Here is a 57,010-nt window from a genome sequence, read left to right as displayed (position 1 = left end):
TGTTAGATGCTGGTATTAAACCTGTAGGAGTAGCTGATGATGATAAAGCAGAACAGCTTATTGATAAAGATGTACTAAAAGAAATCAAAGGATACAAATCAGTTGGCACGCGAGCACAGCCTAGCTTGGAGTCGATTAAACTGTTGAAGCCAGATTTGATTATCGCTGATTCAGAACGTCATAAAAATGTATATAAAGAATTATCGAAAATTGCGCCAACAATTGAATTAAAAAATTTAAATGCTAATTACGATGATTTACTAAATACGGAGTTAAAAGTAGGAGAAGCGGTTGGCAAGAAGGCAAAAGTTGAAAAAGTTGTAGAAGAGCATAAGCAAAAAATGAAAGATTTAAAAGCAAAAGCGCCAAAAAATCCGGGCAATGTACTTGTTATCGCTGATGCAAATGGTAATATTAATGCTAGAACTTCAAATTTCTTTACAACGGGTGTTCTTGAGCAATTAGGCTTCAAAAATGCATTAACAGATCCTACAAAAGAGTACAGTGTAAAAATGACAATGGAACAGCTCGTAAAAGCAGATCCAGACAAACTCATTGTTATGCGAAATGAAAAAGGTCATACGCCTTTAGCAAAACAGCCATTATGGAAAGAGCTAAAAGCGGTTAAAAATAATCAAGTGTATGAAGTTGATGTATTTAAATGGTCTCTTCGCCGAAGTGTACAAGGTGCAAATGGTATTGCAGACGAAGCAGAAAAGTTATTATTTGAAGGCAAATAATAACGAAGAAAAGAACAATCCAGCGGGGTTGTTTTTTTCTTTTTATTGAACTTTCAAATGGAAGGAGGCGCAGTCTACTATGAAAGCTGTTCACGGTTTATCCAAAAGAAACAAATCTCCACTTCGCATAATAGCTATTTTTCTTGCTGTTATCATTCTTTTACTGATTTCTATGTTTTTATCTATTTCCATCGGTTCTATACATATTTCTTTTGGGACGATTAAGCAAGCTTTACTAGATTTTGACGGATCAAAAGAACAATCAATTATTCAAACTGTCCGCATGCCTCGCTTATTGGTCACGGCATTTGTTGGTGCTAATTTGGCTGTCGCCGGAGCGTTGATGCAAGCATTAACTAGAAACCCATTAGCTTCTCCTGGTATTTTTGGTATTAATGCCGGGGCATCAGCGGCAATGGTATTTTTAACGGTTTTAGTGCCAGGTGTAAGCATGATTGGCGGGGTGTTTGGAGCATTTTTAGGAGGCGCCTTTGCTGCTGTTATTGTCTACGTCATGAGTTCGTTGATTAAAGGAGGAGACAGCGATGTAAAGCTTGCTTTAACGGGTGTCGCTATACAAGGTATGCTTATGTCTCTTACACAAACGCTGCTAATTTTTAATGAAAGCAAAACAGAAGGCGTTATGTTCTGGCTCACCGGCTCAGTTATTGGGCGGGACTGGGGACATGTTCACGTGTTGCTTCCTTTTAGCATTGTAGGTCTGCTTGTTGCGTTTGGTCTGGGAAGAGCGTCTTCTTTGTTATCTTTAGGAGATGATGTAGCTAGAGGACTCGGGCAGCGAGTCTTTGCCATTAGAGCGTTCACTGCAGTTGTTGTGATTGTATTAGCAGGTGTTTCAGTGGCGATTGCGGGTCCCATTGGCTTTGTAGGGCTTGTTGTTCCCCATATGGTGCGTTATTTAATAGGTGTAGATTACCGAGTTGTTTTGCCAATGAGCGCGCTGCTTGGTGCATCTTTATTACTATTAGCAGACGTATTGTCGCGATTTATTACATACCCGTATGAGACCCCTGTAGGTGCAGTAACAGCATTGCTTGGAACACCGTACTTTATTTACTTAGCGAGACGCAAAAAAACAGAAAGGAAGGCATGAGTATATATGCAGACTGTCAATAAAACAAAAAAGCAGCCATCTCGATTCAAGTCTGTCGGCCTGTTTATCATTCTTTCTGTCTTAATTATAGCGCTGAGCGTGATAAGCCTTAGCTTAGGAGACATTAACATACCTCCTTTAGATATTATTACGTCTTTTATTGGCATTGGCGATCCTGACTTGACGTCTATTTTGGTAGAATTTCGCCTGCCTCGTATTTTGCTGGCTATTTTAACCGGGATCGGCCTAGCTGTGTCCGGAGTCGTCGTACAGTCTATTATGAGAAATCCGCTCGCTAGTCCCGATACATTAGGTCTTTCAAGCGGATCAGGGTTAGCTGCTGTCGCAGTCACTATTTTACTGCCTTTAGCAAGTCCGTCTGTTTTATCAGTCGCTGCGTTTGCAGGAGGCTCCTTTGTCTTCGTAATCGTCTATTTGCTTGCTTATAAAAAAGGAGTAGAACCTATTCGATTTGCGTTAATAGGTGTAGCGGTCAGCGCTTTTTGTTCATCCGGTATTCACTTGTTAATTTCAAAAGCAAATCCAAACGTAAACGCAGCACTCATTTGGCTGAGCGGCAGCTTATGGGGAAGAACATGGGATCAATTGATTGGTTTACTTCCGTGGGTCGTTATACTAGTACCGCTGATTTGGCTGTTAGCTGCTCGGTTAGATTTAATTCATTTAGGCGATGAAGTGGCTAGGGGGCTAGGGGCTAGAGTAGAGTTAATTCGTCTAGTATTACTAGCAAGCGCAGTGGCAATGACGGCTGCTGTTGTATCGGTTGTTGGCACCATTGGCTTTGTAGGGCTTATTATTCCTCATGTGGCCAAACGGTTAGTGGGACCGAGACATAAACAACTGATTCCTACAGCCGCTTTACTTGGAGCTTTGTTTGTACTAGCAGCAGATTTGATTGGGAGAGGAATTGCTCCTCCGATTGAAATTCCGGCCGGATTAATCATTGGCATTATCGGCGCTCCGTATTTTCTTTATTTACTGTGGAGAGAATCTAAAAAATAAGCTCGCGCTTTAGCGCGAGCTTATTTTTATTCCAAGTGAATTTTGGGAAATGGAATATGCGGAGGCTCTTCTAGCCATCCTTGTTCAATACTTATTCTTGATACTTCTTTGGCATACTCCAAAATTTCAGTCGTGAAGTTTGTATAGTTTAAAGCGAAATGTAAACGGGGGCTTGTTGACATCGCAAGCCCGTAGCCACGTACATTTTCAGTAATCATCGCAGCTAGGTGAAACATCATGAGTTTTTCTGAAAATGGAGGAACAGAAGACTTTTCTACTCCGTAATCCCACTTCATTGTGACCGGTATGTTTTCTACCATTAGCGGTTGTGACAGGGATTCAATATGCTGCTGCACAAGCTCTCTACCCTTTAATAAAAAAGCCTGAATGTCCTGAGAAGGAGCTGTTTGAGCAAACCCTAAAATTAAATCCTTTGCAATTAAGTTCGTCTGTATGCTTGACACGATATGAGAAATTTCAATGACGGTTAACGGCCGCTTTTCATCAAAATAGCTTCCTAAGAAGAGTTCTTTATCGTTCATATCAGACGCATCTGCAATAGGAATGGGAGGCAGTTCTATAAAAATTTGTTTTTCTAACAACAAATCTGTAATCGTTTGGTTAAGCTTTTCTGCTTTTAACAGCAAGCTGCGAAAAAAAGATCGTACATCATTTCTTGCGGCAACATCGACGCCCGTAGTTGCTGACAGCAGAAGGACATTTGAAATATGCTTTAAATAAAGCAAATAAAAAGAATCCGAAAATAATTTTGGAGCTTCAGCGTCAAGGTCTTCTTCTCCGAAACCAAGCGGGATTGGCATATTTTCTTTTAAAAAGATAGCAGTGAGCGCATCACTGTTTTTTGTTGTGATATGCAGTGTACCTTGAATCGCTTTTTGAATCTCTAAATCGTCTACATGACAAAGAAATTGTTTGAGCATACAAGAAATCGCTTTATCGTTCATATATTGCTTCCAAATAACAGCCATCTCAGCGGCTGATAGTGGAGAAAATGATTGATTATTCATAATAAACTCCTCATGCTAAGTAATTAACAAGTTTCTAAAAGGTTACCAACTAGTATAAGTCAAAGGAAGTAAGATAAACACTATAGAAAGTAAAAAAGTTATCAACATTTTACTATAAGAGTAAACGTCATGCATAATTTAAAGGTTCTTTTAGCAAAAGAAGGGCGCAGCCGCTTCTTTCTTGCAAAGCAGAAATAAAACCGAAATAATAAATGAAGAAAGTTAGGCAAGAAAGGAGTTTCATTATATGCCAGAAGGTCCAGAAATTAGACGAGCAGCCGACGAAGTGGAAAAAGCGATTATCGGTCTTCCTGTTCGCGAGATATGGTTTGCTTTTCCATCTTTGCAACATTATGAAGAAGTATTAACAGGAGCTCGTATTGAGAGAGTAGATACAAAAGGAAAAGCTATGCTTATTCGTTTTGACAACGGCTATACCATTTACTCACATAATCAGCTTTATGGAAAATGGTATGTTCGTTCATCTTACAATTATCCATCTACAAACAGACAGCTGCGCCTTGCAATTCATAATGAAAAAAAATCAGCGCTGCTTTATAGCGCTTCTGATATTGAAGTATTGCGTGATGAAGAAGTTCCAGCTCATCCTTTTGTATCAAGGGTTGGTCCTGATATCTTAAGTGAAGAAGTAACGGCAGGTGAGCTTTTAGACCGTTTTTATTCTAAACCATTTTATCGTAGAAAGTGGGCATCGCTGCTGCTAGACCAAAGCTTTATAGCTGGGATTGGCAATTACTTGCGCAGTGAAATCCTATTTGTAGCGGGAATTAACCCTGCAGCTCGTCCCATAGACTGCACGGAAGAACAGCTTAAAAAGGCAGCTGAAGCAACCATTTCTCTTGTAAAACAGTCCTATAAAACAGGTGGCATTACAAATGATGTAAAGCTTGCTGAATCGTTAAAAAAGAAAGGGCAAAAGCGCTCTGCATACCGCCACTGGGTTTTTAACCGTGAAGGAGAAGCTTGTCGAATTGACGGCACGCCTATTCTAAAAGTCCAAGCTGCTTCTAGAAGGCTTTATTACTGTCCTACTTGTCAGAAATAGCAGGATATATTTATTCTGCTATTTTTTTGATGTGAAAATGAATGAACGTTCATTTTTGTGATATAGTTAAAAAGTAAAGTCATAATCTTAAGGGGAGGGATAAGATGGAATGTAAAGCAGGAGATACATTTACGTGGCAAAGAACGTTTCAAGAGGAAGAAATCATGCAGTTTGCGGAGATGACTGGAGACCGGGGCAAACATCATATAGAACGTGACGAAAAAGGGCGGCTAATGGTACATGGGCTTATGACTGCTAGTATTGGGACAAAGATAGGGGGAGACTTAAACTACATTGCAAGAGAAATGGTGAGTGAATTTCTTCGTCCAGTTTTTGCAGGAGATACAGTTACCTGTGAATGTATATTAACTGAAGTAGAAAAAGCAGATGGTTTTCAAAAAGTGAAAATCAAATCAGTGTATCGAAATCAACAAGGTAAAGAAGTACTGATAGGGACAAGTAATGGAATTATAAGAGATTGAAATAAAAGCGCTAACAAAAAATAAGTTATGAAGGTTGTTAAAAAAGTCACAGATTCGTGGCTTTTTTATTGTTCAATTTCCTTCTTTTGTTGGTTACCATTTAAATGTAAATATGGTAATTTAGTAAAGTTGAGTTTCATAAATGGTAAAAATGTGTATTTACTAAGTACATAGATTCTTATTTTTGGAAAAATATTTAAAAAGGAGTTTCTTAGATGAAAAAAATAATGAATACCGGCTTAGCACTATCATTCGCTCTATTGCTTTCGGCATGTGGGATGCCGTCTTCAGAGGAATTAACGGGTGACGTGAAAGAAGCACAAGAAAAGGTGAAAAATGTTCAAGTGAAAGTCAACGGGAAAGAAGAAGGGTCGTCTAATTACAAAGTCAACGGAGTACAAGAGTTTGATTTTAAAAGTAAAGCAGGTTACATTAACACAAAAATGAACGGCGAAGAATTGAAGATGTATCATGACGGTGATGAAACGTTAGCTGTGGCTGGAGAAGAAAGCACAAAAGTACAGGGAGAAGAAAAAAAGTACGTTAAGGCTTTAATTAATAACGCTAGGGAGCTTCAACAAAATCCAATACGCTACTACCAAAAATATGATAAAAATCTTCCAAATGAATTTGACGTCACCGAAAAAGACAAAGAGTATGTATTAACATTTAACGGAGACAAAGACAAAAAGCAAAAAATTGTAGCAGGTGATGCTAAAGCTTATTATAAAATAACAAATCAAGGCAGCGATACTGCTGTAGACCTTGACCAAATTAAAGGAAAAGATTTTTCGCTTATTGTGACAATTGATAAAGAAACGAAGCAAATAAAGAAAGTAGTAAAAAATCAGTCGTATTCAGTTAAAGTAGACGGAAAAACAGAAAACTCAAAGTCTAAGCAAACGTATACGTATACATATAACCAATTAGACAATGTAACAAAACCAAAAGTGGAAGCAAAAGCCGCTGCTGCTTCTAATGGTAGCAGCACCGAAACGCCAAGTAAAGAAAAGCAGGCTGCCTATGCCAAGGAAGCGGGACAATACGTGGATGCTTTAATTCAAGCCACTGTTTATCAAAATACAGATCAATTTGTTGCTAAACATCCGAATCAGCAAGATAAGAAACAGGTAAAAGAAAAAGGGGAGTTCCAAAAGAGTTCGTTTGTAGAGTTTTTTGAAACGAATTTTAAAGGGGCTTTATCATCATTGAGCTCAAATATAACCGATGAGCAGTTAAACGAAGTAAGCAGCGCTTTTCTAAAAGCTCTTTCATCTACAAAATATACCATTAAAGATGCAGCGTATAGTGCTGAAGATGGTGCGTACGTCGTACAAGTCGAAATTCAAGGATTTAACGATGCAAGTGTATTAGCGGAAGTCATGACACCACTTGCAGAAAAATATCAGGCGGGTGAGCTGAGTAACGAGCAGTTAGTAAACGAACTTATTGACGGAGTAGCAAAACGCTATCGTGAGCCAGTTGAATTACTTCCGGCAAAAACAGTCCCTGTACACGTCGTAAGAAATGGTGAAAAAGATTACGAAGTTTTAATGCAAGATGAGTATCTGTTAACATTTTCTCAACAATCATAAATAGACATAAAAAAGGATTTCAGCTATATGCCTGAAATCTTTTTTTATGTTGTTTTAAAATATAATTTTAAAAAATAAAATAAATAATTGAAATTATATTTTAAACGAATTATAATAACCATAACTTCACTACATGATGAAAAAGGAGCCGAAAAGATGAATGAACAGCTTACGTTATTAACAACAGAGTCTCAAAACGAGCAGACCATGAAGATAGATACGGCTAGTACAAAAGAAATTTTAAACGTAATGAATAAAGAAGATCAAAAAGTGGCGCTGGCTGTGCAAGAGGTACTTCCAGACGTAGAGGTAGCAGTTGAGTTTGTAAGCGAATCGTTTCAAAAGGAAGGGCGGCTTATTTATGTCGGAGCAGGAACAAGCGGACGGCTGGGAGTATTGGATGCTGTTGAATGCCCGCCTACTTTCAGTACCAATCCCAATCAGGTACAGGGACTGATGGCTGGAGGAGAAAAAGCATTTGTGAAAGCAGTTGAAGGTGCAGAAGATAAAGAAGAATTGGGAGCAGCAGATTTACAAAAAATACATTTAAATGAACGAGACACAGTCATTGGAATTGCTGCAAGCGGACGTACGCCTTATGTGATTGGTGCATTGAAATATGCAAAATCTGTAAAAGCTAAAACAGTGGCGCTGTCTTGCAATGGTAATTCACTTATTGGAAAAGAAGCAGATCATAGCATCGAGGTAGTAGTAGGTCCAGAAGTGCTAACAGGTTCCACAAGGTTAAAAGCAGCAAGCGCTCATAAAATGATTCTCAACATGATTTCTACCGCGGCTATGATCAAAGTAGGAAAAGCGTATGAAAACTTAATGATAGATGTTCATGTGAGTAATGAAAAGCTTAAGGAACGAGCGATAGGTATTATTTGTAAAATTACAGGTGTTTCTTATGAGCAAGCAAGTCAAACGCTTGAAGAAGCAAATAATGAGGTAAAAACAGCAGTGGTTATGATCAAAACAAATGAAAATTACGATACCGCAAAGACGTTACTGAATAATGCGGGGGGTTATGTGAGAAAAGCGATTGAACATTACGTATAAAGGAGAGAAACGATGTCAACAGGCGGATTAACAATGATTAAAAACACGGTGGCTAAGCTTCCGGATTCGGAGAGGAAAATTGCTGAATATATTTTAAACAACCCGCATACTGTGGTAAACAGTACGGCTGGGGAACTAGGAAGACTAGCGAATGCGAGCAGTGCCGCTGTTATTCGTTTGTGTAAATCTATCGGGGTTAGCGGCTTTCAAGAATTAAAGGTAAGAGTAGCAGGTGATTTAGCTAAAGATACAGAACAAGGATACCGCGATATTGAAACAAACGAAACGATTCAATCTATTGTCAAAAAAACAGCAAGCAACAGCATTCAAAGTCTAAGTGATACGGCTGAGCTTGTGAATTATAAAGAAGTAGAGCGAGCTGTTTTGGCGCTGATTGGAGCAAAAAACATTCATTTTTTCGGAATTGGTGCCTCACATATTATTGCTATAGATGCGCAGCAAAAATTTCTTCGAATTAATAAAAATGCGACGGCTTTTGCGGATAGCCATTTAGCAGCTACACTCATCGCAAATGCAAGTAAAGACGATGTAGTTGTGGGTATTTCTTTTTCAGGAGAGACTCCTGAAGTAAGCAACGTCTTATCTTTAGCTAAAAATCGCGGAGTAAAGACGATTAGCTTAACTAAGTACGGACAGTCTACCGTTTCGTCTTTAGCAGATATTTGTTTGTATACGTCTTATTCTCAAGAAGCGCCGTTTCGAAGCGCAGCAACATCGTCTCGTTTAGCCCAGCTTTATGTGATTGATGTTTTATTTTTAAGTATTGCAGCGCAGCAGTACGACCAGACGATTGAGTATATTGACAAAACAAGAGATGCCATTCAGTTTTTGAAAGATAAGAAATAAAAAAAGAAAACGATTACAAAAAGGGGATTTTGTGGTCTGTTTCCTCAGTGGCGTATCCATCTAAGAGGAAAATACAAAGGGGGATTAACATGTCTTTAGATAATCATCAATTAGCAAAGGCTGTTTTGGAGATGCTTGGGGGAGCATCCAATATTGAAGCGTATACGCATTGTATGACGCGGCTGCGTGTGACTATAAAAGATGATTCAATTGTTAAAAAGGCAGATATACGAAAACTTGAAGGCGTGCTCGGATTAGTGGAAGAAGAAACGCTGCAAATCATTATTGGGCCGGGCAAAGTGAACAAAGTAACAGAAGAATTTGGAAAGTTAATTGATGAATCCGGCGGTATTAACTTAGAAGATCGTGCAGCACAGCGGAAATCGGAGCTGAAAGAAAAAAATGCAACTCCGTTTAAGCTGTTGCTTCGCCGAATTGCAAGTATTTTTATTCCGTTGATACCTGCTCTTGTAGCATCTGGACTTATTACCGGAGTGACAAAAGCAGCTGTGCAGGCGAAGTGGCTTCCGGCAGATTCACAGATTGCTATTCTTTTAACCGTTATCGGAAGCGGTTTATTTGCCTATCTGGGTATTTTAGTAGGTATTAATGCAGCAAAAGAATTTGGTGGTTCGCCAGCTCTAGGAGGCTTAGCAGGCATTTTAGTCATTAATCCTGCCGTAGCTGATATTAAACTTTTTGGTGAAGCACTTTTGCCGGGGCGTGGGGGCTTAATAGGAGTGCTGCTTGCAGCAATCTTTATGGCCGTGTTAGAAAAACGAGTACGTAAATTTGTCCCACAGTCACTGGATATTATTATTACACCAACCGTTACGGTGTTAATTACAGGAATTATTACGTATGTGGTATTCATGCCAATCGGCGGCTTCATTTCAGATGGAATCACAAAAGGTCTTTTAGGAGTTTTAGAGGTTGGAGGAGTTGTAGCAGGCTTTGTTTTAGGGGCAACGTTTTTGCCGCTCGTTATTACAGGACTGCATCAAGGTCTTACTCCGGTCCATTTAGAGCTTATTAATTCGATTGGAGATGATCCGCTTCTTCCTATACTAGCAATGGGCGGAGCCGGTCAGGTTGGTGCAGCTTTTGCTATTTATATCAAAACAAAGAAAAAACGCTTAAAGCGAGCAATTGGAGGCGCACTTCCTTCAGGGCTGCTGGGAATCGGAGAGCCGCTTATTTTTGGAGTCACACTTCCTTTAGGGCGTCCATTTTTAACCGCTTGTCTTGGAGCTGGAATCGGCGGAGCGTTTCAGGCGCACTTCCATATTGCAACTGTAGCAGTGGGAGTATCGGGTTTGCCGCTTACGTTTTTAGTTCATGCGCATCAAATTCTTCTTTATTTACTTGGATTAGTTATTGCTTACGCAGCAGGCTTTATTTGTACCTATTTCTTTGGATTTAACGATGAAATGGCGAGGGAGTTTGAATGATTGGCATTTCGTTTTATTTGAACGATAGAGATGCCAAACAAAGATTAGTAGAAGCGAGTGAATGCGGCGTTACACGCGCATTCACTTCACTTCACATTCCAGAGGAAAAAGGAGATTTGGCTGAACGGGCAAAAGAATTGCTTCATGTGGCTAGAGATTGTGGAATAAGCGTGTATGCAGATGTATCTAAGCATACACCGGTTCATTTAGGTATCGAAAGCCTTATGACTCTATCTTCACTTGGCGTATCTGGTATTAGACTAGACGATGGCTTTAGCGTAGAAGAAACGATTTTACTTGCGGATGAATTTTATATTGCCCTTAATGCAAGTACAGTGTCAAAACTAGAAATAGAAGCGCTGTTATCTGCAGGCCTTCATCATCATCAGCTGCTTGCTTGGCATAATTTTTATCCGCGGCCTGAAACAGGGCTTGAAGAAACGTTTTTTCAACAGCAGACAGATTTATTCAATGAACTTCGTGTTCCAGTGTGTGCTTATATTCCTGGAGAAGGCGAAAAAAGAGGTCCTATTTATCAAGGTCTTCCTACTAGAGAAAAAGACCGTAATAAATGTCCTTTTACCTCTGCAGTAGATTTATACGGATGCGGAGTAACGGAGGTTTATATTGGAGATCCATACGCCAGTTCAAGTTTATTAAAACGTTTAGTTCAATATCAAGAAAACCGCATTATTCCGCTACGCATTCGTTCACCTCATATACAGGGAACGTACAGCGTGCGTCCGGATATATCAAGAGACGTTCTGCGTTTGGTGGATACACGATCTGTAGAACCAGTGCCGCCATATCATACAGTCGAGCGCGGAATCGGAGCAATTACAATGGACAATGATGGCTACGGACGTTACAGAGGAGAGGTTCAAATAGCTAAAAGGAATTTGCCTGCAAATGCTAATGTGAATGTGATTGGATATGTAATAGAAGAAGATCATGAGCTGCTTTCATTAGTGAGACCGGGACAAAAGCTTAAGCTTATCAATGTCTAAAAGGAAAAATGGATTCATCATCGAATCCATTTTTTTATTTAAGCGGAAGAAAAAAGAATTGTCAAACTAAAATGAAAGCGTTATACTGAGTTTAGTAAAACGTTAAACTAAAAATGGAGATGGTCATCTGGTTACAATTAAAGATATTGCAAAAGCAGCAGATGTTTCAATTACGACTGCCTCCCTCATTTTAAACAACAAACCGGGAGCAAGCAGAATTTCTGAAGCTACTAAACTGCGTGTAATTGCAGCTTCAAAAAAATTAGGCTATATCCCCAATATGTCTGCGCGTAACTTGCGGGGACAAGACAAATCAGCGCAGCTAACAATTGCTCTTATTTGGCCAATTGATACGCGCGTATCGTTAGTGGGACGCATTCTTACAGGTATTCAAAACTACATAGCTTCATTAAAAAGCGGCCCTACTATTAAATTATTAGTCGAAACGTTTCAAAATGAAGAAGGTATTTCCTCTGTAAAAGGTCTTCAAACATCTTCATATTTTAACGGAGCGATTATTGCGAATACAACGGCAGCTGATGAGGCTTATATTCACCGATCTAAACCTGGTGTTCCGATTGTTTTATTTAATCGTGTATCATCTATATACTCTGTTATACAATCCAAAAATTATGAAGCGGGCCAAGCGGTAGCAGATCATTTTATTCGTAATAATCATCAACATATCAGTATTTTAGTTCCAGACGTGTCTTCACAGGCTTTAGAAGCAGGAGTAAAAGGCGTAACAGATAGAATTGAACAGACTGATGTTACGTATTGTCACCATTACTGTTCATATACAGAACAAGGTGGGTATGACAGCATCAAACAGCTTATTGAACAAGGAAAAGTTCCAACCGCTGTGATTTGTTTGAGTGATCATGTTGCATTAGGAGCTCTTTCTGCTCTTAATGACTACGGCATCTCTGTGCCAGCTGATTGTGAAGTGATGGGATTTGATAACCAAGAGTTCTCTAAATTTACTAACCCAAAACTTTCGACTGTCAATTTGCCGGTAGAAAAAATGGCCTATTGTGCAGGAGAGCTTTTAGTTAAAACAATTTCTGATCCATATGGGGATGTGGACCAACAGATATTTGATTTGGAAATTATTCATCGTAATACAACGAGAATCAAATAAAAAGCAATGCCATTCATGAGGTCTCTTTAAAAAGAGACCGATTTAGAAAAATATAAGAGCAAGCTTTTTATTTTTTTATTAGTAAAACGTTGTACTAAAACGTTTTACTAAATATAGAGTAATTCACTACTAACAAAGGGGAGAAGGAAATGAAACATTTATACGGAGTTACAACAGCAATGGTTACACCGTTTACTAAAACGGGTGAAGTAGATTTAGAGAAAGTAGTAAATTTAACAGAGTTTTTAATTTCAAAAGGAGTGCACTGCTTGTATCCGCTTGGTACAACGGGCGAGATGCTTCGTCTATCTGTCAAAGAAAGAAAGCAAGTTGCAGAAACAGTAGTGAAACAAGCGGCTAATCGTGTAACCGTATTCATACATGTAGGAGCTATGAATGAAGAAGATACAATTGAGCTTGCAAAACATGCCTATGAAATTGGCGCCGACGGTATCGGAGTAGTTACGCCTATGTTCTTTGGAGCAAACGATAACGAACTAGAAACGTATTTTATAAAAGTAGCAAACAGTGTCCCGAATGATTTTCCCGTATATTTATATAATATTCCTCAGTGTTCAAGCAATGATTTAACGGCAGAGGTAGCTCAAAAAGTGGCAGATTCATGCAAGAATGTAATTGGTATTAAATATAGCTACCCTGACTATTTACGCGTAAATGATTATTTAAATATTAACGATGGAAACTTTTCTGTTCTTCCCGGAACCGATCGTTTATTTTTAGCAGCTCTGGCTATGGGATGTGAAGGAGTTGTCTCCGGTGTATCGGGCGTTTATCCCGAGCCTTTTGTAGAGACTTATAATGCCTTTAAAGCGAATGATTTAGAAAAAGCGAGAAAGATGCAAAAAGTTGCTATTCAATATTGTGAAGCTCTTTTAAACGGAAGCAACATGTCTTATTTTAAAGAAGCATTAAAATTGAGAGGCATTGATGTTGGTGGCATGAGATCTCCTCAAATAGATTTAACAGAAGAAGAAGTCAAAGAATTAGATGATAAACTAAATAGCATTCGTCCAAAGAGCAGTGTTTAATAATTGGTTCATGTTCTGAATAAACTCATGCATTTCTAGTGAACAGGGCTGTTTGATAATAAGCAAACAGCTCATTCACTATAACGATTAAGGTTATGGAGGGATATTCTATGGCGGTTACATCTAAATTAAATGAAAGCGTTAACAAAGATTTAGGTCCTGTAAAGCAAGATGTAAAAAAGACGAATATACGCTGGTGGCTTATTATTGTATTGCTAATTGGAGCAGTTGTTAACTATTTAGACCGCTCTAATTTAAGCATCGCTAATACCACGATTGCCAAAGAGTTTGGGCTGTCTTCTACACAAATGGGTCTTTTGCTTTCAGCTTTTCTCTGGCCATATGCCTTAGCAAATCTACCAGCAGGCTGGCTGGTTGACAAATACGGGCCGAAAAAAATGTTTGCATGGGCATCAGGCCTATGGTCTGTGGCAACGGTAGCAAGTGCATTTACTAACACGTATTCTGCTCTTTATGCCATGAGAATGCTTCTTGGTGTATCGGAGTCTCCTTTTTTTACTTCAGGAATTAAAGTGACGGAAAGATGGTTTAAAAAAGAAGAGCGCGGCCTTCCTACTTCGATTATTAATACAGGGTCTCAAATTGCTAATGCGATTGCTCCGCCACTTCTAACGGTACTGCTTTTAACAATGAGTTGGAGAGGAATGTTTGTTGTTATAGGAGCAGCAGGCTTTATTGTGATGTTTGTTTGGCTAAAGATATACCGAGATCCGGATTATGTTGCCAATAAAGTGAAAGCTGTCCCTAAAGAAGAAATAAAAATCAGTCATACCTCACAAGCAAAATGGTCACAGCTGTTTAAATATAAAAGCACATGGTTTATGATTATCGGGAATTTCGGAATTATGTTTACGATATGGGTTTATTTAACTTGGCTTCCTAGCTACTTAGAAACAGAGCGCGGTTTTAGCCTAAAACAAACGGGCTGGATTGCTGCTATTCCGTTTCTAGCAGGAATCATAGGAGTGTTGCTTGGTGGTGTAATTTCAGATAGATTTATTCGAAAAGGAATTAATGCAGTAACGGCAAGAAAAATACCAATTGTAGGCGGGGCAATCTTAGCCGCAGCATCGGTAGCACCCGTTCCTTTTATTGATAATGCAGCCTTAAGTATTGTCTTATTGTCGATTGGCTACTTCGCGTCACAGCTGCCATCAGGCGTCATTTGGACTCTAGCGGCGGATATTGCACCAAAGGAACAAGTTGCTTCACTCGGCGCTATTCAGAACTTCGGTGGATTTCTAGGAGCGGCAATGGCTCCTATCGTAACAGGGTTTATATTAGATGCAACGGGAACTTTTACGGCGGTTTTCCTGTTAGGAGCAGGACTGCTTTTAATTGGTGCTATTAGTTATGGCGTATTTTTAAAGAAGCCAATAGCTAACTAGTAATGTCACAAAAACAAAGAGCACACACTGCATGAAAAAGGTGTGTGCTTTTTCTTTTACTACTAAAAAGGAAACTATTTTCATTACCATATCATGAACCTTTCTATTGAATAAAACGCTTTACTATGATAAAACTATTACAGGTAAACATATGATAATAGATTAATTTCATAGAGATACAACACCACTAGGGGTGCTTTCGAAGCTGAGAGAGACGATAAGTCTTAACCCTTATAACCTGAACTAGGTAATACTAGCGTAGGAAAGAGGTATTGTAATGGATGTTTTGTATGGGATTTCCTTACGAACTCGTTATAATAATTTTGTGTACATAAACAAAAACACTTCTTTCCTGCGAAAGAAGTGTTTTTTTATGCGTAAAGGAAGGTGTCATACATGAAAGAAACAATTGATTTGCTTGTCAAACAGGTAGAGGAGCGCAAAGGAGAGTTAATCCAGTTATTAACAACGCTTGTTTCGTATAAAACGCCAGCGCCTCCTGCACGAAATTCTCATGAAGCGCAGCTGTACGTAGCGGATTTTCTTAAAAACTGCGGTTTTTCCATTGATATGTGGGACTTATATTCTAACGACCCTATCGTAGTGGGAACGTTAAAAGGACAAAAATCGGCTGACTATCAAAGCTTGATTATTAACGGCCATATGGATGTTGCTGAGGTACAAGAAAATGAAAATTGGGAAACCAATCCGTTTGAAGCTGTTGTGAAAGACAATATGATAATTGGACGCGGAGTTGCTGATATGAAAGGCGGTTTGGCGGGAGCATTATTTGCAGTTCAGCTTTTAACAGAAGCAGGAATCGAGCTGCCAGGAGACTTGATTTTTGAATCCGTTGTAGGAGAAGAAGTAGGAGAGGCAGGTACGCTGCAATGCTGTCAGAAAGGGTATACAGCTGATTTTGCGCTTGTAGTCGATACAAGTGATTTACATATTCAAGGTCAAGGCGGAGTGATCACGGGATGGATTACGATAAAAAGCAGTAAAACCTATCATGACGGTACACGCCGAAGTATGATTCATGCTGGAGGAGGGCTGTTAGCCGCAAGCGCTATTGAAAAGATGGCAAAAGTGATCGGAGGGCTACAAGAATTGGAGCGTCACTGGGCTGTTACAAAGAGCTATCCAGGATTTTTGCCAGGGACAAATACGATTAATCCAGCAGTAATCGAAGGCGGAAGACATGCTGCTTTTATTGCAGATGAATGCAGGCTGTGGATCACCGTTCACTATTATCCTAATGAATCGTACGACCAAGTATCAAAAGAAGTGGAAGAATATATTATAGCTATTGCAAAAGCAGATCCATGGTTAAAAGATAATCTGCCAACCTTTGAATGGGGAGGCACATCAATGATTGAAGACAGAGGAGAAATCTTTCCGTCATTAGAAATTGATGAAAATCATGCAGGAGTGCAGCTGCTTGCAAATACTCATGAACAAATGGAAGGGAAAAAGCCTCCAATTGATGTGTCAACTAGCGTAACAGACGGGGGATGGCTAGCTGATGCGGGAATTCCCGCCGCTATTTACGGTCCGGGAAATTTAGCAAATGCACATGCTGTGAACGAACAATTAGATATTAATCAGCTTGTTCAATATACAAAAGTGATAGTGCAGTTCATTTATACGTGGCTGCATACGCATAAGGAGTGATCATCATGAAATTTAGTGAACGATTATACGAAAAGCTGCAGCCTATTTGGCGTCAAAATCATAATCATCCCTTCGTACAGGGGATGGGAGATGGAACGCTTGAAAAGGAGAAGTTTCGCTTCTACATGATTCAAGATTACCTTTACCTAATTGATTATGCCAAATTATTTGCGATTGGAGCCATGAAAGCTACCGATCTTCAAACGATGGGGAAATTTGCAGCCCTTTTAGATTCTACATTAAACGAAGAAATGAGTCTGCACCGTGAGTATGCCAAGAAATTTGAAATCAGCGAAAAAGAATTAGAAAAAGCGCAGCCATCTCCTACAACGCTTGCATACACGCACTATATGCTGCACGTTGGTCAAAGTGGAACATTAGCTGAATTAGTAGCCGCTCTTTTGCCTTGTATGTGGAGCTACTGGGAAATAGGAAAAGAGCTTAGTGAAAAGCCTGGAGCTAACAATGAGTTTTACCGTGAGTGGATTGAAATGTACAGCTCAGAAGAATTTGGAGAACTGGCGACATGGTGTATCAATTTATTTGACTCACTTACTGAAGATAAATCAGAAGTGGAATTAGAAAAGCTTGAAGAAATTTTCTTGAATACGACGCGTTTTGAGTATATGTTCTGGGATATGGCTTATAACGAAGCGATGTGGCCAATTCATGAATAGGTCTGTGTTATCTTTTCAAAACGTCAGTTTTACGTACAAGAACGGTGATCAAGCGATTTTAAAATCATTAAACTTAGACGTGAAAGAAGGCGAGTTTGTCAGTATCGTTGGAGCGAGCGGCTCTGGGAAAAGTACGTTGTTTCGTCTCATTACAGGTCTTGAACAGCAGAGTGAAGGCGATATCGTGATTAACGGAAAGTCTTATGAAAAGCGACTAGGAAAAGTAGGCTATATGCCGCAGCAAGATTTGCTGCTTCCGTGGCGTACGATTCTAGACAATGCAGCACTGCCTCTTGAGCTTCACAATGTATCAAAAGCAAGTGCTCATAAGCAAGTGTCTCAGCTGCTTGAAGAGTTTGGCCTAAAAGGGTATGAAAACCGTTTTCCAAGTGATTTATCCGGAGGGATGAAGCAGCGCGTTTCTTTTCTTCGGACGGTATTAAGCGGTTCTAACGTGCTGCTTTTAGATGAGCCTTTTAGTGCACTTGATGCAATCACACGTTTATCGATGCAGGAATGGCTGCTTGACCAATGGCAAAAGCGTAAGCATAGCATCTTATTTATCACTCATGACGTCAATGAAGCGCTTTTTTTATCAGATCGCATTTTTATCTTTTCAGACAAGCCAGTAAGTTGTCTTGAAGAAATTCAAGTGCCGCTTAGCAGACCTCGAACGCAAAAAGATCTGAATCAACAGCGAGTGCTTGATGTGAAAGATTATTTAATTGAACAGCTAAGATCGAAGGTGAACACATGAAAAAGTACGGGGCTTCAGTGATTTTAGTAGTCATTTTGCTGGCTGCTTGGGAAATTGGAGCACGCATTGTAAACTATCCGTTTATTTTACCAACGCCCAGCGGTATTTTAACGAAGCTTTGGGAGCTGCGAATGGATTTATTGTTTAAGCATTTACCAGCTACGTTATCTATTGTCGTAATTGGGCTTGTAATATCCGTTGTGCTAGGGGTTCTGCTGGCTGTGTGGATGAATTGGAGTCCGCTTATTGAGCGTGCTTTTTATCCGCTTATTATTGCGTCACAAATGATTCCGACCATTGCCATTGCTCCTGTATTTGTGCTGTGGTTTGGCTACTCCATTTGGAGCAAAGTGATTGTGACCGTATTAATTACGTTTTTTCCCATTACCGTTAGCACATTTGACGGGCTTCGTTCTACAAACAAAGAGTTAAAAGAACTCATGTTAACGATGGGAGCAACAAAAAAAGATATTTTCTTTAAGTTGAACATTCCTTCTGCACTGCCTCATTTTTATTCGGGACTCAAAGTAGCGGTTACCTTTAGTATAATAGGTGCTGCCATTGGGGAATGGTTGGGTGCGCAAGCAGGCTTAGGATATTTCAGTCGTCGCATGATGACACAGTTTGATGCAGCTGGTGTATTTGCACCAATTGTGATTTTATCCGCGCTCGGTATTTTATTTTTTATTATTGTAGTAGGTTTCGAAAAACGTTCATTAAAGTGGAGGAAAACAGAATGAAAAAATGGTTTGCGATTAGCTTAAGCCTGCTGCTTGTTTTGATGCTCGCTGCTTGCGGTCAGGACAAGGAAAATAAAGCTGGTGACAGTAAAAAATTAAAAGACGTTACAATTATGCTTGATTGGTATCCAAATGCAGTGCACAGCTTCATTTACGCTGCACAAGAAAAAGGATATTTCAAAAAAGAAGGGCTGAATGTAAAAGTACAATTTCCTGCTAATCCAACAGACTCGCTTAATTTAGCAGCTGCAGGGAAAGTCACGCTTGGCCTTTACTATCAGCCTGATGTAGCAATGGCACGAGCAAATGAAGATGTGCCGGTAAAGTCGGTAGGAGCGATTGTAAGATCTCCGCTAAACCGGGTTGTGGCATTGAAAGATAGCGGTATTAAGCGTCCTAAAGATTTAGAAGGAAAAGTAGTAGGATACAGCGGAACACCATTAAGTGAATCTGTTCTAAAGAAAATGGTAAAAAGCGATGGAGGAGATCCGAATAAAGTAAAACTAGTAGACGTAGGGTTTGAGTTAAATTCATCGCTGATTAGCAAAAAAGTAGATGCTGTAATAGGTGCGTATATTAACCACGAAGTACCATTGCTTCACAAAAAAGGATACAAAACGGTTGACATTGATCCGTCAGATTACGGCGTGCCATCTTATTACGAGCTAGTGGCCGTTACAGGGGATCAAACGTGGGCAAAAGATTCTGATACGATTAAAGCGTTTTGGCGTGCCGCGACAAAAGGGTATGAATACACGGAGAAACATCCAAAAGAATCACTTCAAATTTTGTTAGATAATCAAGATAAATCAAACTTCCCGCTTGAAAAAGATGTGGAAACAAAAAGTTTGAATATCTTACTTCCAAAAATGAAGTCTGAACAAGGATTCGGCAGTCAAACGAAAGAATCATGGCAATCAAATGTTAACTGGTTAAAAGAGTCAGGGTTAATTAAGAAAAAGCCAAATGTAGATGAGATGTTTGAGAATATTGGGGAATCTCAGTAAATAATTTAAGACGAATTTAAAAAAACCTCCTTATACTGAACGTAACTTTCTGAAAGAGAAAGTGAAAAGGTCAAGGAGGTTTTTTATGGCTTTTACGATAGTAGAGAAGGAAACATGTATTGCTTGCGGAGCATGTGGAGGGAGTGCGCCAGATCTTTATGATTATGATTCAGAAGGTCTTGCTTATGCCGTATTAGATAACAACGAAGGAACAAAAGAAGTTCCTGAACATCAGCAAGATGAGATGATGGAAGCGTACGAAGGGTGTCCAACAGACTCGATTAAAGTTGCAGAGCAGCCGTTTTATGGAGATGCAGCAAAATTCGAATAGGGCTTTTGAAAAAATAAATAATGATAAAGTACATTTAGTTATCTGATAAGTGAATATTTGGTTATATAGAAAGTTCCAAAACAAAAAAGGTCTTGCCTAGGCAAGACCTTTTTCTACTCTAAATTTGCATGCTTTCCGTACATCGTATGAGTATCAAGTTCTTTCTTCTCCATGAAGCGAAGAATCAGCGCATCGTAAAAAAGAAGAAGCGTTTGTTCAAACAGTGACGCCATAGGCTGTACGGTTTGATAACTGCTTTGTTCTTGGTCCTTCGGAGCGCCGGGCAGCTTCACGATGAAGTCAGCCAGCTTGCTAAGCGTGGAATCGGGGGAAATCGTGACTACTCCAACTTTTCCTCCAAGTTCTTTTGCTTTTTGAGCAATAGGAATCAAGCTCTTCGTTTCGCCAGAACCTGATCCGATGATTAATAAATCATCCTGCGTGAAAGTGGACGTCACGGTTTCTCCAATGACATAAGCATCAATGCCCATATGCATCATACGCATAGCAAACGACTTGCCCATAAGACCTGAACGGCCTGCTCCTGTGACAAACACTTTTTTAGATGAGATGATGCCATTTACAAGCTGTTCAGCTTCATCGTCAGCGATTAGAGCTGTTGTTTGTAAAAGCTCATTCATAACCGTTTTTAAATGTTCGCTCGTCTGCATAGAAAGCTCCTTAATTTGTAATAAGCTCTTTCATTTGAGAAGCAACTGATTTTTTATCATCTTGGCTCGTGATGCCTCCGCCAACGATAACAAGATCAGGCTGTGCTTTTACTACTTCAGGTAAAGATTCTAATTTAATGCCGCCAGCAACGGCTGTTTTTGCATTTTTTACAACGCTTTTGATTGTTACTAAATCTTCAAAAGAGTTTTGACCAACTGCTTGAAGATCGTATCCTGTGTGTACGCAGATATAGTCAACGCCAAATTCGTCTAGCTCTTTTGCGCGTCCTTTAATATCTTTTACACCAATCATATCGACTAGAATTTTTTTACCTTGTTTTTTCGCTTCTTCAACTGCACCTTTAATTGACATATCTTCAGCCACACCTAAGATGGTAATGATGTCTGCTCCAGCTTGAGAAGCTTGCTGTACTTCATAACCAGCTGCATCCATGATTTTTAGGTCAGCTAATACTTTTAAATTAGGAAATGCTTCTTTAATTTCTTTAACGGCGCGAAGCCCTTCATTGATTACAACAGGTGTACCGATTTCCACGATATCAATATGTTCTTCAACTTCTTTTACTACCTCTTTTGCTTGAGAAATATTAACAAGATCTAATGCTAATTGTAATTCCATTCTACTCCACTCCTTACAGAAATCTATAGATACCTTTTGTGCCTTTTTACATAAAAAGCAGCTGGTGTAGTTATTGTACCCGCAGTTTGAGGTTCTTAAAAGTACGCACTTTTCCCACAAATAGTGTGGGGAATGATAGTATACAGAAGTATACTAATGGACATATCAGTCTTGTAACCGCTTAATTTTCATTAAAAATGCGGATGATATTGAGTAATATCATCCGCATAAAAAAATAAAAACTATGGAATAGAAGGATTCGTTTCCATCATTTAATTAACGTTTCTGCCTTTTGTTCTTGATTGACCAGCACTGTATCACGGTAATTTTTACCCCAATCGTACATGGCTGTTAAAATAGGCATTAAACTTTCTCCTTCTTTTGTAAGTGAGTATTCGACTTTAGGTGGTACGACAGGATAAACTTTACGGTTAACAATTAGATCTTCTTCCAGTTCCCGCAGCTGGTTAACCAGCATGCGCGGCGTAATATCAGGAATAAGCGATTTTAGTTCCCCGAACCGTTTTGTTCCTTCACGTCCTAAGTGCCATAGTATCAGCATCTTCCATTTTCCGCCGATAATAGCAAGCGTTAATTCTTTTTCACAGTTAAATTCCTTATTAAGCTGGCTCAATTGTTTCACCCCTATGACCAATAGTATAAAATTTCTTTTTCAGTACTTCTTATTATACCGGTGCTGACAATCCTTTTACAAAAATCCGGCTTGTATCTTTCCATTAAAAAATTTAGCTTTTTTTACTATATAGTTATTCTTGACTAGTGAGATATAAAAGGTGGCCTTTAGTCATGTTTTTTATTTTTAACGAATTCAATTGTTTAAATATAAAAAAAGATGGGAAATCACTCAATAACGATGCTAAAGGAGGCAGTAAAAATGGAAAGAAACCAATATGAATTACAAAACCCTGCTTTAAGCAACAGCGCAGGCATCAACAACGATGTAGGAATTAATAACAATCCACAGACAGCTAATAGCACTGCTGCTGTTAGCACCACGGGGAAAAGCTACAGCAGCAAGCTAGTAAAAGGTGTTGTTGTCGGGGCAGTTGTAGGTGGATGTATAACATTACTTGATAATAAAACTCGCTCATCTGTTAAAAGAAGAGCCGTTACATTAAAGGACTCTTCTGCAAACATGATTAATCAAGTAAAAGAGAACCCTCAAGAAACAAAAGAAAAAATGGTGCAGCAAATGAAAAATGCATCGAATCTTTTAAAAGATGCAATTAATGATGCCAAACATTTGTACGAGCGTGTAAATGAAGATTTCTTTAAGCAAGCAGAAGATGTGAAAAGCGTTACGCATGATGCAAAATCAACGGTAGAAGATGCTAAAAGTGATTTACAGCAAATTGGTGAAAAAGTGAAAGATGCAACTTCTGAAATAAGTAAGGAAAAGATGACGCCGGACGAAAAACCAGAATCTGAGCGTGAAAGAACATATCAGTCTATTCACTAAGAAGGAGATGTTAACTGTGAGTCAAATGAATGAAGGAACTACAAAAGACATGAATAAAATTGAAGAAACGGTAGATAATTTAGGGACGGAGAAAAAAGAAGCAATTTTGCAGAATTTTGATACGTTTACTGATTATTTAACTCAAAAAGTTCATGTCGGTAAAAAGCTCGGGTTAAATGAGGAACAATTAGCAGCTGCTACAAAAAAAGTGGCTAGCTATTTAGCCAAAAATGAGGAGCCTCGAAACCGAGAAGAAAAAGTCCTTCATGAGTTATGGAAAGTCAGCAGTGAAGAGGAAAAGGAAGTCCTTTCTCATCTCATTTTAAAACTAGTTGCGTAACATTAAAAAAGCATCCCGTCTATCAGGATGCTTTTTTAATGTATTAAGATGATTGATTTTGAGCCTCTTGAATCGTTTTATCCCAGTCAATACCGCAATCATCCGTTGCACAAGAAGATTGCTGTGCGCAGCTTGCACATTTTCCCTGAGTACTCTTGCGGAAGAATTTTGTCATATGATAAAGGGCATACCCAAAAATCAAAACCCCAATTAAAATGTTAATAATCAATGTTATTCACTCCTTTTAAGAAAAACCAAGTACTTTTCCAATAGTGTGTACAAGCAAAGCTACGAGATAAGCGACAACCAAAGGGTAGGCCACAGCAAATGCTGTCCATTTTAATGAGCCGGTTTCTCGTCGAATAACAGCGACGGTTGCTAGACACGGAACATAAAGAAGAACAAACACCATAAACGTATAGGCTGTTAGCGGTGTAAAGAATGTCTTCATTGTGTCGCCAAGCTGTCCTTCTTGTACTTTATAAATGATGCTCATAGTTGAAACAACCACTTCTTTCGCTAGGAAGCCTGTAATCAGTGATGCTACAGCTTGCCATGTCGCAAAACCTAAAGGGATAAATAGAGGAGCGATAGCACCTCCAATAATAGCCATAAAGCTATTTTCCATATCTACTCCAAAACCGCCAGGGCCAGCGTAAGATGATAGCCAGATAAATACAGAGCCAGCTAAAATAACCGTACCTGCTTTTCGGACGAAATTTCGGCCTTTTTCCCACGTGCTTCTCCAAAGAGTCTTGGCTTGAGGTACGCGGTAAGGAGGAAGTTCAACAATAAAAGTTGATTGTTCGTCTTTAAGAAGCGTTACTGATAAAATTTTCGTTACAACAAGTGCTAAAATAATGCCAAGCAAGTACATAGAAAACACCACAGCTGCTCCGTTTTGCACAAAAAAAGCACCTACAAACAAAGCGTATACAGGAAGACGTGCTGAGCAGCTCATAAATGGATTGACTAAAATGGTCATAAGGCGCTCTTTTCGCTGTTCAATTGTACGCGCGGCCATAATCCCCGGTACGTTACATCCAAAGCTAATAATCATCGGAATAAATGCTTTTCCGTTCAAACCGAAAAATTCCATTATACGATCCATTACTACAGCGATTCTAGCCATGTATCCTGAATCTTCAAGCAGTGAAATGAAAAAGAACAGGACAAAAATTTGTGGTACAAATACTAGTACGCCGCCTACTCCTGCAATAATGCCATCCACAATTAAATCGTGAATAAATGGAGCAGCACCAGCTGCATTTAAAAGAGAATCAGCGCCTTCACTAAGCGTTCCGCCAAAGAAGCCGTCCAGTTTATCAGAAAGCGGAACGCCAATCCACGTAAACGTAATATTAAAAATCAAATACATTAAGCCAAGAAAAATAGGGAGACCAAGCCACTTATGCGTCACAATTCGATCGATTCGATCCGTGAAAGTTAAAGGTGTTTCGCTGCCCTTTATGATACACTCGCTCGAAATGCGTTCAATAAATGCTGTACGCACGTCGAAGAAATGCTCACTAAGCGGCTTGTTTATTTTTTGTGCAGCGGCTTTTCGAAGCTCAAGCAGCTCTGAGTAACTCGTTTTTTCTTTTAATGTTGATTCGATTACGCTATTTTCCGCTAAGAATTGAATGGCAATCCATCTGCTGACGTCCGCTTTTGTTTGAATCATATGAATTGCTTGTTCAGCGGTTTCCCCATAATTTAATTGAAATGAAGGGGCTTTTAAATCTTGCTTCAAAGTAGAGAGCAGCTCATTAATTCCTTTTCCATTACGGGCAATAATCGCTGAAACCGGAATATGTAATGATTTGCTAAGCTTCTCCAAATTAAAAGTCAATCCGCGTTTTTCCGCTACATCAATCATATTTAAGCCGATTACTAATGGCTTTCCATATTCCAATGCTTGAATAGTGAGATGCATGCTTCTTTCAAACTGAGAAGCGTCTACAATATTCAGCATACTGTTAAATTCTCCGGTTAACAAAAAGTTAGTTACCACTGCTTCATCTGAAGAAAGAGGAGTAAAGTCATACACACCCGGCAAATCAACCAGCTGGCTGTTTTGCTTTTTAATAGATCCAACTTTCTTTTCAACGGTTACACCGCTCCAGTTTCCTACGTATTCATAGGAATCTGTTAATATATTGAATAAAGAAGTTTTTCCTGTGTTTGGATTTCCTAAAAGTGCAATTGTACTCATGCTGTCTCAACCTCAATTTTGGCCGCATCGCGTTTTCGGATGCTAATCATTTGACCTTGACATTCAATAATACAAGGTCCTCCTAAGATGGTTTTTTGCTTCATGCATAGTTCGCAGCCTTTTTTTACTCCAAAAGAAAGAAGGCGGCGTTCTAATGATCTATCTAAAAATTCAATGTTTTTAACTTTTACTTTGTCGCCAATACTCACGGTAGTTAAATTCATCATTCAGCACTCCTGTTAATGATAATCATTTTCAATTTGTATCTATCTCGATTATACATAAGGTTCTAAAATCAATCAATGCTTCTAGAGCGTTACAATTAAAAATATATATTTATAACTATATTTTTCAGGTGAAATTATGTACGATTTTAGCAGTAAATTGTCAGGAGGGATGTGAGTGGAGGTAATCATTCGCAAAATGAGAAAAGAAGATATTACGTCTGTTCAATACGTCGCAAAGATGAGTTGGTATGATACATATGAAGGAATTATTCCTAGAAGCGTTCAGAATCGGTTTCTTTCAGAAGCATACTCCAATAAAAGGCTGCTGTGGCGCTTGCGTAATTCGTTCATTTATGTAGCAACTATTGATGAGAAAATCGTAGGATACGCTAACTTTTTCCGACTACAAAACAGAGGGGAAATAGAACTAGGATCTATCTATATACTGCCTGCTTATCAAGGAAAAGGAATCGGTTCGCAATTGTTAGAAAAAGGAATGAAGCGCTCGAAGGAATTAAAAATCGTTTACATTAACGTAGAAAGGGAAAACGGAATAGGCCGTGCATTTTATCAATCAAAAGGTTTCCAGCTTGTGGATGAATTTGATGATGAATTTGACGGGCATTTATTAAGAACGATGCGAATGAAACTCATGATTTGAGCCTGATATTTAGTGTGAACGTTATCTTAAAAAGCTGATTTTAAACTTTCTGCTAAAATCAGCTTTTAATTACAGAATAACGATTGACCTTATTCTTGTGAATATGGTAACATTAATCAGAACTTCATGACCGAAAATGTTTTTCGGTCAAACAGTCAGGCGGAAGTAAGGATTATTGGAGGCTAAAAAACATGAATATGATTAAAGGAGAATGGAAAAAAATCTTTTCCAAACCAATGACTATTGTTGTGATTTGCGGATTGTTATTTGTTCCATTACTCTATAATGTCATCTTTTTATCTGCTTACTGGGATCCATATGGAAAAACAGATCAAATTCCAGTTGCAGTGGTAAATGAAGATAAAGGTGCTACATTAGATGGAAAGAAATTGAATGTTGGTCGTGATTTTGTTGATGATTTAAAGAAAAACGATAAATTTGACTGGAAATTTACGAACAAAGAAAAAGCGTTAGAAGGCTTAAAAAATGAGGACTACTACTTAGTTTTGGAAATTCCAAAGAATTTCTCCAAAAATGCAACAACATTAATGGATGAGAATCCTAAAAAAATGAAATTTATCTACCATACAAATGCCGGAAAGAACTATTCAGGCGCTCAAATTAGCTCAAATGCAGTAGCTAAAATCAATGATCAGATTAAAGAAGCAGTCACAAAGCAGTATGCTGAAACGGTATTTGACAGCTTTAAGCAAGTAGCGGACGGTCTTCAAAAAGCAAGTGACGGTGCAGGAGAGCTAGAAGATGGCTCGAAAACGCTGCGAGATAACATGAAGAAACTAGCAGACAGCACGGTTACGTTTGAAGACGGTACAGCTAAATTAGCAAGCGGGTTAACGGATGCACGAAAAGGAGCAACAGATTTAAATGCTGGTGCAGCTAAGCTACTAAACGGTGCGGACACAATTAATGAAAACTTAGGCAGCCTAAACAGCGGTTTAGGGAAGCTAGAGAATGGAAGCGGGCAGCTGTACGCGGCTTCTAAAGAACTTGAAACAGGTGCAGGAAAGCTTAGCAATGGATTAGGACAACTACAAGACGGAACTGCAAAACTTCAAGGTGCGACACAGCAACTAAATGAAGGAACAAAGACACTTCAAGGGAAATTACCTCAGTTTACAAGCGGCTTAAATCAAGTAGATGCTGAAGTGAGCAATGTTACGCAGCAAATTAATCAAGCAGAGCAGGAAATTACGCAGATTAAACAGCAGGTAGACTCAAAAAAAGCGGAGTTTGAACAGCAGCAGCAAGCTCTCATTGACAGCATTAACAGCAACGAATCTATTCCCGATGAGCAAAAACAAACGCTGATTGCAGGAATTAAAAAGCTGACGTCTCAGCAGTTTATGGACGAACAGCAGCAAAAAGCAGAGCAGCTAAAAGCAAAAGTAGATAAAGTGCAAGAGTTATCAGCAGCGCTTCAAAAGCTGTCTAAAGGCGGAGAAGATATTCAAAGCGCTATTAATAAAATTGCTGACGGACAAAGTCAGCTGTACAATGGCCAAACAAAATTATATAATGCTCAAACTCAATTATATAACGGGGCTGTTAAACTAGCAGATGGTGAAAAGCAGTTCAACAGCAAATTTGCAGAGCTAAACAGCGGTATAGCTGACGCTCATACAGGAGCTGGAAAGCTTGCTGACGGACAGCAGCAACTTGTGGATGGACTTAAAAAGTCTGAACAAGGAAGCGCAGCGCTAGCAAATGGTTTAACGCAGCTAGAAAACGGGGCAACCAAATTAGCAAATGGTTCTAAAGAGTTAACAAATGGTTCATCCAAACTATATGACGGTTCATCTAAATTATCAGATGGAACAAGCGAGCTTCATTCATCTTTAGCGGATGGTGCAAAAGATGCAAAAGATGTTAAAGCAGATGATAAAACATACAGCATGTTTTCAAATCCAACGGATTTAAAATCAGATAAACAAAATAACGTAGATAAGTACGGTGTCGGATTAGCTCCATACATCTTATGTATTGGCTTGTTTGCGGGAACATTAATGTTTTCAGCGGTGTACCCAATGAAAGAGCCATCAATTCGACCGACATCAGGTATTTCGTGGTTCTTAAGTAAGTTTAGTGTCATCACTATTGTAGGTATGCTGCAAGCAGCGATTGCTGTTACAGCTCTTCTTTGGGGCTTGCATTTAAACGTAACAAGCATTTGGCACTTCTATATCTTTACCATGATTACAGGTGTAACGTTCTTTACACTGATCTTGTTCTTAACAACAGGGTTAGGAAAAGTAGGGCAGTATTTAGCCTTTATTATTCTGCTGCTTCAAATTGGCGGCAGTGCAGGTACATTCCCTAAAGCACTTGTGCCGGAATTCTTCCAGGCAATCAATCCATACTTGCCTATGACCTATGCAATTCGCGGTTTCCGTGAAATTATTTCAATTGGTGATGATTTCGGCTATGTATGGCATCAGGCTGGCGTACTTGGAATCTTTGCAGCAATCTTCATCACTCTTTCATTGATAATGTTTTATATCAATGCCAGAAAAGAGAAGCATCACACAGAGGAAGAGGCAGCAGCCTAATTTAACTAATAGAAAAAGAGAGTTCCAGTTTAAAAAGGAACTCTCTTTTTCTTTATGTTAGTATAGGTTTACGTGTAAAAGAGGGGAATGTGAATGCATGCAGCTTACAAAATTTGCGGTGTATGAAAGTGATCGTGTGAAAAAGTGGCAGAAAGGGCTGAAAGAATGGGACGGTTCAATATCGGAACGGATGATAAATGACAAAGCGGAAGATGAATTTTGGCAGCAATATCTAGAAAAAATGTCTTTTGATTCAGAAAACGATCCTGTAGTGAAACAGCTTCAGCAAGAACTTCTTGCTTTTTTGAATCCAAGTGACTCTGTCATGGAAATTGGCCCTGGCTGGGGAAATTATACGTTTTCAATTGCGGATTATGTAAAAGAACTTACGTGTATGGATTGTTCGCCAAGCATCATCCGCTACTTACAAAAACAATCAAATGCCCGCTCTAATCTAAAGTTTATAGAAGGTAAATGGGAGTATGAGCGTCTAACAGATAACTATGACGTGGTAGTAGGAATAAACTGCTTTTATCGTATGCATAATATTGTCGATGGTCTCTTAAATATGAATGATTCGGCTAATCGTTTGGCGGTTATCGGCATGTCAGCGGGTCCAGAAAAGCCTCATTACGTAGAGTTACATAGAAAACTTGGGTACGAGATTAAATGGCGCCGTAAGGAATATATTGACTTACTAAATATTTTATATGAACTTGGTATTTACGCAGATTGTAAGCTAGTTCCTATAACCAAAACAGTAACGTATGAGACGTACGAAGATCTCATCAAGAAGAACTCGATAAAGCTGCTTTCGAAAGATGTTGACAAATTAGAAACTGAGAAGATTATTTTACAGCATGTAAAGAAAATAAATGACACATATGAATATACGTATCAATATCATATGGCTTTTATTTATTGGAAACCGATAAAAAGAACCCGTTGATTTTTATTCAACGGGTTCTTTTTAGTAGTGATAAAGCTGTAATTTAGAATAAATAATATTAAAATCGTCGCCGCTTAGAAGAACTTTCAATTCCAGCTTCTTCACGGTATTTAGCTACTGTTCTTCTTGAAATTTGAATTCCTTCGCTGGAAAGAAGAGACATGAGCTTTTGATCTGAAAGAGGTTTTAATTTATTTTCTTCGGCAATTAATGTTTTAATTTTCTCTTTTATAAAGGCGGTAGAATTGCTTTGTTCGCCATCGGTTCTCTCTAAAGAATTAGTGAAAAAGTATTTTAGTTCAAACAGTCCGCGCGGCGTTTGAATATACTTTCCGTTAGTTGCACGGCTTACCGTTGATTCGTGACAGTCTACTTTTTGAGCAATATCTTTTAAGGTAAGCGGCTTTAGCCCTGAAATACCCATTTCAAAAAAATCTTGCTGATGTTCCACAATGGCTTTAGACACGTTGTAAATCGTCGCATTACGCTGCTCAATACTATTAATTAGCCAAGTAGCTTCATGGATTTTTTCCTGTACGTATCGATCGGTTGTTACGCATGCAGAGCGATGAACCAGTTTTTGGTAGGTGCTGTTAATCTCGATGGGCGGAAGCAGCTCGCTATGAAGAATAACATGATAGCGGCCGTCTATTTTTTGTACCGTTACATCAGGCGAAATGTACTTCGTAAGCGGAACATAGAAATCTCCTGCTGGACGAGGATTCAATGTCCGCAAGCAGTCAACAATTTCTTGTACTTCGCGCATTGAAATAGAGTATTTTTTTGAAATGTTCCGATATTTTTTGTTAGCAATATCTTCAATATCGTGTTTCACCACATCGTATAAAAGAGGAGGCTTTGACTTTTTGGCCTTAATTTGAATAAGCAGTGAATCGACAAAGTTTTGAGCGCCCACTCCGATTGGATCAAAGCTTTGTAAAACGTGAATCATATCGTTGACTTCGTCAATTGAAACGTTAAGCAGTTCGGCTGCCAATTTTGGTTCAATTGCTAAAAAGCCGTTTTTATTTAAGTTTCCAATTAGAAATTGAACGATGTGTTTTTGCTGTGAGTGTAAATGATTTAGCATAGACAGCTGCTCTAATAAATGGCTCTCTAATGTCACAGTTTGATCGGATATATAATTAAACGGATTATACTCGTCATCGGTGTGACCTTTTGAATATGAACGCTGTTCTCGAGTGTTAAATGAATTTTTTTGCTGAGAATCGCCAGCAGACAGTTTAATTACAGGATTTTCATTGACTTGCTCATGAAGATAATGAACTAAATCGGCCGTAGAATAATTTAAAATGTTGATAGACTGACGTAATTCAGGTGTCATGGCCAATTTTAATAGTTGTTTTTGAGATAAATCTAAACCTAATTGCATCATTGAATCACCTATCATTCTTGAGTTTTATTTCGACAATTCTGGCTGCATCGTTCGACATCATCATATATGAAAATGCGAAAGAATTCTATAGTGTTGTCAGATGTTCTTACACAAGGGCGACTCATAAGAAAGAGTAGGGAAATAGATAAAACAACCGAATAGCTCTTCCCAGCAGCTATTCGGTTATTTTAACAAAGCTGCTAGGAGAACTTAGCTGCAATTTGGGGTGTTTCCCATTCTTCTATCTCCCCATGCGCACATCATATTTAAAATTTCTCGTAAGGTTTCGCCTTCTTCACTGAGTGAGTACTCTACTTTAGGAGGAACTTCATTGTATACTTTTCTATTAACTACACCGTCTTTTTCTAATTCTTTTAGCTGTTGAGACAGCATTTTTTTAGTAATAGCAGGCATAGCTCGCTGAAGTTCGCTAAAACGTTTTTCGCCTTCTTTTAAGAGGCATAAAATAACGACTTTCCATTTCCCGCCGATTACTTCAAGTGTTGCTTCAACAGGTACATTATAGTGGGGTGCTTTCACCGCTAATCCTCCATTCATAAACAGATATGAAATATGGATATAATAATTTAATATCCATAGACCTAGGTTACCGGGAAGGTACCTGGTTACATGAAAGTGCCGTCTTTTGTAAACAACATGTATTTATTATACTGAAAAAGAACTTTTAATTGAAGGAAGAAATGTAAAAGGGGAGATGCTTGATGAAAGCTTTACTGCTAGAAGGCAAAGGGAAAGTAAGTGAGATGAAAGTCGGAAATATCCAAAAGCCGCATCCAGCTAAAGGTGAAATTTTAGTTAAAATTAAAGCTACTGCCTTGAACCCTGTAGATTATAAAACAGGAAACGGCGGTAATCCCAGTTGGACATACCCTCACGTATTAGGACTTGATTCCGCTGGCGTTGTCGAGGAAGTGGGAGAAGAAGTCACAACTGTCAAAATCGGAGACCGCGTTGTATATCATAGCGATTTATCAAAAAAAGGCGGGTTTGCACAGTACGGAGTGACAACAGCTCATACGGTTTCCCTTATTCCACAAGGAGTTTCATTTGAAGACGCTGCAGCTATTCCATGTGCGGGGTATACAGCATATCAAGCATTGTTTCACAAAATGAACGCTTCAAAAGGACAAACGATTTTAATTCACGCAGGTGCTGGAGGCGTTGGAGGGTTTGCCATTCAGCTTGCTAAAAATGCAGGTCTTACAGTGCTTACAACCGCATCTTCTGCCAATCATGAGTTTGTAAAAAGTTTAGGTGCTGACTATGCAATCGACTACCGTAAAGAAGATTTTGTGAAAAAAGTGCTGGAGCTTACCGATGGACTCGGTGTAGATTTAGTCTTGGATACAGTCGGGCGTAACAATGCAGACGAGTCGGTAAAGGCTCTTGCTTTTAATGGTCAAATTGCATTTATCGCAGGACCTCCTAATGTAAATGATGCGATTTCGTTTGCGCATCCACTATCGTTTCATCAAGTTGCATTAGGAAGCGTACATCAGTCTAACAACGTAAAAGAACAGCAAAAACTTGCGGAGATGGGAAATAAAATGCTTTTGCTTTTACAAGAAAATAAGCTGAATGCTCTTGTGGAAAAAGTCATTTCACTAGACGAAGTGCCGGCAGCTTTAGATGAACTGGCGACTCGTCGAGTAAAAGGGAAAATTGTAGCTGTGATAGATAAATGATAGAGCGAAAAAGAGCTTGAGACAAAAGTATTTTAGTTGAAGTAAAAAACGAACTATTGATCAATAGTTCGTTTTCTCGTCTTTAGATTGGATTGGGTTAAGTTATGTTCCAGCCTCTTTTAAATCGTAAACTGCTGCGTATAGAGCTTGTGGTAAAAACCTTGTTTCTCTAATAGCTCGTGATGATTTCCTTTTTCAATAATCTGTCCGTCTTTTAAGACAAGAATTTGATTTGCATTTTCAATCGTTTTGAGGCGGTGGGCAATTACAAAGCTTGTTTTTCCTTTTAATAGATTACTCATTCCTTTTTGAATATCAATTTCTGTTTTTGTATCAATATTGGAAGTAGCTTCGTCTAAAATTAAAATATCACAGTCAGAGAGCATGGCTCGGGCAATCGATAAGAGTTGCTTTTGACCTTCACTTAAATTTCCTCCACCGGCTGAAATCACGGTATCGTATTGCTGCGGCAGGTGCTTGATAAAAGAATGAGCATTTGCCATTTTTGCTGCGCTTTTCACTTCTTCATCGCTGGCATCTAATCGGCCGAATCGAATGTTATCCGCAATCGTACCGGAAAATAAATAGGTATCCTGAAGAACAATGCCAATTCGGTTTCGTAAATCATGGATGTTATAGTCACTGATGGAACGGCCGTCAATTTTAATGTCTCCGTTTGCGATGTCATAAAATCGTGTGAGCAAGTTAATGATTGTTGTTTTACCAGAACCTGTAGGACCGACCAAAGCAACCATTTCACCTTTTTTTGCTGTAAGTGTAACATTTTTTAAAATCATTTTTTCGTCAGTATAGCCAAATGATACGTTCTCAAAAGCAACGTCTCCTGCAAATTTTGTAACAGAAAGAGCGTTTGGCTTGTTTGTGACGTCCGGCTGCTCATCCATAATCGCAAACACGCGCTCTGCGCCGGCAATAGCCGAAAGAATAGTGTTTACTAAGTTTGCCATTTGACTGATTGGGCGAGAGAACTGACGTGAGTAGTTAACAAATGAAGCAATCATCCCAACTGTAACGCTACCTTGAACAGCCATAAATGCTCCTGCTCCAATCACTAGTGCTAAGCCTAAGTTGTTAATAAAGTTTGTGACAGGACCTAAAAAGCCTGAAAATGTTTCTGCTTTTGTTGCTGAACTTCTCAGCTGTTCATTTCGTTCATTAAAAACAGTTAAAAAATCTTTTTCCTTACTAAAAAGCGTAACAACTTCTCCTCCAGAGATTGCTTCTTCTACAAAGCCGTTTAGCTCACCTAAGTCTTTTTGGCGTTTGACAAAATTTTCACTGCTTCGTTTTAATATTTGTCGAACGATTATAACCATTAATGGAATAACAATCAGTGTGATAATGGCAAGAATCCAGTTGAGCGAGAACATCGCAATGGTAATACCGACTAGAGATAAAATAGAGGACAGAGCCTGAATAACGCTTTGACTCAGAGCGTTATTCAGGTTATCAATATCATTCGTAACCCGGCTCATTAACTCTCCGTGAGCTCGCTTATCAAAAAAGCGAAGAGAGAGAGTTTGAAGCTTTGCAAATAAATCTTGGCGGAGCATTCCGATGGTCGTAAACGAAACGTTTACCATTAAATAGGTTTGCAGCCATGTTAACAAAGATGTCGTAATGTAAATTCCTGCAAGAGTGAGTGACATTCGTATCGTTCCGCTGATATCTTTGGGAATAATATGCTCGTCAATAATAACCCCAATTAAATAAGGGCCTAATAAATTAAGCAGGGAAGTCACAATAACTAAGATGATCGCAGCCACAAGCGGAGGCTTTCGTTTTCCCATATATGACCAGATTCTATATAGTGTTTTTTTCGCATTCTTTGGCTTCACTACAGGACCCTTCATCATGCCTCTAGGGCCGCGAATAGAGCTCATTTGATTTTTACCTTGATTATTCACTAGGCAACACCTCTTTTCCGCCTTGTGCTAGATAAATGTCGTAATAAAGAGAGTGGTGACGAAGCAATTCTTCATGAGTCCCTTGTTCAGCAATTTTGCCTTCATCCATGACGATAATATGATCAGCGTGAAGAAGAGACGAAATTTTAGACGCAATAATAATGACGGTCGCATCGGAAAACTCTTCTTTTAAATGTGTTAGTACCTGCGCTTCTGAGACAGCATCCAACGCGGAAGTTGCATCATCAATGACCAATATAGCAGGCTTTCTAACAAATGCACGCGCGATTGAAAGACGCTGCTTTTGCCCTCCTGATAAGTTGGTTGCTCCTCGCGTTAAAGGATACTCATATTTTTCTGGGAGTTTTTCAATAAACTCCGTTGCGCATGCAAAAGCTGCAGCATCTTCAATTTCTGAGGAAGAAGCATGATCGTTTCCCATTCGAATATTCATATCAATCGTTCCGGTAAACAGTGTAGCTTTTTGAGGAATAAACCCAATGGATGAGCGAAGCTCTTTTACGTCATAGTTTGTCAGATTTTTTTCATCTACAAAAATTTCGCCGCCATCAGGATCATATAAGCGCGAAATAAGTTTTGCAAGCGTCGATTTTCCGCTTCCAGTAGAGCCGATAATGCCAATAGTTTCCCCGTGTTTAGCAGTAAATGAAATATCTTTTAATACGTTTTCTCCATTTTTACTGTAGCTGTATGTAACGTTTTGAAACGATAGATCACCTTTAAGCCTGTTGATTTGAGCAGCAGAGTTTGCTGGAGGAATGTCTATTTTTGTTTTTAAAACAGAATCGATTCGTTCAGCTGAAGGGAATGCACGTGTAATTTGCATCAGCACCATGCTGCTTGACATAAGTCCGTTTAAAATAATCGTTAAGTAATTAATAAAAGCTAAAATCACACCTGCTTCAATTTTTCCTGCTTCAACTTGAAGTCCACCCAGCCATAGAGTAGCTACCATGCCGATATTTACTACAAATAAAATAACGGGCATTAAAAGCGAAATAAGCTGAACAGCACTCATATTAGCTTGCGTCAAGGAGCTGTTTGCTTCTTTAAACTGATTGATTTCATATGATTCTCTTACATACGCTTTTACTACGCGCATCCCTGATAAATTTTCTTGGACTTTTGTGTTTACACGATCAACGCTTCGCTGAACTTTTTTGAAAAGTTTTCCGGCTTTCGTGATCACAAACCAAATGCATAAAAATAAAATAGGGACGACCACGACGATAATAGGAAACAAAGAACGAGCGGTTAATAACACGATCACAATACTTCCTGCAAAAAGTAAAGGTCCTCTAACTAATACTTTTAGCGTCATATTCAATGCGTTTTGAACACTCGTTACATCATTTGTCATGACAGTGATTAAGTGACCGGTCCCTAGTTTATCTCTGTTGCTGTTTGAGAGGTTTTCAATCTTTTCAAAAAGCGATTTTCGAATATCGGTAGAAAAATTTACTGCTGCTTTTGTGCTAAGGATGGCGCAGACGATACCAGCAGCTAAGCCAATGATTGCTAACATAAGCATAAGGATACTTCGGGTGATAACATATGTTTGATTGTTGTTTGCAATGCCATAATCAATGATATGCTGCATAATAGTAGGCTGAAGAAGGTCAGCTAACACTTCAATGACCATCAATAGCGGGGCAAACAGCGCGAGCCATTTGTAAGGTTTTAAGTAAGGGTATAAAGATTTAATTGTATTCACACATTGTGGCACTCCTTTCTGTAAAAAATATGGTAACATAGAATAAGTTTAGAAGTTTGTTTCAAGCACCATTTATTATACGCCAATGCAAGCAGAAATCCACTTTTTGAGAGGGTCAGGTATGCAATGAATCAAACATTACGAGTACATCATCCACTTTTTGGATCTTTGTTATATGACTCGGCCTGGGTTGGAGAAAAACAGGTCACTTTCTTTGGACAACAACAACATGTGTTGCTGACAATTGATGGAGATAAAGAGAAGCCATTTCAAAAACGGCAAGAAGAGGCTTTTCAAGCATTTTGGCTTCAAAGCGAATTATTGTTAAAGAGGACGGAAAAAGCTCTTTTTGATTATTATCAACAGGTGCGAGATGAATACAGAACTCAAGTTGAAAAAGACGTGGTAGACTTATTAGTTCCGAATGTAAAAAAGCGAAAAGACATCGGTTTTTTAGTTGAGTGTATTCAAATCTTTGTTCCTGAAGCACCCCATGATACAAGAGAAGTTGGTTTGTTTTTTGAATGTACGTGGGAAGAAGAGCATATGTTAGCTGTAAAGTTTAGAAATGAACAAATTGCCGCTATTGGCTTACAAGAAGATTTATTCTAGTAAAAAGCCTTGAAGCAACCTGCTTCAAGGCTTTTTGGCATTAATGTTTGACAGGCTCTTCGATTCCCATACCTGTATTTGCTTTTACTAAAATCTCATCAAATTTCTTTTCGTCTGCTTTTTTAGACGAAAGAAGTGTTCCTATAAAAGCAGCTAAGAAGCCTAGAGGAATGGAGATAATACCAGGGTTTGTTAATGTGATGAGCGGCTCACCTACAAAGATAGCAGCTCCAGGCTCAGGTGCCCACACGTTTGGACTAATGGCAACTAAAAACAGTGAGCTGAATAGTCCAACCAGCATGCCAGTGACTGCTCCTGCTGTATTAAAACGTTTCCAAAAAATAGTAAGAAGAATAATTGGCAAGTTAGCGCTCGCTGCTACGGCAAATGCAAGTGCAACTAAAAATGCTACGTTCATGTTTTGAGCAAATAATGCAAGAATAATAGATAGAATGGATACCCCAATAGAAGCCCATCGTGCAGCCACTACCTGTTCTTTTTCAGTTGCAGCCCCTTTACGGAGAATATGACTATAAAAGTCGTGAGCGAATGCTGAAGCTGCTGAGAGCACCAGCCCAGCTACAACAGCTAAAATCGTAGCAAAAGCTACAGCTGAGACAAACGCAAAGAGAAAGTCTCCGCCAAGAACTTGAGCGAGCAGGGGAGCTGCCATGTTTCCTGCTGCATTTGCTTTGATAATATCATCGTACCCTACGAATGCAGCAGCACCGAACCCTAAAAAGATTGTCATAATGTAAAAAACGCCAATGATCCACGTTGCATAAATAACAGACTTTCGTGCGGTGATGGCATCTTTTACTGTAAAGAAACGAATAAGGATATGAGGAAGGCCTGCTGTACCAAGAACAAGAGCTAAATTCAACGAAATCATGTCCAGCGGATTTTTGAATTTATTTCCTGGATTTAAAAATCCGTCGCCAAGAGGAGTTGCGGTTTTCATCTCAGAAAACATTTTAGCAAAGCTAAAATCAAATTTTGAAAATACAATAATGGAAATAATGAACGTACCAATCATCAGAAGCAAGGCTTTGACAATCTGCACCCAGCTGGTCGCCGTCATCCCGCCAAATACAACGTAAACCGTCATCAACACGCCGACAATCAAGACAGAATACACGTAATCTAGACCAAGTAATAAATGAATTAATGCTCCTGCTCCAACAAGCTGCGCAATCATATAAAAAATGGAAATGGTGATTGTGTTTAATGCGGCAACTCCCCGCACTTTCTTTTCGTTAAAACGAGCTGCTATCATATCTGCCATCGTGTACTTTCCTAAGTTGCGAAGTGGTTCAGCTACAATGTATAACACGACGAGATAGGCAACTAAAAAGCCGATGCTGTAAAAAAAACCGTCAAATCCAGAAAGCGCTACCATTCCAGCTATGCCTAAAAATGACGCAGCAGACATATAATCTCCGGCAATCGCCATGCCGTTTTGCCAGCCGGTTAAACTTCCATCTGCTGTATAAAAGTCACTGGTCGTTTTTGTCCGCTTGGATGCTGCATACGTAATGATTAGCGTAAGACCTACAATAGCTAAAAAAAGTGAGAAAGCTAGTACGTTCATTCATTTAACCCCCTATTCAATTTGCAGCTTCTTTTTTTATCGTGTCAACAAGTTCATCAAATTTCGAGGCTCTTTTTGTGTATAAAATGCATAGGGCCCAAGTCATAACAAACTGTGCAAAAGCAAATACCCATGCCCAAGTCATAGAAGCAAAAGCTGGTTTGTTTAAGACGGTTGTGTAAGCCGTTAAAATAGGCAAGGTAAAATAAAAAGAAAGAAAAAACAGAGAGAGCGGTAAAATAAAATTGCGTTTTTGTTTCAAAAGCTTTTGAAATGAAGCAGACTGTACAATTTCTGTGTAATCAGGAGAGGAAGAAGCATTGTTTACCTTCTTTAAAGAATTTTCATTCATCGCCAAGCGGAATTCCCCCTTTGATAATAAATAGATGAAGCAAAAAGCTCCATATCACTTGAATTATATTATTTTCGGAATAAAAAGTAAATTCTGTCTTTTTGTGAGAATGGTAACTTTGGAAGTTTTTTAATATACTAAAGCTTCAAACTAAATGCATACTGCCATAATAAAAAACGAACAACATTCAATATAAAGGAGAAATCGTTCACAATAGAAATATTGAAATTAACCCTTAGTTTCTTTTACATATAAGGCTTTTCTTTATTATTTAAACGTTATTTTTTTGTTGGATCTTTTGAAAAATAAAAGAAGATGATGATAAAATCATAAGCACACAATAATGTTAGATAGGAAACAGGTGAAGAAAGTACGCTATTATTTAGAGATGGTTATAAATAGACAAGATATTATGAAAGATTTCTATATGAATGATATTTTTTCTTTATAGTAAACAAACAATGTGACTACTTATATAAAAGAGAAAAGGTGAAAGAATGGCATTTGGAATCAAACGCCCGGAACTAAACGCATGGAAAGCAGCTGTTAAGCGAGGAGAGATCGCATTTTTAACTCATTACTGGCTCGATGAGCGTTTTCCACACGCAACTACCGTAACAAAAGTAGGTTGCAGTGACTTAAATAAGCTGATTAAGTGGGGAGAAAAGTATAGTATTCCCGCTAAGTATATTGATAATCGATCCGGCTATCCTCATTTCGATTTACTAGGCGAGCGTCAGAAAGAAATTATGAAAAAGGAAAATCAGCTGGAGCAGCTGAAGCGATTTGAAGAAGTTAACGAATGAAAAGCAAAGTTAATTTTAAAAAACTGTAAAAAAATTCTATTGTTACGGCTTTTTTTATGTTTAAATAGAAAAAACAGTGGAATAGATTAAGAAGAACAATTACGTTATGTATTCTCTCATATAGGGAAAATGACTTAGTTTAGTTTCCTTATTTGATACGATAAAGAGCTTTGTTTTATAATAAAATTGTTGTTCGGATAAAAGGAGGAAGAAGGGCATGTCCGAGGTTGGAACTTTAAAAAAAGGATTAGATATCTTCTCTTTGCTTTTAAACCGTCCGAATATGACTATTCCGGAAATGATGGAAGCGCTCGGTTTTAATAAGAGTACGATGTATCGTCTTGTGAGCACACTTGAACAAAACGGATTTATTGTAAGAAACCCGTCTAACCGCTATACGGTTTCACCACAACTGGTGCTGGCACTCGTACAAAATACGATGCATACGAACTATGAAATGAATTGGCTCTCTGTTCCTGCTATGCAGAAGCTGAGTGAAGAGACCAATGAGACCATTTACGCGGGAATTCTCCATCATAAACAGATGGTTACAACTCAGGTGGTGAACGGGCAATATAGCACTCGTACGCATTCTGAAGTAGGAAATAAAAAGCCGCTTCATGCAAATGCTATTGGAAAGTGTATTCTTGCTTATCAAGAGGACAGCGTGCAAAAATCTATTCTTCACGAACTTTCGCTTGAAGCTTATACAGATCGAACGATCACCGAGCTGGACGAGCTGGAAGCTGACTTAGCTTTAAGTAAGGAAAGAGGATATGCTGTCGATGATGAAGAACGGGAGCCTGGCGTTCGCTGTATTGCAGCCCCTATTTTCAGAAAAGGAAAAATAATGGCAGCTATTGCTTTATCAGGTCCATCCGTTCGTATTTCAGAAGAGAAAGACGAAGAACATGCTGCACTTGTTAAACAGTGCGCAGAACAAATTTCACAAGCAATTACTCTTTACGAATAATTCAACAGTAAAAAAGGGGATGAACAGCAACATGGAAAACTTACAGTCAACAACGACCTTAGCAAACGGCGTTAAAATGCCGTGGTTAGGTTTAGGTGTTTATAAAGTAGAAGATGGTCAAGAAGTTGTAGATTCAGTTAAATATGCAATCAAAGCTGGATACAAAAGCATTGATACGGCTAAAATTTATGAAAATGAAGAAGGCGTGGGACAAGCGATCAAAGAATCAGGTGTTTCTCGCGAAGAACTATTTGTTACATCAAAAGTGTGGAATGCAGATCAAGGATATGACACAACTCTTCAAGCATTTGAAACAAGCTTAAACAAGCTAGGTCTTGAATATTTAGATTTATACTTAATTCACTGGCCGGTTGAAGGTAAGTATAAAGATACGTGGAAAGCACTTGAAAAGCTTTATAAAGACGGGAAGATTCGTGCAATCGGCGTATCGAATTTCCAAGTGCATCATCTAGAAGACTTAATTGCAGATGCAGAAGTTAAGCCGATGGTAAACCAAATCGAATTTCATCCACTTTTAACACAAACAGAAGTGCGTGAATACTGCAAAAAACAAGGAATCCAAGTGGAAGCATGGTCACCGCTTGCACAAGGTGAGCTGCTTGATAACGAAGTGTTAACTCAAATTGCTGAAAAGCACGGAAAATCAACTGCTCAAGTTATCTTACGTTGGGACTTGCAAAACGAAGTAGTAACGATTCCTAAGTCAACAAAAGAACATCGTATTATCCAAAATGCAGACGTATTTGATTTTGAATTAAATGCAGAAGAAGTTGAAAAAATTAACGCATTAAATCAAAATCATCGCGTAGGTCCAGATCCAGATAACTTTGACTTTTAATGTTAAATTAAGACTAAAACGTCTTGTAAGATAAATAATAAACAAAGCGCTATTGTCATTCATGCAGTAGCGCTTTGTTTATTAATTAGGAAATGTGATGGTTGAACAAGGAGGAAAAGTAATGAAAATGTCAGGAAACACTATTTTAATTACGGGCGGAGCGTCTGGAATTGGATTGGCGCTTGCAGAACGTTTTTTAAAGGAAGGAAATGAAGTTATTATTTGTGGAAGAAGGGAATCAAAGCTGCAAGAAGCAAAAGAAAGATTCCCTTCGTTACATACAAAAGTGTGCGACGTATCAATAGAAGAAAGCAGAGTAGAGCTGGTAAAATGGGCGACTGAAAGGTTCCCAAAATTAAATGTTATTGTGAATAATGCAGGCATTCAGCAGCGCGTAAATCTTTTACACATGCACGAAGAGTGGCAGTATTACGAAAAAGAACTAATGAGTAATGTAAGTGCTCCTATTCATTTAACTTCGCTATTGATTCCTCATTTCGTTCAACAAGAACGTGCTGCGGTTATTAACGTAACGTCGGGGCTGTCTTTAACACCTGGAGCATGGGTGCCAATTTACAGCGCAACAAAAGCGGCGTTAAGGTCGTTTACGATTAGTTTAAGACATCAAGTAGAAGAAACAAATACCGAAGTGATAGAAATTCTTCCTCCAGCCGTGAACACGGATTTAGGAGGACCGGGACTTCATACATTTGGAGCACCGCTTGATGACTTTGCTGATTCAATATTTGAAGAACTGAAAAAAGGCAAAATCGAAATTGGCTATGGAGACAGCGCTAAAAGGCTTTATGCTTCTAAAGAAGAAATTGAGAAAGCTACAGCACAAGCTTGGAGGGGGTTTTTAAAGAACAACCCTGAATTTTAAAGTCAGAAAACACAAAGGTTTCTAAACCCTTCAATGGTAGCGGGTCATAAAAAGCGTGTGTCCATAAAATAAATGGACACACGCTTTTTATCATTAACGATCTACCGTTTGTCTAATTCGTTTTTCCATTTTCTCAAGCATGCGGAGGTACTCATCCTGTTCTTCTGGAGTTAGAGCAAAAAGCATGTCTTGCCAAAATAAATTTCGCTGCTCAATTACATAGTTCACTAATGTTTCGCCAGCCTCCGTTAAGGATATCCATACAATTCTGCGGTCTTTTTGGTCACGTACACGCTGAACGAGTGCATCATCTTCTAATTGATTTAATAAAATGGTAGTAGCCCCGGAGGTTAGCTTTAGATTTGAAGAAATTTCGGCTACCATACGTTTAGAGCTGACTCCGATGAATTTTAAAATTAAAAATTTCGTAATGGTTAAATTATAGGGCTGCTCATTGATTTTATCTTCTAAGAGCGTTCGCTTGAGTTCAAATAATGAGGTTTTAACTTGGTCAAGTTTTTCTAGTTTATCTATTAACTGCTGATCCATCATAATCACCTTTTCTTTATCATTATAGGTGTTAAACAATTGCTGCTAGTTACCTATTGTGGTTTATGTATATAGGGAGTTTGTTCCGAAAAAAGGAGCTGTTTTTGTGTATAACCCTATGCTTATATATCTAACTTTAAAGTAAAGTAAAGTACTTGTAAAGAAACCAAAACTTTTAAGTTGTATTTCAGTTAAAGATGTAGTAAAGTATTCAGTCGGGAAAACTTTATGAAACATAAATGTTTAGTTTTAAAAATAAATTAAAATCAAAGTTATTTACAACTAAATATCTTTGTGATAAAGTTATCTAGCGTAATACTTAACTGAATGAAATATTAAGGAGGTAAAATAAATGTCAAGAGGGCGTTTAATTTTAATGAACTTTATCGGAATTATTGTAGTATTAGCTTTAATTATTGGTGGGGGATACTATTATATTCAAAAATCTAATTATGTATCCACAGACAATGCAAAAGTGTCGGGCGATCTTTATACAGTAGTAGCGCCAGCGGCAGGTAAAGTAGCAAGCTGGAATATTGAAGAAGGTAAAGATGTTTCAAAAGACGATGAGGTAGCTAAAATCCAATCAGAAGATGGAGAAAAAACAGTTACAGTACCAGAGGATGGTAAAATCATCAAAACACAGGTAAAAGAAAATCAAATGGTTCAAGCTGGTCAGCAAATTGCTAGCGAAGTAGATATGAATAACTTATTCATCATTGCAAACATTAAAGAAGACAAATTAAAAGATATTGAAGCTGGCGATGACGTTGATGTAACAGTTGACGGAGATACTAAAACAACAATTGATGGAAAAGTAGAAGAAATCGGTTATGCAACAAACTCAATTTTCTCATTAATGCCAAGCTCTAATTCAGACGGCAACTATACGAAAGTATCACAAACAGTTCCTGTTAAAATCTCTATTTCTAACTACTCTGAAAACGTACTGCCAGGTATGAACGCAGAAGTTAAAATCTCTAAAAACTAAGAACGTACATGATTAAGAAGAGAAGAAAGGAGGAAGGAACTGATGTCAGCAAACACGATACAACCAGAGGAAAGCTCAGTTAAAAAGCATATCCCGCTACTAGTCGTACTTATGCTTGGATTGTTCTTAGCAATTTTAAACCAAACGCTGCTAAATGTTGCGATTCCGCATCTGATTACAGAGTTTGGCGTTACGGCTAATACCGCACAGTGGTTGCTTACAGGATATATGCTTGTAAATGGTGCACTTATTCCATTATCAGCCTATTTAATTGAACGTTTTGGCGTTCGTCGCTTATTCTTATTTGCGATGGCCTGCTTTACAATTGGAGCGCTTGTCTGCGGAATCGCGCCGACTTTCTCAATTATGCTAATTGGACGTCTGGTTCAAGCAGTCGGGGGCGGAGTGCTAGCACCTCTAGTTATGACCATTATCGTATTTATTTTCCCTCCTCATATGCGCGGAAAAGGAATGGGTATCTTTGGTTTAGCCATGATGTTCGCTCCGGCAATTGGACCGACGCTTTCAGGATGGGTTATTCAAAACTATGACTGGCACATTTTATTTACGGGAATGGTGCCACTAGGTGCACTCGTACTTATTATTGCAGCTTTTAAATTAAAAGATATTAAACCGCCTCAAAATGTAAAAGTAGATCTAATTTCTGTGTTTACATCTCTTGCAGGTATGGCTTTACTTCTATACGGCTTCAGTGAAGCTGGAAACGATGGCTGGACGGATTCAGTTGTATTATCAACGATGATCGGCGGTATTGTCTTATTAATCATCTTTGTTGTACAGCAGCTTCGACTTAAAAGTCCATTACTTGATGTGAGAGTATTTAAATACAATATTTTCTCATTATCTAATATCATCAGTATTGCCATTACAATCAGCATGTATGCTGGTATGTTCTTATTGCCGATTTATTTGCAAAACATCCGTGGCTATTCAGCGTTTGACTCAGGCTTATTAATCTTGCCTGGTGCACTTGTTATGCTAGTCATGTCACCGATTTCTGGTACGCTGTTTGATAAATTAGGACCGCGTCCACTAGGGATTGTCGGGATGTTGATTACGGTTGTGACAACATTTGAATTTACAAAATTAACGCTTGAAACACCGTTTAGTCATATTGTTATTATTTATATGATCCGTGCATTCGGTATGTCATTATTAATGATGCCAATTATGACAGCTGGTTTAAATCAGCTGCCGGCAAAATTAAGCAGCCACGGTACATCTATGTCGAACACGCTTCGTCAGGTGAGTGGTTCAATCGGTATCAGTTTAATGACTACAATCTTTACAAATCGCACAACATATCATGTGAATGAAATGAGCAGTTCAATGACTACATCTGATCCATTCTTTATGAATAACTTCCAGGTATTTGTGCAAAAGATTGCTCAAACGCTTCACCTTTCTCAAACAGAAGCGCAAAAACAAGCTTTAACAACATTAGCTGGAAAAGTTCAAGCGCAAGCAACTGTACAAGGAATTAACGACGCGTTTTACTGGACAGTTATCATTGCCATTATTGGATTGATTTTAAGTTTCTTCCTACGTGATGTTCGTAAAGATCCAGTGGTAGAAGTAGAAGAGACAGAAAAAGAAACAACAGACGATATTCGTATGTTACCGGCACCAAAAGATATGAACTCATAAGCAACGGAGGGATAAAGGATGAAAATTTGTATCGTATATGATAGTGAAGGCGGACATACAGAGGCATTAGCAAAAGCGATTGCTTCTGGCGCTGAGCTGTCTGGAGAAGCAACTGTATATGTAAAGCATGTCGAAGAAGCAGATGTACGTGAACTGCCTGAAATGGATGCTATTATTTGGGGCTGCCCAGGGCATTTTGGAACAATCAGTTCAGGGTTAAAAACGTGGATTGATAAATTAGGTTATTTATGGGCAGAAGGTAAATTAATTGATAAAGTAGGTGCGGTGTTCTGTACAACAGCTACAACGCACGGTGGCTTAGAAGCAACGCTTTTAAATTTAATTACACCGATGCTTCATCAAGGAATGGTTATCGCTGGCTTACCAGGTAACATTCCAGAAAATGCGCTGTACGGTACTTATTACGGTGTGGGAATTACTTGTCCAATCGAAGGTGACGAATTATTAACAGAGAACGACCAAGCGCTAGGTAAAGCGTTAGGAGAACGTGTTGTTCAAGTGACTAAACGAATGACACAAGGACAGTAGGTGACGGTATGTTAGGTATTTTACTGATCGTTGTAGCTGTGATTCTGGTTGTCCTAATTATTACAATGAATGCTAAAGCATCATCTTCTAAGCGCCAGCGTACAGTTCCACCTAAAAAAGAAGCGGCTGCTTCAAATGCTCCTAAAGAGCCAAAAGTAGAAGAGAAAAAAGTGGCAGAAAAAAAACCTGCAGCACCAAAAGAAACACTAAAAGAAGAGCCAAAAGAACCGCAGGCGAAGACGGAAACAAGAACATCTAGACATAAGAAAGAAAAAGATGTCATGAACGATGATATGTATCGTCAAGTGCTGCAAAAGTTTAGAGAAGGCGAAAAAGACGACACGGTTTTTACAAAAGAAGAACGTGACGTTATGAATGATGACGCTTTTCGTAAGGCTTTAAGATCGTTTAAGAAAAACGATAATGAATGAGTTTCTTCTATTATAATAGTACGGAATAAAACAGATAGAAAATAGGTTATAAGCATTCCGCGAAACCAGCCGCTCTCCCCAGGTTAGGTTTCGCTTGGAGTGCAGCAGGGGGCTGACATGTTAACATCGACTCCCTGATTATAAGAAAGGGGACGTCAAAACATGGAACAGCTCACATTTATTGAAGAGGTCCAGAGAATTTCGATATCCCTTAACAAAAAGGTAATGACAGAGATAAAAGAAAGGTTACTTTCACAAGGGATTACGCCTTTTCAATATCATATCTTATTAATTATCGGTAAATGCAGTCATATTGGAGTAACCAAGCTGGCAGAGGAGATGCGTGTAAAGCCTAGTGCGATCACTCCTGTTATTACTCGTTTAATAGACTTAGAGTTAGTTTCACGCTATCACTCTAAAGAGGATCGCCGTAAGGTAAACATTGAGTTAACTGCTAAAGGTGAACAAGTGATTGAAGAAGCAAATGAAATTGTGCAAAAGATGATTGCTCATTTCTTTTCTTGCTATGAGCCGAAAGATCAAGAGCAATTTTTGAAATTATTTAAGAAACTAGACGCTAATATCTAATGAAAGAAACATCACTTCTTAATGGAGTGATTTTTTTTTGATAAAAAGATTGTCAACTTCACTTTTCCATGATATTATTTGTGTAAACGGTTACATATATGGAGGGAGGGAAATAGAGTGGTAACAATTCGTGATGTAGCAAAAGAAGCAGGCGTGTCCGTTGCGACCGTTTCGCGTGTTTTAAACAGTACAGGGTATGTAAAAGAAGACACGCGTGTGCGAGTAATGAATACAATTCAAAAATTAAACTACAGCCCTAACGAAGTAGCCCGTTCGCTTTATACACGTGAATCACGTTTGATTGGTCTATTGCTTCCAGACATCACAAACCCTTTTTTCCCTCAGCTCGCACGAGGAATAGAAGATGAAGTACATAGCCATGGATTTCGTTTAATTCTTGGCAATAGTGATGAGCAGTTAGAGAAAGAATTGACATATCTCCAAACGTTTACGCAAAATCATGTAGTAGGAATGATTACGGCAACAACAAGTTTAGCTCAGAAACTATATGAAGGTCTTACATTTCCCGTCGTGTTTTTAGATAGAAGTTCTGATCAGTATCCATCCGTTTATGCTGATGGTTTTGAAGGCGGGAAAATCGCTGCAGAAGAAATAATCAAAAGAGGAAGTAAAAGAATTACTCTTATCAAAGGTCCAGTAAATGTAAAGCCTGCTCAGGAACGTTTTCAAGGCTCTCTTTCTGTCTTGAGTCAGTCTGATGCAGACTTTTACGTATTAAATACAAATTCTCTAGCATTTGACGATGCGCAGAAATGGGCAAAGGAAATCTTTCAAAAGTACCCTGAAACAGACGGGATTATCGCAAGTAATGACATTGTAGCCACAGCCGTTTTACACGAGGCGTTTCGATTAGAAAAAAGCGTGCCCGATGATCTGCAAGTAATTGGTTTTGATGATATTCCGCAAAGCCGCTTTTCGTTTCCAGCCCTGTCTACAATTCGTCAGCCTGCTTATGAAATGGGCAAGCAAGCAGCAGGTCTGTTAATGAAATGCATTAAGAAAGAACCTTTAATTCAAAAGCAAGTACAACTACCCGTTACGTTTATTGAACGAAATACGACACGAAAGGTTGAGGAACATGGCTAAAGTAACTGTGATTGGAAGTTCATCAATGGATTTAGTAGTAACATCAAATATTCGTCCTGGAGCTGGAGAAACAGTGTTAGGAGAATCATTCAAAACTGTTCCCGGAGGAAAAGGAGCGAACCAAGCTGTTGCAGCAGCCCGGCTTGGAGCGGATGTGAGTATGATTGGATGTGTGGGCGAAGATCATTACGGAAAAGCAATCCTGGAGAATTTCAAATCAAACGGTGTATCTGTGGAAAATGTGAAACCGGTTACAGATTCAGATAGCGGAACAGCTCACATTATACTCGCTGAAGGAGACAACAGCATTGTAGTTGTTAAAGGAGCAAACGATTATATTACTCCAGACTACGTAGAAAAAGCAAAAGAAAAAATTAAAGAAGCGGATATCGTACTTATTCAGCAAGAAATTCCAGAAGAAACGGTTGAATATGTTGCTCAGCTTTGTCAGGAACTTAAAGTACCGCTTTTATTAAATCCAGCGCCTGCAAGACCATTAAAAGCAGAAGTGATTGAACAAGTTTCTTACATCACTCCAAATGAACATGAAGCAACGCTTTTATTTGAAGGAAAAGAAAAAGAAGAAGTATTAAAACAGTATCCAAATAAATTGTTTATTACAGAAGGAAAACAAGGTGTACGCTATTTTAACGGCGAGAAAGAAGTATTGGTTCCTTCTTATCAAGTAGAAACGATTGATACAACAGGAGCAGGAGATACGTTTAACGCAGCGCTTGCTGTGGCACTTGCCGAAGGAATGGGTTTTGAAAAAGGAATTCAGTTTGCTAATCGCGCAGCTTCGCTATCCGTCACTAAATTTGGTGCGCAAGGCGGCATGCCGACTCGAAAAGAAGTGGAGGAGAGTCTGTAAATGAAACGTCACGGAATGATTAACAGTCATATTACGAAAATACTAACAGATCTAGGTCATACAGACACTATTGTCATTGCAGATGCAGGGTTACCTGTTCCGAGTGATGTGCCTAAAATTGATTTATCTTTAAAGCTAGGAGTGCCTAGCTTTGAAGATGTAGTAGTAGCTGTGTTAGAAGATATGGCTACAGAAAAAATAGTGATTGCTTCTGAGATGAAAGAAAGAAATCAAAAGGCTTACGAGTTGATGGAAAAGCAAAACATCTTAGTAGAAGAAGTATCGCATGAACAATTGAAAATGTTGACAAGCAAAGCGAAAGTTGTGATTCGTACAGGAGAAGCAACTCCTTATGCAAACTGTATTTTACAAGCGGGAGTTATTTTTTAAAAGAGGTGAACAGCATGCATATTGCAATGAGAGGGATTCATAAAGCCTTTGGAGCAAACCGTGTACTAAGAGGCGTGGATTTTGAATTACATGAAGGTGAAGTTCACGCACTAATGGGGGAAAATGGAGCGGGGAAATCTACGCTGATGAATATTTTAACCGGCCTTCATAAAAAAGATGAAGGACAGATTCTGATTGATGGCAAAGAGACGTATTTTCAAAATCCAAAAGAAGCAGAACAAAACGGAATTACCTTTATTCATCAAGAGCTGAACGTTTGGCCTGAAATGACGGTGCTTGAAAACTTATTTATCGGCAAAGAATTAAAAACACCTTTAGGTTTTTTAAAAACAAAAGAAATGAAAGCGTTAGCAAAGAAGCAGTTTGAAAAATTAGCTGTCACCATTCCTCTTGATCAAGAAGCAGGACTTTGTTCTGTCGGACAGCAGCAAATGATTGAGATAGCCAAAGCGCTGATGACGAATGCAAAAGTGATTATCATGGATGAGCCGACCGCAGCGCTTACTGAAAGAGAAATTCAAAAGTTATTTGACGTAATTAATGCGCTGCGAAAACAAGGTGTATCGATTGTCTATATTTCACATCGTATGGAAGAGATTTTCGCTATTTGTGATTCCATTACGGTCATGCGTGACGGACAGACGGTAGACAAAAAGCCGATTCCAGAAACCAGCTTCGATGATGTTGTTCGCAAAATGGTAGGAAGAGAGCTAACGGATCGATTTCCTGCTAGGACATCTCCCAAGGGAGACGTTGTATTTGAAGCAAAAGGCTTGGAGAGAAAAGGTGTATTTCAAGACGTTCATTTTTCAGTGCGATCAGGAGAAATTGTCGGCGTTGCGGGGCTAATGGGAGCTGGCAGAACCGAAATTATGCGCGCTATCTTCGGGCTTGATCCGTTAGAAAAAGGCGAAATTATCTTAAATGGCAAACGGGTCAGTATCACAAAGCCAGACCAAGCCATTAAATTAGGTCTCGGGTTCATTACAGAAGATCGTAAAACAGAAGGGCTCGTTCTGGATTTTTCTATTCGAGAAAATATTGCACTTCCAAGTCTATTCAGCTTTTCGCCAAAAGGCTTTATTGAACAAAAAAGCGAGCAGCAATTTGTAGATTTGCTTATTAAACGTTTAACGATCAAAACCGAGTCGTCTGAGACGAGTGCGGCTAACTTATCGGGAGGAAATCAGCAAAAAGTAGTTATTGCCAAGTGGATTGGCATTGGACCAAAAGTGTTAATTTTAGATGAACCAACTCGAGGAGTTGACGTCGGGGCGAAGCGTGAAATTTATCAGCTTATGAATGAACTGACAGACAGAGGCGTGGCTATTATCATGGTGTCTTCAGAGCTTCCGGAAGTACTCGGCATGAGCGATCGCATTTTGGTTGTGCATGAAGGAAAGATAACAGGTGAACTGACAAGTGAAGAAGCAACTCAAGAAAAAATTATGACATTTGCAACAGGAGGTCAGTAAAATGAAAGCAAACACAGCGATAAAAGAAAATCGCGTTGATAACGTGATGCAAAAGCTAGGTCCGTTACTAGGTTTATTTATTCTTATTGTCATTGTATCGATTTTAAATCCAAGCTTTTTAGAACCTTTAAATATTTTAAACTTGCTGCGTCAAGTAGCCATTAATGCCTTAATTGCATTCGGTATGACATTTGTTATTTTAACAGGGGGAATTGATTTATCCGTGGGCTCTATACTTGCTCTATCAAGTGCGTTAATGGCAGGTATGATTGTGTCAGGTGTAGATCCTATTTTAGCTATTTTAATAGGATGTGTGTTAGGAGCTGTAATGGGTATGGTTAACGGCTTACTTATTACAAAAGGAAAAATGGCGCCGTTTATTGCGACGCTAGCGACGATGACAATTTTTAGAGGATTAACGCTTGTTTATACAGATGGAAATCCGATTACGGGCTTAGGTGAAAACTATTACTTCCAATTATTTGGCCGAGGCTATTTCCTAGGTATTCCTGTTCCAGCGATTACGATGGTATTAGCGTTTGCTGTCCTATGGGTGATTTTGCATAAAACACCGTTTGGCCGTAGAACATATGCAATCGGTGGAAATGAAAAAGCAGCATTTATTTCAGGAATCAAAGTTCCGAAAGTTAAGGTTATGATTTACTCACTAGCAGGATTATTGGCAGCGCTATCAGGAGCGATTTTGACTTCTCGCTTGAATTCTGCTCAGCCAACGGCAGGTACGTCTTACGAGTTAGATGCTATCGCCGCAGTAGTACTGGGTGGCACAAGCCTTTCCGGAGGACGTGGACGCATTGTTGGAACGTTAATTGGTGCGCTGATTATCGGAACATTAAACAACGGTTTGAACTTACTCGGCGTTTCGTCGTTTTACCAAATGGTCGTAAAAGGAATTGTTATTTTAATTGCGGTATTAATTGATCGCAAAAAGTCAGCTTAGGAGGGAAAAACATGAAGAAAATTTGGCTCGTGCTATTATCATTTTCATTATTACTGTTAGGGGCTTGTTCACTTCAGCCTCCTGAGTGGGCGAAACCATCTGAAAGTAAAAATTTAAAAGATATTAAAATTGGTTTATCCGTGTCTACATTAAACAATCCGTTCTTTGTTTCCCTAAAAGAAGGAGTACAAAAAGAAGCAAAAAAACTGGGCATGGAAGTAGTTGTAGTAGATGCTCAAAATGATTCAGCAAAACAAATTAACGATGTAGAAGATTTAATGCAGCAAGGTGTTAACATTCTGCTTATTAACCCAACGGATTCAGCCGCTATTTCAACAGCTGTACAATCGGCTAATAATGTAGGGATTCCAGTTATTACGCTAGATCGTTCAGCAGAAAAAGGAAAAGTGGAAACACTGGTAGCTTCAGATAATGTAAAAGGTGGTCAAATGGCTGCTGATTACATTGTAAAAAAAGTAGGTGAAAAAGCTCAGGTAGCAGAACTTGAAGGCGTGCCCGGAGCTTCAGCAACTCGTGAACGAGGAAAAGGGTTCCACAACGTTGCAGATCAAAAGCTAGATATTACGGCTAAACAGTCAGCTGATTTTGACCGTACAAAAGGCTTAAACGTTATGGAGAACGTTCTTCAAGGAAACCCTGGTATCAAAGCCGTATTTGCTCACAATGATGAAATGGCATTAGGAGCTATTCAAGCGATTAACAGCTCAGGAAAAGATGTATTAGTAGTAGGGTTTGATGGAAACGACGATGCAATTAAAGCAGTAAAAGAAGGAAAACTAGGAGCAACTGTAGCCCAGCAGCCTGTTTTAATTGGTAAACTTGCCGTAAAGTCTGCTAAAAATGTTCTTCAAGGCAAAAAAGTAGATAAGCAAATTCCAGTGCCTTTAAAACTAGTAACCTCTGAAAAATAATGGCTTTATACGTGTGAAGAAAAAAGACGCTCATTTGATTTATGGGCGTCTTTATATATATATAAAGTGTAAAAAAGAAGTGAAAAAGTCACAACTTTATAAATAGTGTAGGAATTATGTAGGTGGAATTTATGTAATAAAAAGTAAAAAACACAGAAAAAAGGCGGTAAAACACATAATTTTCTGTGAAAAATTTGTAATATAGCTGTAATAATAAGCGTTTATTTTGATTTTTAAAGAGTAATTTTGCCCCCTTTGTGACAAAAATATATCTTTTTTAATAAACAGTAAACCTCTCTATCAAGGGATTTTGGTGGTAAATTCCCAGAAAGAGATTCTTGGTTATACAGATTATGGGAAACTTTTAACTGTATTGTAACATAAACAGCTAGTTTTTTATGGTATAACTATGTCTATGAGGAAAGGGGACTATTACTTTATGAAAATTTTTAAGCGTATGACTCTTGCAGCAGTCACAGGAATTTTCTTCATGACCGGCATTACAGAGACTCACGCCCAATCGAATGAAGAAGCGCTCCAGACTACTGAAAATAAAATTAAAGAAACAGAAAAGGCTGTTCAACAAAAAGAGAAAGAGAAACAGTCTATCAATTCAGATGTTCAAAACATACAGTCACAATTAAATTCATTACATACAGTAATCTCTAGCAATAAAAAAGAGTTAGCATCGACTGAAAAGCAGATTTCAGAAGCGAACAAAATGATTGAGAAAAAGAAAAAAGAGATCGTTTTGCTTCAGGAAAAAGTGTTAAGTCGTAAAGATATTATTGAAAATCGATTAGTTGCTTTACAGCAGGACGATAAAACAAGCGTTGTTATTGATACATTAATGAATGCTGATAACTTTGGAGATTTTGTTGCACGTATGGGTGCGGTCACAACTTTATTGTCAGCAGATAATGATATTTTAAAGCAGCATCAAAATGACTTAGATCAAATTGAAAAAGATAAAAAAGAAATTGATAAGCAAGAAAAAGTATTAGAAGCAGCAAAAAGTAGCCTAGCGGCTAAACAAGCTGAATTAGATAAAAACGTTGCGAAACAATCAGCAACGTTAACAACTATGCAAGAAAAATACAGTACGGTCGTAAATGAAATTGATGCAGCTTCTTCAGAAAAAGCAAATCTTCAGTCTGAACTAACAGGCATTCAAGATAAGATTGCAAAAGAAAAAGAAGCAGCTCAAAAGCAAGCTGAGCAAGTGGCAAAACAGCAGGCGGCTGAAAAGGCTGAGGCTGATGCAGAAGCAAAGCGTCAAGCTGAATTAGCAACAGCTAAAAAAGAAGTAAAAACAGAGCCGAAACAAGAAGTAAAAACAGCTGCGGCTACAGAGAAGAAAGCAGCCGTTTCTTCAGAAGCAAAAGAAACGAAAAAAGAAGAAAGCACACAAAAGCATTCTGGAAAAGAAATGTATGTAGAAGCAACAGCTTATACAGCTAATTGTGCAGGCTGCAGCGGCGTAACAGCCACTGGACAAAATGTAAGTTCAGGCACTCATAAAATTATTGCGGTAGATCCATCCGTTATTCCATTAGGTTCGAAAGTATATGTAGAAGGATACGGAGTGGCAACAGCAGGTGATACGGGCGGTGCGATTAAAGGATATCGAATTGACGTATTAGTACCTTCTGAGTCAGCTGCAAAAGCATTTGGACGTCGTACAGTGAAAGTAACGGTGCTAAACTAAAGAGAAGATCCGAACGATTTATCGTTCGGATTTTTTCATTTTGTTGGTTTTCAGATGAGATGGATGCAGCTATGTCTCAGCCTCTTCTTTGCATGTTTGGTGAGCAAGTTGCTAGCTAATCTATGCTCTTTTCGTTACCATACAATAAAGTAAATGGAAGAAAAGGAGTGGGTAAAATGAAGGTAGTTGATCCAGCGGTACAAAATGCAAAAGATAATTATCATTTGCTAACAGGTGTCGTCATTCCCCGGCCAATTGCGTTTATTACAAGTCAAAATGATGACGGTGTAGTGAATGCCGCGCCGTTTAGTTTTTTTAATGTAGTTGCGGCAGAGCCTCCGCTGATTGCCGTTTCGGTTTCGAGAAGTGAAGGTCAAATGACGAAAGATACGGCCAAAAATATTAGTGCATCTAAAGAATTTGTAGTTCATCTTGTAGACGAAAACTTAGTGGAACAGGTGAATCAAGCGGCATCTTCTTACCCTTCTTCCGTGAGTGAAGTCGAGGAAACAGGGTTAACACTAGCACCGAGCAAAAAAGTGCAGGTTCCCGGAATTCAAGAAGCCAGCATTCGAATGGAATGTAAACTTCACCAAATTGTTCCATTAGGAACGGATGAGGCATACAGCTCAGATTTGTTTATCGGTGAAGTTGTGATGTTTCATATTAGTGAAAAAGTAATAGAAAACGATCGCGTTTCTGCAGAACGTGTGAAGCCAGTCAGCCGGCTTGCGGGTTCTAACTATAGTAAATTGGGGCAATTATTTTCCTTAGAACGTCCCAAATAAGCAAGAAAGTGTTACTTATGTAGCAAAAAAATAGTATACATTGGATTTTTTTAAATAAGCGATTGTGTTCTGTTTCAACAATAACAGTACATTCGCTTTTTTTTATGAACGAAAAAGTTAATAGAAACCATAATAACAAAATCAATTTACAAAAAGGCAAAAATGTAAGGTTTTTGCCTTTTATATTTACCATTGAGGAAAAGGGTATTCATTCATATAATTTAGATTAAGTAAATTGTATACGCTTTCAATATACAGAATTATTTTTCAATAATTCTATCTAGAAAGAGACGTGAGCGTTTGCAAAAAAACTTGCCACACTAGGAGACGAGATCATAGGAGGGGTATTCATTGAAACGTTGGTTTAGTTTAATCAGTTTTGCACTCATTTTAACCCTAGTACTTGCAGGATGCGGAGGAAAGTCCGCTAATGAAACAAGTGGTAGCGGTGGAAAAGAAGTTGTTGCATGGGCTTGGAATATTAACGTACCGGTATTAAAGAAAGCAGCAGCAGAATATCAAAAAGAGAATCCAGGATTTAAATTAAAAGTAGTGGATATGGGACGTGAAGACGTTTATTCAAAACTAACAACAGGATTGCAGGCTGGCGGAAAAGGTCTTCCTGATATTGTATTAGTAGAAGACGATCGTTTCCAAGGATATTTGGATGCATTTCCAAAAGCATTTTTAAACCTATCTAAAAAAGGGTTCGATAAGCAAGAAGATAAATTTCCAGAGTTTAAGAAAGCTCTTTTATCAAAGGATGGGGACATGTACGGCTTCCCGTTTGATGCAGGTCCGACAGGCGTTTTCTACCGCACAGATTACTTTGAAAAAGCAGGCGTAGATCCAAACAGCATCAAAACATGGGATGATTATATTGCGGCTGGTAAAAAAATTAAAGAAAAAGTTGGCGTTGATTTACTAGGTTTAGATTTTAATAATGACGATGGCTTATTCCGAATGGCACTAACGCAGCAAGGTACGTTCTATTTTAATAACAAAGGTAAGCTCAATTTAACTTCTAAAGAAGCGAAAAAAGCGATGGAGTTAAATAAGAAGTTAAAAGAAGCAGGCATTGTTAAAAATACAGTGGGCTGGGATGCTTCAATCAGTGCTTTAGCAGAAGGTAAAGTAGCAAGTTCACCATCTGGTGCTTGGCTATCTGGT

The 57,010-nt window shown here is 38.6% G+C and carries 58 protein-coding genes, 1 pseudogene and 1 riboswitch (2 of these 60 running past the window's edge); of the genes and pseudogenes, 45 read left to right on the top strand and 14 right to left on the bottom strand.

Features of this window, described 5'->3' with window-relative positions:
• From ACXAE4_RS23390 to ACXAE4_RS23380, 3 genes are all read left to right on the top strand, one after another.
• On the top strand, positions 1-740 hold the 3' portion of the coding sequence (locus ACXAE4_RS23390) for an ABC transporter substrate-binding protein (RefSeq protein ID WP_028412138.1). Its footprint begins 205 nt before the window's first position; only the last 740 of its 945 coding nucleotides appear in the window; its start codon lies beyond the left edge, outside the window; the stop codon is at positions 738-740.
• A 79-nt stretch (positions 741-819) separates the two neighbouring features.
• Positions 820-1,854, top strand: a complete 1,035-nt coding sequence (locus tag ACXAE4_RS23385) for a FecCD family ABC transporter permease (RefSeq protein WP_098999790.1) — start codon at positions 820-822, stop codon at positions 1,852-1,854.
• Between the two features lie 6 nt (positions 1,855-1,860).
• Positions 1,861-2,877 carry a FecCD family ABC transporter permease gene (locus tag ACXAE4_RS23380; RefSeq protein ID WP_028412140.1) on the top strand — a complete coding sequence of 339 codons (1,017 nt, stop codon included), beginning with the start codon at positions 1,861-1,863 and terminating at the stop codon, positions 2,875-2,877.
• Between the two features lie 26 nt (positions 2,878-2,903).
• Here ACXAE4_RS23380 and ACXAE4_RS23375 read toward each other — a convergent pair whose 3' ends face one another.
• Positions 2,904-3,905 (bottom strand): DUF3231 family protein, encoded by a 1,002-nt coding sequence (locus ACXAE4_RS23375; RefSeq protein ID WP_475237025.1) that lies wholly within the window; start codon positions 3,903-3,905, stop codon positions 2,904-2,906.
• 247 nt (positions 3,906-4,152) lie between these two features.
• Here ACXAE4_RS23375 and nei point away from each other — a divergent pair, with 247 nt between their 5' ends.
• The 17 genes and pseudogenes from nei (at position 4,153) to ACXAE4_RS23290 (ending at position 20,220) form a co-directional block, all read left to right on the top strand.
• Positions 4,153-4,971 (top strand): endonuclease VIII, encoded by an 819-nt coding sequence (gene nei / locus ACXAE4_RS23370; RefSeq protein WP_028412142.1) that lies wholly within the window; start codon positions 4,153-4,155, stop codon positions 4,969-4,971.
• Positions 4,972-5,075: 104 nt separating this feature from the next.
• Positions 5,076-5,453, top strand: a complete 378-nt coding sequence (locus ACXAE4_RS23365) for an FAS1-like dehydratase domain-containing protein (RefSeq protein WP_013055587.1) — start codon at positions 5,076-5,078, stop codon at positions 5,451-5,453.
• 215 nt (positions 5,454-5,668) lie between these two features.
• Entirely contained in the window at positions 5,669-7,048 is a 1,380-nt protein-coding gene (locus ACXAE4_RS23360) for a DUF6612 family protein (protein ID WP_289578729.1), read from the top strand.
• Between the two features lie 156 nt (positions 7,049-7,204).
• Positions 7,205-8,110 (top strand): N-acetylmuramic acid 6-phosphate etherase, encoded by a 906-nt coding sequence (gene murQ, locus ACXAE4_RS23355; RefSeq protein ID WP_098999788.1) that lies wholly within the window; start codon positions 7,205-7,207, stop codon positions 8,108-8,110.
• Positions 8,111-8,122: 12 nt separating this feature from the next.
• On the top strand, positions 8,123-8,977 hold the full coding sequence (locus tag ACXAE4_RS23350; RefSeq protein ID WP_033578150.1) for a MurR/RpiR family transcriptional regulator: 855 nt from the start codon (positions 8,123-8,125) through the stop codon (positions 8,975-8,977).
• 89 nt (positions 8,978-9,066) lie between these two features.
• Positions 9,067-10,428 (top strand): PTS transporter subunit EIIC, encoded by a 1,362-nt coding sequence (locus ACXAE4_RS23345; protein ID WP_033578151.1) that lies wholly within the window; start codon positions 9,067-9,069, stop codon positions 10,426-10,428.
• Positions 10,425-11,435 carry a MupG family TIM beta-alpha barrel fold protein gene (locus ACXAE4_RS23340; protein ID WP_028412148.1) on the top strand — a complete coding sequence of 337 codons (1,011 nt, stop codon included), beginning with the start codon at positions 10,425-10,427 and terminating at the stop codon, positions 11,433-11,435. Before ACXAE4_RS23345 ends, ACXAE4_RS23340 begins: the two co-directional genes overlap by 4 nt.
• A gap of 127 nt (positions 11,436-11,562) precedes the next feature.
• Positions 11,563-11,703 (top strand): annotated as a pseudogene (locus ACXAE4_RS23335) (LacI family DNA-binding transcriptional regulator); the annotation flags it as partial.
• Between the two features lie 12 nt (positions 11,704-11,715).
• Positions 11,716-12,576, top strand: coding sequence for a LacI family DNA-binding transcriptional regulator (locus ACXAE4_RS23330; RefSeq protein ID WP_028412149.1), 861 nt, complete (start codon positions 11,716-11,718; stop codon positions 12,574-12,576).
• A gap of 149 nt (positions 12,577-12,725) precedes the next feature.
• Positions 12,726-13,625: a dihydrodipicolinate synthase family protein gene (locus ACXAE4_RS23325; RefSeq protein ID WP_028412150.1), complete on the top strand. Its 900-nt coding sequence runs from the start codon at positions 12,726-12,728 to the stop codon at positions 13,623-13,625.
• Between the two features lie 110 nt (positions 13,626-13,735).
• A complete protein-coding gene (locus tag ACXAE4_RS23320; RefSeq protein ID WP_028412151.1) occupies positions 13,736-15,034 on the top strand; it encodes an MFS transporter in 1,299 nt (432 codons plus the stop codon).
• A 179-nt stretch (positions 15,035-15,213) separates the two neighbouring features.
• Positions 15,214-15,316: riboswitch (TPP riboswitch) on the top strand.
• A gap of 114 nt (positions 15,317-15,430) precedes the next feature.
• Positions 15,431-16,708 carry an acetylornithine deacetylase gene (locus tag ACXAE4_RS23315; protein ID WP_028412152.1) on the top strand — a complete coding sequence of 426 codons (1,278 nt, stop codon included), beginning with the start codon at positions 15,431-15,433 and terminating at the stop codon, positions 16,706-16,708.
• 5 nt (positions 16,709-16,713) lie between these two features.
• Positions 16,714-17,385 carry a thiaminase II gene (gene tenA / locus ACXAE4_RS23310; RefSeq protein ID WP_028412153.1) on the top strand — a complete coding sequence of 224 codons (672 nt, stop codon included), beginning with the start codon at positions 16,714-16,716 and terminating at the stop codon, positions 17,383-17,385.
• Positions 17,378-18,142, top strand: coding sequence for an ABC transporter ATP-binding protein (locus ACXAE4_RS23305; RefSeq protein WP_028412154.1), 765 nt, complete (start codon positions 17,378-17,380; stop codon positions 18,140-18,142). Before tenA ends, ACXAE4_RS23305 begins: the two co-directional genes overlap by 8 nt.
• The gene (locus ACXAE4_RS23300; RefSeq protein ID WP_028412155.1) at positions 18,139-18,882 is read left to right on the top strand and encodes an ABC transporter permease; all 744 of its coding nucleotides are present in this window, start codon (positions 18,139-18,141) and stop codon (positions 18,880-18,882) included. The genes ACXAE4_RS23305 and ACXAE4_RS23300 overlap by 4 nt, the downstream gene beginning before the upstream one ends.
• Positions 18,879-19,889 carry an ABC transporter substrate-binding protein gene (locus tag ACXAE4_RS23295; protein ID WP_033578153.1) on the top strand — a complete coding sequence of 337 codons (1,011 nt, stop codon included), beginning with the start codon at positions 18,879-18,881 and terminating at the stop codon, positions 19,887-19,889. Before ACXAE4_RS23300 ends, ACXAE4_RS23295 begins: the two co-directional genes overlap by 4 nt.
• An 85-nt stretch (positions 19,890-19,974) precedes the next feature.
• Positions 19,975-20,220, top strand: a complete 246-nt coding sequence (locus ACXAE4_RS23290) for a ferredoxin (RefSeq protein WP_028412157.1) — start codon at positions 19,975-19,977, stop codon at positions 20,218-20,220.
• A gap of 113 nt (positions 20,221-20,333) precedes the next feature.
• Here ACXAE4_RS23290 and hxlB read toward each other — a convergent pair whose 3' ends face one another.
• From hxlB to hxlR, 3 genes are all read right to left on the bottom strand, one after another.
• Positions 20,334-20,891, bottom strand: coding sequence for a 6-phospho-3-hexuloisomerase (hxlB, locus tag ACXAE4_RS23285; protein WP_154989536.1), 558 nt, complete (start codon positions 20,889-20,891; stop codon positions 20,334-20,336).
• Positions 20,892-20,901: 10 nt separating this feature from the next.
• Positions 20,902-21,531 carry a 3-hexulose-6-phosphate synthase gene (hxlA, locus tag ACXAE4_RS23280; RefSeq protein WP_013055599.1) on the bottom strand — a complete coding sequence of 210 codons (630 nt, stop codon included), beginning with the start codon at positions 21,529-21,531 and terminating at the stop codon, positions 20,902-20,904.
• 268 nt (positions 21,532-21,799) lie between these two features.
• The gene (gene hxlR / locus ACXAE4_RS23275; RefSeq protein ID WP_028412158.1) at positions 21,800-22,165 is read right to left on the bottom strand and encodes a transcriptional activator HxlR; all 366 of its coding nucleotides are present in this window, start codon (positions 22,163-22,165) and stop codon (positions 21,800-21,802) included.
• Positions 22,166-22,426: 261 nt separating this feature from the next.
• Here hxlR and ACXAE4_RS23270 point away from each other — a divergent pair, with 261 nt between their 5' ends.
• Positions 22,427-23,011, top strand: coding sequence for a hypothetical protein (locus ACXAE4_RS23270; RefSeq protein WP_475237016.1), 585 nt, complete (start codon positions 22,427-22,429; stop codon positions 23,009-23,011).
• A 16-nt stretch (positions 23,012-23,027) separates the two neighbouring features.
• Positions 23,028-23,351: a DUF3243 domain-containing protein gene (locus ACXAE4_RS23265; RefSeq protein WP_013081917.1), complete on the top strand. Its 324-nt coding sequence runs from the start codon at positions 23,028-23,030 to the stop codon at positions 23,349-23,351.
• Between the two features lie 43 nt (positions 23,352-23,394).
• Here ACXAE4_RS23265 and ACXAE4_RS23260 read toward each other — a convergent pair whose 3' ends face one another.
• From ACXAE4_RS23260 to ACXAE4_RS23250, 3 genes are read right to left on the bottom strand one after another with little or no spacing between them, the layout of a single operon-like run.
• Positions 23,395-23,580, bottom strand: a complete 186-nt coding sequence (locus ACXAE4_RS23260) for a FeoB-associated Cys-rich membrane protein (RefSeq protein ID WP_013081918.1) — start codon at positions 23,578-23,580, stop codon at positions 23,395-23,397.
• A gap of 15 nt (positions 23,581-23,595) precedes the next feature.
• Positions 23,596-25,566, bottom strand: coding sequence for a ferrous iron transport protein B (gene feoB / locus ACXAE4_RS23255; protein WP_098113719.1), 1,971 nt, complete (start codon positions 25,564-25,566; stop codon positions 23,596-23,598).
• Positions 25,563-25,790 carry a FeoA family protein gene (locus ACXAE4_RS23250; protein WP_025749730.1) on the bottom strand — a complete coding sequence of 76 codons (228 nt, stop codon included), beginning with the start codon at positions 25,788-25,790 and terminating at the stop codon, positions 25,563-25,565. The genes feoB and ACXAE4_RS23250 overlap by 4 nt, the downstream gene beginning before the upstream one ends.
• Positions 25,791-25,968: 178 nt before the next feature.
• Between ACXAE4_RS23250 and ACXAE4_RS23245 the strand changes: the two genes are divergently transcribed.
• From ACXAE4_RS23245 to ACXAE4_RS23235, 3 genes are all read left to right on the top strand, one after another.
• Positions 25,969-26,454 (top strand): GNAT family N-acetyltransferase, encoded by a 486-nt coding sequence (locus tag ACXAE4_RS23245; RefSeq protein WP_013081920.1) that lies wholly within the window; start codon positions 25,969-25,971, stop codon positions 26,452-26,454.
• 191 nt (positions 26,455-26,645) lie between these two features.
• Entirely contained in the window at positions 26,646-29,021 is a 2,376-nt protein-coding gene (locus ACXAE4_RS23240; RefSeq protein WP_033578157.1) for a YhgE/Pip domain-containing protein, read from the top strand.
• Positions 29,022-29,118: 97 nt separating this feature from the next.
• Positions 29,119-29,970 (top strand): class I SAM-dependent methyltransferase, encoded by an 852-nt coding sequence (locus tag ACXAE4_RS23235; protein ID WP_289578730.1) that lies wholly within the window; start codon positions 29,119-29,121, stop codon positions 29,968-29,970.
• A gap of 58 nt (positions 29,971-30,028) precedes the next feature.
• On the opposite strand, the gene rpoN is transcribed toward ACXAE4_RS23235, so the two are convergent.
• Positions 30,029-31,363, bottom strand: a complete 1,335-nt coding sequence (gene rpoN, locus ACXAE4_RS23230) for an RNA polymerase factor sigma-54 (protein ID WP_028412164.1) — start codon at positions 31,361-31,363, stop codon at positions 30,029-30,031.
• 213 nt (positions 31,364-31,576) lie between these two features.
• Complete coding sequence (locus ACXAE4_RS23225) at positions 31,577-31,924, bottom strand: winged helix-turn-helix transcriptional regulator (protein ID WP_014461394.1); 348 nt, start codon at positions 31,922-31,924, stop codon at positions 31,577-31,579.
• A 164-nt stretch (positions 31,925-32,088) separates the two neighbouring features.
• On the opposite strand from ACXAE4_RS23225, the gene ACXAE4_RS23220 reads away from it, so the two are divergent.
• Positions 32,089-33,072: a zinc-binding dehydrogenase gene (locus ACXAE4_RS23220; protein WP_033578159.1), complete on the top strand. Its 984-nt coding sequence runs from the start codon at positions 32,089-32,091 to the stop codon at positions 33,070-33,072.
• A gap of 119 nt (positions 33,073-33,191) precedes the next feature.
• Here the strand turns inward: ACXAE4_RS23220 and ACXAE4_RS23215 are convergent, their stop codons facing one another.
• On the bottom strand, positions 33,192-34,976 hold the full coding sequence (locus tag ACXAE4_RS23215; protein WP_028412166.1) for an ABC transporter ATP-binding protein: 1,785 nt from the start codon (positions 34,974-34,976) through the stop codon (positions 33,192-33,194).
• Positions 34,977-34,992: 16 nt separating this feature from the next.
• Complete coding sequence (locus ACXAE4_RS23210; protein WP_289578731.1) at positions 34,993-36,735, bottom strand: ABC transporter ATP-binding protein; 1,743 nt, start codon at positions 36,733-36,735, stop codon at positions 34,993-34,995.
• A 126-nt stretch (positions 36,736-36,861) separates the two neighbouring features.
• Here ACXAE4_RS23210 and ACXAE4_RS23205 point away from each other — a divergent pair, with 126 nt between their 5' ends.
• Positions 36,862-37,347 (top strand): DUF6985 domain-containing protein, encoded by a 486-nt coding sequence (locus tag ACXAE4_RS23205; RefSeq protein WP_028412168.1) that lies wholly within the window; start codon positions 36,862-36,864, stop codon positions 37,345-37,347.
• A gap of 40 nt (positions 37,348-37,387) precedes the next feature.
• On the opposite strand, the gene ACXAE4_RS23200 is transcribed toward ACXAE4_RS23205, so the two are convergent.
• Positions 37,388-38,938, bottom strand: coding sequence for a solute symporter family protein (locus tag ACXAE4_RS23200; RefSeq protein ID WP_028412169.1), 1,551 nt, complete (start codon positions 38,936-38,938; stop codon positions 37,388-37,390).
• A 16-nt stretch (positions 38,939-38,954) separates the two neighbouring features.
• Entirely contained in the window at positions 38,955-39,290 is a 336-nt protein-coding gene (locus tag ACXAE4_RS23195; RefSeq protein ID WP_434738972.1) for a DUF485 domain-containing protein, read from the bottom strand.
• A gap of 497 nt (positions 39,291-39,787) precedes the next feature.
• Here ACXAE4_RS23195 and ACXAE4_RS23190 point away from each other — a divergent pair, with 497 nt between their 5' ends.
• From ACXAE4_RS23190 to ACXAE4_RS23175, 4 genes are all read left to right on the top strand, one after another.
• Entirely contained in the window at positions 39,788-40,096 is a 309-nt protein-coding gene (locus ACXAE4_RS23190) for a hypothetical protein (protein ID WP_289578733.1), read from the top strand.
• Positions 40,097-40,313: 217 nt separating this feature from the next.
• Positions 40,314-41,069: an IclR family transcriptional regulator gene (locus tag ACXAE4_RS23185; RefSeq protein ID WP_028412172.1), complete on the top strand. Its 756-nt coding sequence runs from the start codon at positions 40,314-40,316 to the stop codon at positions 41,067-41,069.
• Positions 41,070-41,100: 31 nt separating this feature from the next.
• Complete coding sequence (locus ACXAE4_RS23180; protein ID WP_028412173.1) at positions 41,101-41,928, top strand: aldo/keto reductase; 828 nt, start codon at positions 41,101-41,103, stop codon at positions 41,926-41,928.
• A gap of 121 nt (positions 41,929-42,049) precedes the next feature.
• Entirely contained in the window at positions 42,050-42,811 is a 762-nt protein-coding gene (locus ACXAE4_RS23175; RefSeq protein WP_154973502.1) for an SDR family oxidoreductase, read from the top strand.
• A 93-nt stretch (positions 42,812-42,904) separates the two neighbouring features.
• Here the strand turns inward: ACXAE4_RS23175 and ACXAE4_RS23170 are convergent, their stop codons facing one another.
• Positions 42,905-43,360, bottom strand: coding sequence for a MarR family winged helix-turn-helix transcriptional regulator (locus ACXAE4_RS23170; RefSeq protein WP_042992296.1), 456 nt, complete (start codon positions 43,358-43,360; stop codon positions 42,905-42,907).
• A gap of 352 nt (positions 43,361-43,712) precedes the next feature.
• Here ACXAE4_RS23170 and ACXAE4_RS23165 point away from each other — a divergent pair, with 352 nt between their 5' ends.
• The 14 genes from ACXAE4_RS23165 to ACXAE4_RS23100 form a co-directional block, all read left to right on the top strand.
• Positions 43,713-44,351, top strand: coding sequence for a biotin/lipoyl-containing protein (locus ACXAE4_RS23165; protein ID WP_028412179.1), 639 nt, complete (start codon positions 43,713-43,715; stop codon positions 44,349-44,351).
• Between the two features lie 42 nt (positions 44,352-44,393).
• Positions 44,394-46,019, top strand: a complete 1,626-nt coding sequence (locus ACXAE4_RS23160) for a DHA2 family efflux MFS transporter permease subunit (protein ID WP_028412180.1) — start codon at positions 44,394-44,396, stop codon at positions 46,017-46,019.
• Positions 46,020-46,037: 18 nt separating this feature from the next.
• The gene (locus ACXAE4_RS23155; RefSeq protein ID WP_014461382.1) at positions 46,038-46,568 is read left to right on the top strand and encodes an NAD(P)H-dependent oxidoreductase; all 531 of its coding nucleotides are present in this window, start codon (positions 46,038-46,040) and stop codon (positions 46,566-46,568) included.
• Between the two features lie 8 nt (positions 46,569-46,576).
• Positions 46,577-46,999 (top strand): hypothetical protein, encoded by a 423-nt coding sequence (locus ACXAE4_RS23150; RefSeq protein WP_034269671.1) that lies wholly within the window; start codon positions 46,577-46,579, stop codon positions 46,997-46,999.
• 162 nt (positions 47,000-47,161) lie between these two features.
• The gene (locus ACXAE4_RS23145) at positions 47,162-47,587 is read left to right on the top strand and encodes a MarR family winged helix-turn-helix transcriptional regulator (protein ID WP_028412182.1); all 426 of its coding nucleotides are present in this window, start codon (positions 47,162-47,164) and stop codon (positions 47,585-47,587) included.
• A gap of 117 nt (positions 47,588-47,704) precedes the next feature.
• Positions 47,705-48,694, top strand: coding sequence for a LacI family DNA-binding transcriptional regulator (locus ACXAE4_RS23140; protein WP_049163042.1), 990 nt, complete (start codon positions 47,705-47,707; stop codon positions 48,692-48,694).
• Positions 48,687-49,565 (top strand): ribokinase, encoded by an 879-nt coding sequence (gene rbsK, locus ACXAE4_RS23135; RefSeq protein ID WP_098113725.1) that lies wholly within the window; start codon positions 48,687-48,689, stop codon positions 49,563-49,565. The genes ACXAE4_RS23140 and rbsK overlap by 8 nt, the downstream gene beginning before the upstream one ends.
• Positions 49,566-49,955 carry a D-ribose pyranase gene (gene rbsD / locus ACXAE4_RS23130; RefSeq protein WP_013055631.1) on the top strand — a complete coding sequence of 130 codons (390 nt, stop codon included), beginning with the start codon at positions 49,566-49,568 and terminating at the stop codon, positions 49,953-49,955.
• 14 nt (positions 49,956-49,969) lie between these two features.
• The gene (locus tag ACXAE4_RS23125; RefSeq protein ID WP_028412185.1) at positions 49,970-51,451 is read left to right on the top strand and encodes a sugar ABC transporter ATP-binding protein; all 1,482 of its coding nucleotides are present in this window, start codon (positions 49,970-49,972) and stop codon (positions 51,449-51,451) included.
• Position 51,452: 1 nt separating this feature from the next.
• Positions 51,453-52,412 carry a ribose ABC transporter permease RbsC gene (gene rbsC, locus ACXAE4_RS23120; RefSeq protein WP_033578167.1) on the top strand — a complete coding sequence of 320 codons (960 nt, stop codon included), beginning with the start codon at positions 51,453-51,455 and terminating at the stop codon, positions 52,410-52,412.
• An 11-nt stretch (positions 52,413-52,423) separates the two neighbouring features.
• On the top strand, positions 52,424-53,344 hold the full coding sequence (gene rbsB, locus ACXAE4_RS23115; RefSeq protein WP_014461376.1) for a ribose ABC transporter substrate-binding protein RbsB: 921 nt from the start codon (positions 52,424-52,426) through the stop codon (positions 53,342-53,344).
• A gap of 439 nt (positions 53,345-53,783) precedes the next feature.
• Entirely contained in the window at positions 53,784-55,052 is a 1,269-nt protein-coding gene (locus ACXAE4_RS23110) for a 3D domain-containing protein (RefSeq protein WP_028412187.1), read from the top strand.
• 176 nt (positions 55,053-55,228) lie between these two features.
• On the top strand, positions 55,229-55,840 hold the full coding sequence (locus ACXAE4_RS23105; RefSeq protein WP_028412188.1) for a flavin reductase family protein: 612 nt from the start codon (positions 55,229-55,231) through the stop codon (positions 55,838-55,840).
• Positions 55,841-56,191: 351 nt separating this feature from the next.
• Positions 56,192-57,010, top strand: partial view of an ABC transporter substrate-binding protein gene (locus ACXAE4_RS23100; protein WP_028412189.1) — the 5' portion only. It continues 459 nt past the right edge of the window; only the first 819 of its 1,278 coding nucleotides appear in the window; its start codon is at positions 56,192-56,194; the stop codon falls past the right edge of the window.

The organism is Priestia sp. ABM2_011, assembly GCF_056158845.1.
Note: the sequence above shows the minus strand (reverse complement) of the source record. Positions and strands in the feature narration are given on the sequence as shown.

Bases quoted from the DNA above. Each gene is read 5' to 3' on its own strand.
- ACXAE4_RS23385 (WP_098999790.1), top strand. From the start codon at position 820: ATGAAAGCTGTTCACGGTTTATCCAAAAGAAACAAATCTCCACTTCGC.
- ACXAE4_RS23380 (WP_028412140.1), top strand. From the start codon at position 1,861: ATGCAGACTGTCAATAAAACAAAAAAGCAGCCATCTCGATTCAAGTCT.
- ACXAE4_RS23375 (WP_475237025.1), bottom strand. From the start codon at position 3,905: ATGAATAATCAATCATTTTCTCCACTATCAGCCGCTGAGATGGCTGTT.
- nei (WP_028412142.1), top strand. From the start codon at position 4,153: ATGCCAGAAGGTCCAGAAATTAGACGAGCAGCCGACGAAGTGGAAAAA.
- ACXAE4_RS23365 (WP_013055587.1), top strand. From the start codon at position 5,076: ATGGAATGTAAAGCAGGAGATACATTTACGTGGCAAAGAACGTTTCAA.
- ACXAE4_RS23360 (WP_289578729.1), top strand. From the start codon at position 5,669: ATGAAAAAAATAATGAATACCGGCTTAGCACTATCATTCGCTCTATTG.
- murQ (WP_098999788.1), top strand. From the start codon at position 7,205: ATGAATGAACAGCTTACGTTATTAACAACAGAGTCTCAAAACGAGCAG.
- ACXAE4_RS23350 (WP_033578150.1), top strand. From the start codon at position 8,123: ATGTCAACAGGCGGATTAACAATGATTAAAAACACGGTGGCTAAGCTT.
- ACXAE4_RS23345 (WP_033578151.1), top strand. From the start codon at position 9,067: ATGTCTTTAGATAATCATCAATTAGCAAAGGCTGTTTTGGAGATGCTT.
- ACXAE4_RS23340 (WP_028412148.1), top strand. From the start codon at position 10,425: ATGATTGGCATTTCGTTTTATTTGAACGATAGAGATGCCAAACAAAGA.
- ACXAE4_RS23330 (WP_028412149.1), top strand. From the start codon at position 11,716: ATGTCTGCGCGTAACTTGCGGGGACAAGACAAATCAGCGCAGCTAACA.
- ACXAE4_RS23325 (WP_028412150.1), top strand. From the start codon at position 12,726: ATGAAACATTTATACGGAGTTACAACAGCAATGGTTACACCGTTTACT.
- ACXAE4_RS23320 (WP_028412151.1), top strand. From the start codon at position 13,736: ATGGCGGTTACATCTAAATTAAATGAAAGCGTTAACAAAGATTTAGGT.
- ACXAE4_RS23315 (WP_028412152.1), top strand. From the start codon at position 15,431: ATGAAAGAAACAATTGATTTGCTTGTCAAACAGGTAGAGGAGCGCAAA.
- tenA (WP_028412153.1), top strand. From the start codon at position 16,714: ATGAAATTTAGTGAACGATTATACGAAAAGCTGCAGCCTATTTGGCGT.
- ACXAE4_RS23305 (WP_028412154.1), top strand. From the start codon at position 17,378: ATGAATAGGTCTGTGTTATCTTTTCAAAACGTCAGTTTTACGTACAAG.
- ACXAE4_RS23300 (WP_028412155.1), top strand. From the start codon at position 18,139: ATGAAAAAGTACGGGGCTTCAGTGATTTTAGTAGTCATTTTGCTGGCT.
- ACXAE4_RS23295 (WP_033578153.1), top strand. From the start codon at position 18,879: ATGAAAAAATGGTTTGCGATTAGCTTAAGCCTGCTGCTTGTTTTGATG.
- ACXAE4_RS23290 (WP_028412157.1), top strand. From the start codon at position 19,975: ATGGCTTTTACGATAGTAGAGAAGGAAACATGTATTGCTTGCGGAGCA.
- hxlB (WP_154989536.1), bottom strand. From the start codon at position 20,891: ATGCAGACGAGCGAACATTTAAAAACGGTTATGAATGAGCTTTTACAA.
- hxlA (WP_013055599.1), bottom strand. From the start codon at position 21,531: ATGGAATTACAATTAGCATTAGATCTTGTTAATATTTCTCAAGCAAAA.
- ACXAE4_RS23270 (WP_475237016.1), top strand. From the start codon at position 22,427: ATGGAAAGAAACCAATATGAATTACAAAACCCTGCTTTAAGCAACAGC.
- feoB (WP_098113719.1), bottom strand. From the start codon at position 25,566: ATGAGTACAATTGCACTTTTAGGAAATCCAAACACAGGAAAAACTTCT.
- ACXAE4_RS23250 (WP_025749730.1), bottom strand. From the start codon at position 25,790: ATGAATTTAACTACCGTGAGTATTGGCGACAAAGTAAAAGTTAAAAAC.
- ACXAE4_RS23240 (WP_033578157.1), top strand. From the start codon at position 26,646: ATGAATATGATTAAAGGAGAATGGAAAAAAATCTTTTCCAAACCAATG.
- ACXAE4_RS23235 (WP_289578730.1), top strand. From the start codon at position 29,119: ATGCAGCTTACAAAATTTGCGGTGTATGAAAGTGATCGTGTGAAAAAG.
- rpoN (WP_028412164.1), bottom strand. From the start codon at position 31,363: ATGCAATTAGGTTTAGATTTATCTCAAAAACAACTATTAAAATTGGCC.
- ACXAE4_RS23225 (WP_014461394.1), bottom strand. From the start codon at position 31,924: ATGAATGGAGGATTAGCGGTGAAAGCACCCCACTATAATGTACCTGTT.
- ACXAE4_RS23220 (WP_033578159.1), top strand. From the start codon at position 32,089: ATGAAAGCTTTACTGCTAGAAGGCAAAGGGAAAGTAAGTGAGATGAAA.
- ACXAE4_RS23215 (WP_028412166.1), bottom strand. From the start codon at position 34,976: ATGAGCTCTATTCGCGGCCCTAGAGGCATGATGAAGGGTCCTGTAGTG.
- ACXAE4_RS23205 (WP_028412168.1), top strand. From the start codon at position 36,862: ATGAATCAAACATTACGAGTACATCATCCACTTTTTGGATCTTTGTTA.
- ACXAE4_RS23200 (WP_028412169.1), bottom strand. From the start codon at position 38,938: ATGAACGTACTAGCTTTCTCACTTTTTTTAGCTATTGTAGGTCTTACG.
- ACXAE4_RS23195 (WP_434738972.1), bottom strand. From the start codon at position 39,290: ATGAATGAAAATTCTTTAAAGAAGGTAAACAATGCTTCTTCCTCTCCT.
- ACXAE4_RS23190 (WP_289578733.1), top strand. From the start codon at position 39,788: ATGGCATTTGGAATCAAACGCCCGGAACTAAACGCATGGAAAGCAGCT.
- ACXAE4_RS23185 (WP_028412172.1), top strand. From the start codon at position 40,314: ATGTCCGAGGTTGGAACTTTAAAAAAAGGATTAGATATCTTCTCTTTG.
- ACXAE4_RS23180 (WP_028412173.1), top strand. From the start codon at position 41,101: ATGGAAAACTTACAGTCAACAACGACCTTAGCAAACGGCGTTAAAATG.
- ACXAE4_RS23175 (WP_154973502.1), top strand. From the start codon at position 42,050: ATGAAAATGTCAGGAAACACTATTTTAATTACGGGCGGAGCGTCTGGA.
- ACXAE4_RS23170 (WP_042992296.1), bottom strand. From the start codon at position 43,360: ATGGATCAGCAGTTAATAGATAAACTAGAAAAACTTGACCAAGTTAAA.
- ACXAE4_RS23165 (WP_028412179.1), top strand. From the start codon at position 43,713: ATGTCAAGAGGGCGTTTAATTTTAATGAACTTTATCGGAATTATTGTA.
- ACXAE4_RS23160 (WP_028412180.1), top strand. From the start codon at position 44,394: ATGTCAGCAAACACGATACAACCAGAGGAAAGCTCAGTTAAAAAGCAT.
- ACXAE4_RS23155 (WP_014461382.1), top strand. From the start codon at position 46,038: ATGAAAATTTGTATCGTATATGATAGTGAAGGCGGACATACAGAGGCA.
- ACXAE4_RS23150 (WP_034269671.1), top strand. From the start codon at position 46,577: ATGTTAGGTATTTTACTGATCGTTGTAGCTGTGATTCTGGTTGTCCTA.
- ACXAE4_RS23145 (WP_028412182.1), top strand. From the start codon at position 47,162: ATGGAACAGCTCACATTTATTGAAGAGGTCCAGAGAATTTCGATATCC.
- rbsK (WP_098113725.1), top strand. From the start codon at position 48,687: ATGGCTAAAGTAACTGTGATTGGAAGTTCATCAATGGATTTAGTAGTA.
- rbsD (WP_013055631.1), top strand. From the start codon at position 49,566: ATGAAACGTCACGGAATGATTAACAGTCATATTACGAAAATACTAACA.
- ACXAE4_RS23125 (WP_028412185.1), top strand. From the start codon at position 49,970: ATGCATATTGCAATGAGAGGGATTCATAAAGCCTTTGGAGCAAACCGT.
- rbsC (WP_033578167.1), top strand. From the start codon at position 51,453: ATGAAAGCAAACACAGCGATAAAAGAAAATCGCGTTGATAACGTGATG.
- rbsB (WP_014461376.1), top strand. From the start codon at position 52,424: ATGAAGAAAATTTGGCTCGTGCTATTATCATTTTCATTATTACTGTTA.
- ACXAE4_RS23110 (WP_028412187.1), top strand. From the start codon at position 53,784: ATGAAAATTTTTAAGCGTATGACTCTTGCAGCAGTCACAGGAATTTTC.
- ACXAE4_RS23105 (WP_028412188.1), top strand. From the start codon at position 55,229: ATGAAGGTAGTTGATCCAGCGGTACAAAATGCAAAAGATAATTATCAT.